Origin of the sequence: Cupriavidus sp. DB3 (genome assembly GCF_020418465.1) — a bacterium.
Classification (GTDB): Bacteria; Pseudomonadota; Gammaproteobacteria; order Burkholderiales; family Burkholderiaceae; genus Cupriavidus; species Cupriavidus cauae.
Genome location: NZ_JAIZPL010000005.1, coordinates 398,730 through 456,400, shown reverse-complemented (window position 1 = coordinate 456,400; position 57,671 = coordinate 398,730). Strand labels below are relative to the sequence as shown.

Genomic DNA, 57,671 nt, shown 5'->3' with positions numbered 1-57,671 from the left:
CAGGTAGTTCGATGACTTCTTTCGAGACCGGAGACAAGACCGTCAGCGCGCCGCTCGGCGCCAGCGAAACCCTGGGGGACGCCCGTCCCGACGCCGCCGGCGGCACGCTGCTGGCGCGCTTCGGCCGCTGGTGGAACCGCAAGGGGACCCCGGCCGAGGCCAACGCGGCCAACGATGGCAAGACCCGCACGGCCGCGCCCGCCACGCTGAGCGCGCGTGTGCAGCGCCGCCAGCGCGAGGAACTGCGCTTGTGCTTCGATGCCCGCCTGACCGACAGCGCCGCCAACGCCGCCGCGCAGGCCTGGCGCAACGAATACGAGGCCGCCGACGAGCCCACCCGCCAGGCCATGCTGACGCTGCTGGCCGAGGTCGCCAACAGCGGTGCGCAGGGCGACGGCGCCGCGGAAGGGGTGACAGGGGGCACGACTACGGGCACGGCCTCGGGCACGGTGGGCGAGGGCGGCAAGCCGGGACGCAACGGCTCGGGACTCTCCCATGCGCTGTCGAGCGCCCGCATCCGCTTCTTCAAGCGGCTGGCCGGGCTGCATGGCCCGAGCGCGACGTCGGCCTGCGGCCTGCATTTCATCATCCACCTGCGCGCGGACATGCTGCGCTGGTACAAGAAGATCCCCGGCCTGCGCGTGCTCGACGAAGACCTGGAAGGCCTGCTGTCGAACTGGTTCGACGTCGGCCTGCTCGAGCTGCAGCCGATCACCTGGGATTCGCCGGCGTCGCTGCTGGAAAAGCTGATCCGCTACGAGGCGGTGCATGAGATCGCCTCCTGGGCCGACCTGCGCAACCGGCTCGATTCGGACCGCCGCTGCTACGCCTTCTTCCATCCGCGGATTCCGCGCGAGCCGTTGATCTTCGTCGAGGTGGCATTCGTGCCGGAAATGGCCGCCAACGTGCAGAGCCTGCTCGACGAGGCGGCGCCGCAGGAAGACCTGCGCCGCGTCAAATGGGCGATCTTCTATTCGATCTCGAATACGCAGCCGGGCCTGCGCGGCGTCAGCTTCGGCAATTTCCTGCTCAAGCGCGTCATCGAGGAATTGCAGCGCGAATTCCCCAAGGTCAAGCAGTTCGCCACGCTGTCGCCGATACCGGGTTTCGCCGACTGGCTGCGCAAGCAGGACGGCGATACCGTCGCCAAGGTGCTGGGCGGCAAGTGCATGCAGCGCTGGAGCGCACGTGCGCCGGCTGCCGGGGAAGCCAGGCCGCCGGCGGTGCCGGCGACCGGCGCCGAATGGCTGGCCGCGCTGAACGCCGGTTCGGACGACGCGCTGGTGCGCGACAGCGGCCTGGCGCTGGCCGCGCACTTCCTCGTGCACGCCCGCAACGGCGCGCTGCCTGCCGATCCGGTGGCGCGTTTCCACCTCGGCAACGGCGCCTGCGTCGAGCGGCTGAACTGGGGCGCGGACCTGTCGAGCAAGGGACGCGCGCAGTCGTGCGGCATGATGGTCAATTACCTGTACGTGCCGGAGGCGCTCGACGACAATCTGGCCAAGCTCGGCGAGGGCAATCCGCGCATCAGCCGGTCGGTCGCCAAGCTGCTGGCGCGCTCCTGAGGGAGCACGGCCGGCAGGGCTCGCATCACCGGATGGCATTACCGGATGGCATCACCGGATCGCATCACCGCATCACCGCATCACCAAGTTTCGCAGTGCTTTTTCGACGGGAAGTTCCAACGCGGTTCACACCAGCAGTTCACATCGCATTTTCATAAGACAAAGCGAGGAGACACACCATGGAACGTAGTCAGTTCAAGCGGACGGCGCGGATGCTGGCAGTGGCCGGCGGCATCGCCATGATGGCGCTCGGCCCGGCGGCGGCGCAGGAGCCCTGGCCGTCGCGGCCGGTCACCATCGTCGTGCCGTTCCCGGCCGGCGGCGGCACCGACGCCTTTGCGCGCCCGCTGGCGGCGCAATTGTCCAAGCAGCTGGGCAAGCAGTTCGTCATCGACAACCGCGGCGGCGCGGGCGGCACGGTCGGCGCCAGCCTCGCCTCGAAGGCCGCGCCCGATGGCTACACGATCTTCATCGGCGGCGCGCATCACGTGATCGCGCCCTCGTTCTACAAGAAGCTCGACTACGACATCGAGAAGGACTTCGTGCCGATCACCGTGATCGCGCAGCCGCCGCAGGTGGTGGTGGTCAACCCGACCAAGGTCCAGGCCAGGACGCTGCAGGAGCTGATCGCCTACGCGCGCCAGAATCCCGGCAAGCTGAACTACGGTTCGGCCGGCAACGGGTCGTCGCACCATCTGGCGGGCGAGCTGTTCAAGATCCAGACCAAGACCTTCATCACGCATATCCCGTACAAGGGCGCGGGCCCGGCGCTGTCCGACCTGATCGCCGGCCAGGTCGACATGGTGTTCGATGGCCTCGGTTCGTCGGCCCAGCATATCCGCGGCGGCCGCATCCGGGCGCTGGCGGTGGCCGCGCCCAAGCGCTCGCCGGCCTTCCCCGACGTGCCGACCGCGGCCGAAGCCGGCGTGCCGAACTACGAGGTGTCGACCTGGTATGCGCTGTGGGTACCGAAGAACACGCCCAAGGAGATCAGCGACAAGCTCTACGCCGAGGTCAACAAGGCCCTCAATACGCCGGAGCTCAAGCAGATCTGGCTGAACAACGGCTCGGAGACGCCGTCGTACACGCCGGACCAGTTCGCCCAGTTCCAGCGCGCCGAGATCAAGCGCTGGGCCCAGGTGGTGCAGCAGTCCGGCGCCAAGATGGATTGATGGCGATGATGCCGACAATGACGTCGATGGCCGCGTTGAATCCGCGGGGGGTACTGTGAGCGGTGCGGTCAGTTTCGAGCGCGATGGCGACATCGCGCTGGTCACGCTGTCGAATCCGGGCAAGCTCAACGCGATCTCGGAAGCGATGTGGCGCGCGCTGACGGATGGCTTTGCGCGCCTGTCGGCCGACCGCACGCTGCGCTGCGTGGTGCTGCGCGGCGCCGACGGCAACTTCGCCGCCGGCGCCGATATCGCGGAGTTTCCGCGGCTGCGCGGCGATCCCGCTTCGGTGCGCGCCTACCACGTCGACCTGCTGGCGCCGGCGCTGGCCGCGATCGCGGGCTGCCTGCATCCGACCGTGGCCTGCATCGAGGGCGTCTGCGTCGGCGGCGGGCTGGAGATCGCCTGCCATTGCGATCTGCGCATCGCGGGAACGGACAGCCGCTTCGGTGTGCCGATCAACAAGCTGGGTTTCCCGATGGCGCCCGGCGAGTTGCGGGGCCTGCTGGCACTGGCCGGGCGCGCGGCGACGCTGGAAATCCTGCTGGAAGGCCGCGTGTTCGATGCCGCCGAGGCGCAGGCCAAGGGCTTGCTGACGCGCGTGGTGCCGCGCGGCGACGTCGCCGCCGAGGCGATGGCCACCGCCCGCCGCATCGCCGCCGGCGCACCGCTGGCCGCGCGCATCAACAAGGCCACCATCGCGCGCCTGTCGCCGCAGCCCGCGCCGCTGTCGGCGAGCGAGCTCGATGCCCATTTCTCTTACGCGGCGAGCCGCGACCATGCCGAGGGCGTCGCCGCCTTCCTGGCGCGCCGGCCGCCCCGTTTCGACGGACAGGAGGGCGCCTAGCGCCGTCGCTGCCGTTCCCCGTTTTCTTCTTATCCCTCCAAGCTTTTATCCGCTGATCGCATGAACGCCAATCTGTTCGCCCTGTTCGAATCCCGCTTCCCCGCCAAGCGCGAGGCCTGCTGCATCGAGACGCACGACGGCCTGTACTACAGCTGGGACGATCTCGATCGCGCCACCGCCAAGCTGGCCAACCTGCTCGCCTCGCTCGACCTGCCGGAAGGCGCGCGCGTCGCGGTGCAGGTCGAGAAGTCGCCCGAAGCGCTGTTCCTGTACCTGGCCACGCTGCGCGCCGGCTATGTCTATCTGCCGCTGAACACGGCCTATCAGGAAGCGGAGATCGACTACTTCATCGGCAATGCCGAGCCCGCCGTGGTGGTCTGCAGCAGCGCCAATTTCGGCTGGGTGTCGAAGCTGGCGTTCCGCCACGGCACCGGCCATGTGTTTACGCTCGACGACGACCGTGGCGGCACGCTGCTGGCGCGCGCCGCGGCGCAGCCGGACCGCTTCGACACGGTGCAGCGCGAGCCCGACGATCTGGCGGCGATCCTCTATACCTCGGGCACCACGGGCCGCAGCAAGGGCGCGATGCTGACCCATCGCAACCTGTCGTCGAACGCGGAGACGCTGCACAAGGCCTGGGGCTGGCGCAGCGACGACGTGCTGCTGCACATGCTGCCGATCTTCCATGTGCACGGGCTGTTCGTCGCCTCGCATGGCGCGCTGCTGGCGGGCGCCAAGATGATCTGGGCGCCGAAGTTCGACATCGAGCAGGTGCTGCGTTTCCTGCCGCGCTCGACCGTGATGATGGGCGTGCCGACCTACTACGTGCGGATGCTGCAGGACCAGCGCTTCGACGAGGACACCTGCCGCCGCATGCGCCTGTTCGTGTCGGGCTCGGCGCCGCTGCTGCTGGAGACCTTCGAGGCGTTCCGCGAGCGCACCGGCCATACGATCCTCGAGCGCTATGGCATGAGCGAGACGGTGATGCTGGTGTCGAATCCCTATGACGCCAGCGAGGGCGAACGGATCGGCGGCACCGTGGGCCGTCCGCTGCCGGGCGTGTCGGTGCGCGTGGTCGATGGCGAGGGCAAGCCTTGCCCCGCCGGCGAAATCGGCGCGGTCGAGGTCAAGGGTCCCAATGTGTTCAAGGGCTACTGGCGCATGCCGGAGAAGACCCGCGAGGAATTCACGGCGGACGGCTGGTTCAAGACCGGCGACATGGGACGCTTCGGCGGCGCCATCGTCGGCATGTCCGGGGAGCGCAAGGTGCCGGACGACTACCTGACCATCGTCGGCCGCAGCAAGGACCTGATCATCTCCGGCGGCTACAACGTCTATCCGAAGGAGATCGAGAGCTTCCTCGACGAGATGCCGGGGGTGCAGGAGAGCGCGGTGATCGGCGTGCCGCATCCGGATTTCGGCGAGGCCGTGGTGGCCGTGGTGGTCGGCAAGCCCGGGGCGGAGCTGAACGAGCAGGCGATGATCGGCACGCTGAAGCACCGCATCGCCAACTTCAAGGTGCCCAAGCGGATTCACCTGGTCAGCGAATTGCCGCGCAATACGATGGGCAAGGTGCAGAAGAACCTGCTGCGGGAGCGGTTCAGCGGGTGATTGGGTCTGGGGGAGTCTGGCGCCCCTCTCCCGCGCGTGGGAGAGGAGCGGGGGGAGGGCACGCGCTGGTCGTTGCGCCGCGCGCCGTTTGAAACCACCTCCCTCTCCCCGACCCTCTCCCCTCACAGGGGAGAGGGAGTACGCATCAGGCAGCGCAGGGCCTGCCGCGCCTTACTTCAGCATCTGCACCGAGCCGTTCACCGTCACGGTGACCTGGGCCTTGCCGCCCTCCATCGGCACCGGCGCCGCCTCCGCGGCCATCGCGGCCTTGGCGTACATGCGCGGCATCGGCGTCACGGTGCCGGCCTCGCCGACCTGCACGCTGCGGATCGTGTAGCTGCCGTAGCCGAACAGCTTGGTCGTGGTCTGCGCCTTGTCGCGGAACGCGGCGACCGCCTGCTCGGTCAGCTTGCTCTCGGCCGCGAGTCGCGCCTCGCGCGACAGCGAGAAGCTGATGTTCTGCACCTGCATCTGGCTGGCCAGCTCGCCGGCGAGCTTCGAGGCCGCGCTGAAATCGCGCGACTGCAGGATGACCTCGGCGCGTCCGCGCCAGGTGCTGATGCGGCCGTTGCGGTCGGTGCTCGGATAGATCGTGAAGCCGCCCGATTCCGCCTGGATGCCGGATTCGCGCTTGGCGCGCGCGATCACCTGCTGCGCCTTGGCCGACAGCGCCGACGAGATAGCGGCCGGCTCGGCGCCTTCCTGCTCCGCGGCCAGCGTCACGCGCACCACGTCGGTCGGCACTTCCGCCGCGGCCTCGGCCGACAGCGACAGCACGCCCGCGGGCGGCTGCCATCCCTCGGGCGGCGTCGGTCCGCCCTGTGCGGAGGCGGCCAGTGCGGTGGTACCGAGCAGGGTAGCGGCGAGCAATTGCTTCATCGAGTTCTCCATGACAATGTGATGGTGATCAGACGGTCACTGGCAGCGCCGGGTTCCCTTGCGTAGCCGGGCGCTTGTATCGGCGTATTACCGGGCCGACGCGGGCCGACGCGGGGCCGACACGGGCGGACGTGGCCGACACGGGCCAACGCGGACCGACGCGGACTGGCGCGGACCGGCGCGGACCTCACGCCCTGGCCAGCTTGCTCAGAACGTCTGCCAGGCCTTCCACAGCATGTAGGTGGCCAGGCAGAACAGCATGCCGGCGAAGATGCGCTTGAGCTTGCGCACCTCCATCCGGTGCGCGGTGCGCGCGCCCAGCGGCGCGGTCAGCACGCTGGCGATCGCGATCACGGCCAGCGCGGGCAGATAGACATAGCCGAGCGAACCGGCCGGCAGGCCGGTCATCTGGTAGCCGCTCCAGACATAGCCGATCACGCTGGCCGCGGCGATCGGGAAGCCCAGCGCGGCCGACGTGGCCACCGCGTGGTGGATCGGCACGTTGCACCAGGTCATGAACGGCACCGAGACAAAGCCGCCGCCGGCGCCGACCAGGCTGGACAGGAAGCCGATTGCCGAACCCGCGCCGAACATGCCGGGGAAGCCAGGGAGCTGCCGGGTCGCCGACGGCTTGCGATTGCGCAGCATCTGCGAGGCCGAGAAGCCGACGAACAACGCAAACAGCAGCGACAGCCAGCCGGTCTTCAGCGCGGCGAACACCTTGCCGCCGCCGATCATGCCGCCCAGCAGGATGCCTGGCGCCAGCGCCAATACGATCTTCCAGCGCACCGCGCCCTGCTTGTGGTGGGCGCGCACCGACGACAGCGAGGTGAACAGGATGGTGGACATCGAGGTGGCGATCGCCATGTGGACGATCGCTTCTTCGGGAAAGGCCAGCCAGCTGAAGGTCAGCGTCAGGAACGGCACCATCATCATGCCGCCGCCGACGCCGAGCAGGCCGGCGCAGAAGCCGGTGAACGCGCCGAGCAGCAGCAGCGCAGGAATCAGGGAGAGAGTCATGCGTGGATCGCTTCGTGATGTTTTTCGTTATGGTTATCTCGCGGGCGGTGGATGTACCGCCCACGCGCATCGCACGCGGTTCAGCGGCGTCCCATCAGCCGCGTGGTGATGAACTGCCATTCCTGCGGCGTGACCGGCGTGATCGACAGCCGGTTGCCCCGGCGCAGCACGATCATGTCGGCCAGCTCTTCATGCTCGCGCAATTGCGCCAGCGAGATCAGCTCGCACTTGTCGACGAACTTGACGTCGACCAGCTCCCAGCGGGGATGCTCCGGCTTCGAGGCCGGGTCGTGGTACTTGCTGTGGGGATCGAACTGGGTGGGATCGGGGTAGGGCGTCGAGCAGACCTCGGCCAATCCCGCGATGCCGGGCTGCGGGCACGACGAGTGGTAGAACAGCACGCCGTCGCCGATGCGCATCGCGTCGCGCATGAAATTGCGCGCCTGGTAGTTGCGCACGCCGGTCCAGGGCAGCCGTCCCTGCTCGGCCAGCGTATCGATGCTGGCCTCGTCGGGCTCGGACTTCATCAGCCAGTACTGGCGCGCGCGGGACGCACCCGCGGCCGGCTTGTCGGCGGCCTTCGTTGCGGACCTTGGGGCCGATTTGGAAGCCGATTTGGCAGCCGATTCAGCAGCCGATTTTGCAGCCGATTTTGCGGCGGACTCGGTGGCCGCCTTCTTGTCGGAGGGACTCATGCTCGCACGTCGTGGATGGTCGGAACGGCATCGCGAAGACGCGGCAAGGGCCTTGCAGCGGCGGCGCGACGCGGCAAGCATACCGTGAAAGCGCCTTCGTCGCCCGCATTGGCATCGTAGGCATAAACGCGCGCAACAGGGCAGGGGACTGCGCCGGCAACGGAGCTCTGCGGCTGCGCGGCAGAAATGGGGGGAAATGCGGGGGAAATGCGGGGGAAATGCGGGGGGAAAACGCGGGCAAAAACGCCGGCAAAAAAAGAGGCGATGGTCCAAAGACCATCGCCTCTTGCTGTAGGGTCCCCGCCTCGGCCGTTGGGTCGGCATCCTGAACCCAAGTGAGGTTCAGTGTGGCTGCGGAAGCCGTATTTCGGGTACATCACCTATTCAGGGAGCCCAGGTTCGAGACCTACGCTATGAACACTGTGACGCGCTCGCCCACACGGCATCATCCCGCACCATGCAATGCATATCGGTTCAAGGAGTTTATGACCTTCGCGAACCAGGCAGGGAAACTGTCAAACGTCTGACTATCCAATTGGGCCCGGACATCGAAGTCCGGGGGAGGTCAGACGTTTGCCGTTTCAAACTGGGATGGGAGGAAAACGGCGGCCGGGCGCGATAACCCGACCATGTTTCTGCACCTTGGTACCCCCGTGCAGTGGCTCCACTATACACCGGGCTTTCTCGCATACCAAGCGCGTCTTGGCTTGTCGTTACATTTTGCGTGGCAGCCGCGGCACGGTCTTCACATGCCCTTCATATCCGGTCCATTTGCCCTATATCGCTATGGTGAAGGGCCTTGCACAAGGGCCCATATGCGGGCCCCTGCGTGCAATTCAAGGGGTCAGGATTGCGCCGGCGAAACGGTATGGGCAGGGCCGGTATGGGTATGGCCCACACTGCCGCCGCCCATGCTGGTGCCGACATGCGCGTACTGGCGCAGCGCCTCGTCGGCGCGCTCGTTCAGCTCGCGGATGCGAGCGCGCACGGCGTCCACCGGAATCGCGCCGTCCTCCTGCTGCTTGCGCTTGAGCGCGAGCAGATCCGAGGCGATGCTGATCGCGGCCATCACCGCGACCCGTTCGACGCCCTTGGTCGAGGCGCCGGACTTGATGCGCGTCATCTGGTCGTCGACCAGGGCCACCGCTTCGAGCAGCGCGGCCTCGTTCTCGGGGGCGATCGCGAAGCGGTAGGGCTGCCCCGCGATATGGACTTCGACTTGCTTGTTGCCGCTCATGCGTGTTCTCCGGAAGGCTGGGCGCCGCGCGGCTCGCCCTGGATGCGCTCGGCGGGAAGCTCCCCTTCCTCGAGCAGATCCAGCTGGCGCGCATCGGTGGCCGTGGGCAGCTTGTCCAGGATCGACTGGATGCGCAATTGCGCTTCCTCGATCTTGATGTTCAGCAGTTCGCGATCGGCGGCCATCGCCTCGCGATCGCTGCGCAGCTGCGCGGCCTCCGCCTGCAGGCGTTCGATCTCCTCGCGCAGCCGCTGGTTTTCTGCCGCCAGCGTGTCCGCGTGGTGCAGCACGCGGCCGATCTTGGCGGCCAGTTGTTCGAGTTCGGTCAGCATGGGCCTGTCGTGTTCTCAGGGTGTCAGGTAACGGGATTCTAGCCGATGCATGGTCCGCGTCATCACTGCGGGAAGCGATTGTGACCGTGCATTCCCCTCGAAGTTGCATCGATCGTCGGCCAATGGCCTCAATGAGCGCACCCCAGGGGCACGCTGCAGGGCAATGGGCCGAGGGCGCCGCCAATTTGACGGGGGCCGCCAAACTGCCTACACTCACGCGCGTTTTCAGGTGCTCGCGATCCGGTCCCCATCGGATTGCAGTTAAACGGGAAACAGGGAGTCCGCCACGCCGCCGCGCGATGCCGGGCCAACCTGTGCTGCCCCCGCAACGGTAAGCGATTGCGATCGCCGCCGCGCCCCGAGCCGATCGGCACGATCGGCTCCACGCCCGCCGGCTTCGCCTCACCGCCCCACATGCCACTGGACCGATGGTCCGGGAAGGCGGGCGGTGCCGATCGCCAGCCCGGATACCGGCCTGGATGCGGGCATGCCGGTCGCCATCGCGCTCGCGCAGCCTCACCGCCAGACGGTCCGCGGGGGAACGGGCCAGGCTATCACTTCCGCTCGAGCACCATGCTTTCATCGTCTTCGAGGTCGCGTCGCCTGGCACTGCCAGTCCCGCGCCCCGCTGCGCGCGTCCGCGCCCATGCCATCGTCCGCCGTCTTGTCGGGGATATTGCCCGCCGTCCTGCCGCCGATATTGTCCGCAATCTTGCCGGCGATATTGCGCGCGCCGCCCCCGGCTCGCCCGCGCAGGCCGCGCTGTTGTCCGCCGCCACGCTGTGCGCATGGCCCGCGCTGGCGCAGCAGCCCGCGCCGTCGGCGGACACCACGCTGGCGCCGGTCGTCGTCAGCGCCACGCGCACCGCGCAGCCGCTGGACGAGGCGCTGCCCCATACCACCGTGATCACGCAGCAGGAGATCGCCAACAGCCAGGCGCCCGACCTGCGTTCGCTGCTGCGCACGCAGGCCGGCCTGGAACTGGCCGCCACCGGCGGCATGGGCGCCAACACGACGCTGTTCATGCGGGGCGCCAATTCGAACCAGACGCTGATCCTGATCGACGGCGTGCGCATCGCCTCGGCCAGCAGCGGCACCGCGCAACTGGCCAACATCCTGCCCGACGAGATCGACCGGATCGAGGTGGTGCGCGGCAACGTCTCGGCGCTGTACGGCTCCGACGCGATCGGCGGCGTGGTGCAGATCTTCACCAAGAGCGGCGCCGGCAAGCCGCCCGCGGCCAACGCCCAGGTCGAATACGGCAGCGACAATACGCGCCGCGCGACGGTGGGGTACGGCGGCCAGGTCGGCGACACCTCGTTCAACCTGACCGGCTCGATTTTCAAGACCGACGGCTTCTCCGCGGTGAACACGCGCCTGCAGCCGCGCGCCAATCCGAACGACAACCCGTACGAGAACAAGAGCGTATCGGGCCAGATCAAGCATCGCTTCAGCGCGGACTGGGAGGCGGGCGTCGCGGCCTACTACAGCAAGAGCAAGCTGTCCTACGACAGCACCTTCGGGCGGCCCACCGACGACTGGCGCAGCGACAGCGAGCTCTATACGCTGTCGGCCTTCGTCAACGGGAAGCTGGCTCCGGACTGGACCACGCGCTTCAAGGTCGCGCAAAGCGAGGACGACAGCGACAACACGCTCAACGGCGTGTTCGACAGCCGCTTCAAGACCCGCACGCGCCAGTTCACCTGGCAGAACGAATACGCGCTGGCCAAGGGCCATCAGCTGATGTTCGGCACCGAATATCTGCAGCAGCAGTTCGACTCGAACTCGTACGCCGCGCCGAGCCGCAACGTGGTGTCGGTGTTCGGCGGCTACGACGGCCGCATCGGCAAGCACCAGCTGCAGCTGAACCTGCGCAACGACCACTATTCGGACTTCGGCGACAAGGGCAGCTATTTCGCCGGCTACGGCTACTACGTGACCGAGCAGTTCAAGCTGCTTGCGAACGCGAGCAACGCGTTCCGTGCGCCGACCTTCAACGAGCTGTACTACCCGAACTATGGCCAGCCGAACCTGCAGCCGGAGCGGGCGCGCTCGGTCGAGATCGGCGCGCAGTACGACAGCAAGGGCGCCGGCCTGCTGCGCGTGACGGCCTTCCGCACGCAATACGACAACCTGATCACGTCCGCGCTGCAGCCCAATGGCATGTTCCTGGCGCAGAACGTCAGCAGCGCCAAGGTCGAGGGCGTCGAGGCGTCATGGCGCGCGCGCCTGCTCGGCACCGACTTGACCGCCAGCGTCACGATGCAGAATCCGGTCGACGAGCAGACCGGCACGCAGCTGATGCGCCGCGCGCGCCGGCATGCGGCGCTGGACCTGGGCCGCGATATCGGCAACTGGCGCTTCGGCGGACAGTGGATCGTGTCGTCGTCGCGCCGGGACAGCGGCTCGCGCACGCTGGGCGGATACGGTATCGTCAACCTCAACGCGCGCTACAACATCGACAAGCAATGGTTCATCGCCGCCCGCGTCGAGAATCTGTTCGACAAGGACTACCAGCTGGCCTATCCCTACAACACGCAGGGCCGGGCAGGCTTCATCACGCTCGGCTGGCGCCAGCGCTAAGCGGCATCGCCGGAACCAGGGACCATGATGCGGACCGCGGCGTCGGCGGGTACGACGGCAGGCAGTTCGATGCGCGGCGCGGCTGAGATGCGGCGCGCGCTGGCCGTGTGCGCGCTGCTGGCCGGTGCCGCCGTGGCGGTGTTCCTGTTGTCGCTGGCGGTCGGCAGCGTCGGCCTGTCGCCGAGCGAGGTCTGGCACGCGCTGTTCGCGCTGGCCGATGCATCCGGCGATCGCGGCGCGGCCGACCAGACCGCCGTGGCCATCGTGCGCGAGCTGCGGCTGCCGCGCGCCGCGGCCGCGTTCGCCTGCGGCGGACTGCTGGCGCTGTCCGGCGCGCTGATGCAGGTGCTGCTGCGCAATCCGCTGGCCGAGCCCTATGTGCTCGGCGTGTCGGGCGGCGCGGCCACCGGTGCGTTGCTGGCGATGCTGGCGCTGGCGCCGCTGTGGACCGTGCAGGCCGGCGCCGCCGGCGGCGCGCTGGTGTCGATGGTGCTGGTCGCCACGCTGGCGCGGCGCGATCTGCTGCATCCCCAGGTCCAGGGCGGCCATCATGAGGCGGGCTCGCGGCTGCTGCTGACTGGCGTGATCCTGGCCGCGGGCTGGGGGGCGGTCATCACGCTGATCCTGAGCATCGCGCCCGAGGGCCGGCTGCGCGGCATGCTGTTCTGGCTGACCGGCGATCTGGGCGGCACCGCCAGCTACGGGCTCGCGCTCGGCACGCTGGTGCTGGCGCTGCTGCTGACGCTGCCGATGGCGCGCGCGCTGAACGTGATGCTGCTCGGCGAGACCGTGGCCCAGTCGCTGGGCGTGCGCGTCGGCCGGGTACGCCTGTCGGCCTACCTGGTGGCCTCGCTGTCGATTGCGGCGGCCATCACCACGGCCGGCTCGATCGGCTTCGTCGGGCTGGTGGTGCCGCATCTGGTGCGGCTCGCCTGGGGCAACGACCAGCGCCTGCTGTTGCCCGCCGCGGCGCTGCTGGGCGGCACGCTGCTGATGGCGGCGGACCTGATCGCGCGGACCGTGATCGCGCCGGCGCAATTGCCGGTCGGCGTCATCACGGCGCTGCTCGGCGTGCCGACCTTCCTGTTCCTGCTGCTGCGCCGGCCCCGATGAAGGATCCGCAATGACGACCGCCGCCGACTGGACCGTCCCCACCGTGCCTTGCCCGCGGCTGTCGCTGCACGGCCTGGGCTTGCGCGCGGGCGGCAAGACGCTGTTCGACGCGCTCGACTTCACCATGCGGCCGGGCGAGCTGTGGTGCGTGCTCGGCCCCAACGGCGTCGGCAAATCGACGCTGATGGCCGTGCTCGCCGGGCTGCGCCCTGCCGAGCGCGGCGAAGTCCGTCTCGACGGCGAGCCGCTGGCCACGCTGGCGCGCCAGCGGCCCGAGGTCCTGGCCAGGCAGCGCGCCTACCTGCCGCAGGCCATTCACGACACCTTCTCGATGACCGTGCACGACGCGGTCGCCGTCGGCCGCCACCCGCATCTGTCGGGATGGGGCTGGAGCGGCCGCGACGACGACGCGGTGGTGGCCGCGCTGCTCGAAGCGCTCGACCTGTCCGGCCTGGCCGGCCGCGACGTGCTGACGCTGTCCGGCGGCGAGCGCCAACGGGTGTCGTTGGCCGCGGTGCTGGCGCAGCAGGCGCCGCTGCTGCTGCTCGACGAACCGCTGGCGCATCTGGACCTGCGCCATCAGATCCTGGTGCTGGACACGCTCGCGCGGCTGACGCGCGCCGGCCGCCATGCCGCGATGCTGATCCTGCATGACCTGAACCTGGCGCGCCGCTATGCCACGCACGCGCTGCTGATGGCCGAGGACGGCAGCTGCCTGCACGGCCCGGCCGACGAGATTCTGACGCCCGCCCACTGCTCGCGCGCGCTGCGCACGCCGATCATCGCCGTCGCGCAGGGCGCGCATACGGCGTTGATCGCCAATGGTCCGGCCTGAGGCACGGCCGCGCCGCTTACCGCTTACCGCCATGACAATCGACCACGACGACAACGAGAACCACGGCAATAACGACAACAACGGCAGCAGCGGCGGCAACGCGATCGATGGCCGCAACGACATCGACGGCCGCGACGAACGCCACAAGGCCCGCATGGTCCGCAAGAAGGCGGTAGTTGACGCGAAGATCGCCGCCGCGCAGGACGAGCGCGGCGTGATCGTGATCGCCACCGGCAACGGCAAGGGCAAGTCGAGCTCGGGCTTCGGCATGGTGATCCGCGCGCTCGGCCACGGCATGCAGGCCGGCGTGGTGCAGTTCATCAAGGGCGCGTTTCCCAGCGGCGAGGAGATGTTCCTGCGGCGTTTTCCCGAGCAATGCCGCTTCCACGTGATGGGCGAGGGCTATACCTGGGAGACCCAGGACCGCGCGCGCGATGTGGCCAAGGCCGAGGCCGCGTGGGAGGTCGCTCGCGGGCTGCTGCGCGACCTGTCGATCGGGCTGGTGCTGCTCGACGAACTGAATATCGCGCTGAAGCTGCACTATCTGGACGTCGATACCGTGATCGCCGATCTGCGCGCGCGTCCGCCCATGCAGCATGTGGTGATCACCGGCCGCGGCGCGCCGCCCGCGCTGATCGAGGCGGCCGATACCGTCACCGAGATGACGCCGGTCAAGCATGCGTTCCAGCAGGGCATCAAGGCCCAGCGCGGCATCGAGATGTAAGCCATGACGTCCGTATCCAACACCGTGCCGAACACCGCATCGAACACCGCCTTGAACACCGATTCGCACTTCGCGCTCCCTACGATCGCACCGCTGGACGAGGCGCTGCGTCCGACGCTGCAGGCGGCCATCGACGACAAGACCAAGCCGCTCGGCGCGCTCGGCCGGCTGGAATCGCTGGCCCTGCAGATCGGGCTGATCCAGCGCAGCGCACGTCCCGAACTGCGGCGCCCGGCGATGATCGTGTTTGCCGCCGACCATGGCATCGCCGATGCCGGCGTCAGCGCCTATCCGGCCGACGTCACCGTGCAGATGGTCCGCAATTTTGCCGCCGGCGGCGCGGCGATCAATGTGTTCGCGCGCCAGCACGGCATGGCGCTCGAGGTGGTCGATGCCGGCGTGCGCGTGCCGCCGGGCGTGGCACAGGGTCTGGTGGACTGCCGCATCGATGCGGGCACGCGCAACTTCGTCGACGAACCGGCGATGCGGCGCGAGCAGGCCGAGGCCGCGCTGGCGGCGGGCGTCGCGCGCGTGATGCACCATGCCGCGCAGGGCACCAATGTGATCGGCTTTGGCGAGATGGGCATCGGCAATACCTCGGCCGCCGCCTGTCTGGTCAGCCGGCTGACCGGCCTGCCGATCGCCGCCTGCGTCGGGCGCGGCACCGGCCTGGACGATGCCGGGCTCGCGCGCAAGCTGGCGCTGCTCGAGCGCGCGCTCGCGCGGCATGCCGATGCGGTGGAACCACTCGATGCTCTGGCCGCCCTGGGCGGCTTCGAGATCGCGATGATGGCGGGCGCCTTCCTCGCCGCGGCGTCGCAGCGCATGGTGATCCTCGTCGACGGCTTCATCGCGTCGGCGGCGCTGCTGGTTGCCAGCCGCCTCGATCCCAAGGTGTTGCCGTACTGCGTGTTTTCGCACTGCTCGCACGAGCAGGGCCATCGCCCGCTGCTCGAGCACTTCGGCGCGCGGCCGCTGCTGGCGCTGGACCTGCGGCTGGGCGAGGGTAGCGGCGCCGCGCTGGCGTATCCGCTGGTGGTATCGGCGGTGGCCTTCCTGCGCGAGATGGCGACCTTCGGCGCGGCGGGTGTCAGCACGGCGAGCGCGACCGCGGACGCGAACGACGGCGCCGACGCGTCCGCGCGATAGACTCGCGCCATCCTCTCCGCCATCCGCCCATGACGACGATGCCGACCGAGCCCACGCCCGCGCCGCCGCGGCGGCCGGCCCACCCCCTGCTGCAACGCGCCTGCGACGAGCTGCGCTACCTGCTGACCGCGGTCGGCTATTTCACCCGCGTGCCGGTGCCGGCCTGGGTCGGCTTCGCCCCGCACTACCTGCATGCCGCCGCCCGCTATTTCCCGCTGGTCGGCCTGATGGTCGGCGCCATTGGCGCGCTGGCGACGCTGGCCGCGTGGCTGCTGTGGCCGCCCGCGGTCGCGGTGCTGATCGGCATCGGCGCCACGCTGCTGCTGACCGGGGCCTTCCACGAGGACGGCCTGGCCGACTGCGTCGATGCCTTCGGCGGCGGCTACCGGCGCGAGGACGTGCTGCGCATCATGCACGACTCGCGCATCGGTACCTTCGGTGCGCTGGCGCTGGTGCTGGCCCTGCTGCTGAAATGGCAACTGCTGCTGGCGCTCGGCCAGCGCGGCGGGCTGCGCGAATTGCTGCTGGTGCTGGTGGCCGCGCATGCCGCCAGCCGTGCGATGGCGGTCAGCTATCTGGCGACGCTCGACTACGTGCGTCCCGAGGGCAAGGCCAAGCCGGTCGCGCAGCGGCTGTCGCCGCGCGGCCTGGCGCTGGTGCTCGCCTGCGGCGCGCTGCCGCTGCTGGCCGTCGCGCCCGGCTTCGGTGTCGCGGCTATCGCCGCGCTGGCGCTGCTGCGGCTGGTTCTTGGGCGCTATTTCGTGCGCCGCATCGGCGGCTATACCGGCGACTGTCTCGGCATGGCGCAGCAGCTCGGCGAACTGCTGATCTATCTGCTGGCGGCGGCATGGATCTGGTCCTGATCCGGCACGCGCATCCCGCGGTTGACGATGGGGTCTGCTATGGGCGGCTGGATCTGCCGCTGGTCGAGCCGATGTCGCCGCCGGCCGATGCGATCGTGAACGCCGCATCGGTGGCGGCTCGCGCCAACGGTGTGCCGCCACCGGCGCGGATCCTCTGCAGCCCCGCGCAGCGCGCTCGCGCTACCGCGCAGCGCATCGCACAGGCGTTCATGACGCAAGCCGGTGGAACGGCGCTGACGATCGACAGCGATGCCCGGCTGCACGAACTCGACTTCGGCGCCTGGGAAGGGCAGCGCTGGGATGCGGTGCCGCGGGAGAGGCTCGATCAGTGGGCGGCAGACCTGATGGATGCCTGCCCGCATGGCGGCGAATCGGCGCGCAGGGCCTACGCCCGCGTGGCCGGGTGGGCGGATTCGCTGCAAGCGTCTCCTTCCGTGCTCGCGTCCGTGTCCGTGTCCGAGCCCGAGCCCGAGCCCGAGCCCGAGCCCGAGCCCGCGTCCGAGCCCGAGCCCGAGCCCGCGTCCGAGCCCGAGCCTGAATCATGCCTGTGGGTGGTCGGCCACGCCGGGCCGATGCGGATGCTTGCCGCGCATTGGCTGGGTCTGCCGCTGTCGGTCACGCTCGACTGGCAACTGGGCTGGGGCGCCAGCTGCGGCTTCCGGCTCGATCCGGGCGAGGCGCGGCCGGGGCGCCTGTTGTGGTGGAACCGTACGGTTGGCTGAGGGCCGACGCCAGCCCTACGCACACGTCGACGCAAAGGGCACCCCGCAAGCACCGCGCTACTGCGCGGGCCGCCGGCTTCGCGCGATCTCCAGCTGGCGACACAGGATCTCCGCCGCATCGATGGCGCGCGGTCCCGCGCGATTGATCAGGTCGCCGTCGATCGTGAAGAGATTGCCCCGCGCCACTGCGGTCAGCTGCTGCCAGCGCTGCCATTGCGCGAAATCCGCCAGCGGCCGGTCCGACTGCGTCGCGCCCATGCTGGCCGTGATCATCGCCTCGGGATTGCGCGCGAGCACCGCTTCGACCGAAATCGTCGGCACCAGCGGCGTCTCGTCGGCGAACACATTGCGGCCGCCGCACAGCGCCAGCATGTCGCTGACCATGTGCTGGCCGTTCAGCGTCATCAACGGCTGCTGCCAGACCTGATAGAACACCGACACCGGCGGACGCGCGGCGTGGGCCTTGCCCAGCGCGGCGATGCGCGCGCGCAGGCGTTCGGCCGCGGCGTGCGCGGTCGGGCCGGTGCCGAGCAGCACGCCCAGCTTCTCGATGTTGTCGGGCACCGCCATCAAGCGCCGCGGCTCGCTGTGGAACAGCGGCAGGCCCAGCGCGCGCAGCCGTTCGGTCTGCTTCTGCGCGTTGCCATGCCGCCAGACCACGATCAGGTCGGGCTTCAGCGCCGCGATGCGTTCGAGATCGAGCGCCTTGTTGTCGCCGACCCGCGCGATCGCGCGCGCCTCGGGCGGATAGTCGCTGTAGTTCACGGTGCCAACGATGCGGTCGCCGCCCCCTGCCGCGAACAGCATCTCGGTGACATGCGGGGCCAGCGACACGATGCGGCGCGCCGGCTGCGCCAGCGTGATGGTCTGGCCGGCATCGTCGACGACGGAGACCGCGGCGCGCGCATCGATGGGCCTGGCGGCCGCTAACGCCGTGGCAAGGCATGCGATGGCGGCAACACCGTGGGCGGCAGAACGCGTGGCAGAACGCGTGGCTGAAGGCCCGGCGGAACGCGTGGCGGCAGAACACGTGGCGGCGGAACGCGTGGCGGCGGAACGCGTGGCGGCGTGCGGCCGACGTCGGCGGGACAGGAACGGCAACAGGGACATGTCAGAGCGGAAGAATGGTGGCGAGGGCATCGGCCAGCCGCTGCCAGCAGGCCTCGCGATCGGGCGGCAGGCCGAGGCGCAGGCTCGGGAGCCTGGCGGTATTGCCGGTGGTATCGCTGGGGGACTTGGCCGTGGAATCGCCGGATGAATCCCCGGGGCGACCGCCAGCGAAATCCCCGGGACGACCGCCGGCGGCCTCCCGCGAAGCCAAGGACGCCCCCGGTGCATCGAACAGCCGGGTCCAGACGCCGGCATGCGCCAGCGCCTGATGCATGCGCTCGGCATCGGCATGCGGCACCCAGGCGAACAGCGGCAAGGTGACCGGCGCCAGGCCATGCCGGCGCAGCAGCGCATCGAGCCGGGCGCTCGCCACGCGCAGCCGCGCCCGTGTGGCGGCCTGCCAATCGGTGTCGCACAGCGCCAGCCGTGCCACCGCGCGTGCCGGGCCGGACACGGTCCAATGCCCAAGACGCTCGGCCAGCGCCTGCAGCAGCGCCGGTTGCGCCAGCACGAAGCCGCAGCGCACCCCGGCGAGCCCATAGAACTTGCCCAGCGAGCGCAGCACGATCAGGCCGGCACGGTTGCTGTCCGCCGCCAGCGAGCCACCGCCTTCATCGGTAACCCACGCATCGGCGAAGGCCTCGTCGACCAGCAGCGTGCCGCCGCGCGCGGCCAGCGCGGCATGCCAGCCCAGCAGGCGTTCGCGCGGCACGATGCGGCCGGTCGGATTGTTCGGATTGACGACCACCAGATGGTCGAGGCCATCGGCAAGGGCCGGATCCGAGAAGTGAGCCTCATCCAGCGGCACCACGCGATGGCCGGCGGCGGCAAACGCCGGCGCGTACTCGCTGTAACCGAGCGCGGCGATGCCGACGCGGCCCGGCGGCAGCAGCGCGGGCAGCGTGCGGATCGCGGCCTGCGAACCGGCGACCGGCAGGGCATGCGGCGAGCCGTAGGCGCGGGCGGCGATCTCCGCGAGGCCATCGTCGTCCTGCGGCAGCCGCTGCCAGCAGTCGGCCGGCAACGGCGGCACCGGATAGCCGTCCGGATTGATGCCGGTCGACAGGTCGAGCCAGTCGGCCGGGTCGCGGCCGTAGCGGCGCACCGCGGCCAGCAGATTGCCGCCGTGGCGGATCGGAGGGGGCAGGGAATGCGGGTGGTTCATCGCGACAGCGCCAGCCGTTGGGCGACGATGCCGCAGGCGAGCGTCAGCGCCAGCAGATTGCCGCCGTGGCGGATCGGAGAAGGCAAGGGATGCGGATGGTTCATCGCGACAGCGCCAAACACTGGGCGACGATGCCGTACGCGACGGCCAGGGCCAGCCAAAGCCACAGCGTTCGCCGCACCAGCCGCAGGCTGGCCATGACGTCGGCGGCGCCCGGCGGCTGGCCTTCGCCCAGCGGCGGACGCGCTTCCCACTGGCCGTGGTAGCGGGCCGGACCGCCGAGCGCGACACCGAGGGCACCGGCGCCCGCCGCCATCACGGGGCCGGCGTTCGGACTGGACCACGCCGGGGCCTGCACGCGCCAGCAGCGCAGGGCGCGCGCGGTCGAGCCGAGCAGCGCATAGGACAGCGCGGTCAGCCGCGCGGGAATCAGATTCAGCAGATCGTCGAGGCGGGCCGCGGCCCAGCCGAAATGCAGCAGGCGCTCGGTCCGGTAGCCCCACATCGCATCGAGCGTATTGGCGAGCCGATAGGCGATCGCCGCCGGGGCGCCGCCGATCAGGAACCAGAACAACGCGCCGAAGATCGCGTCGTTGCCGTTCTCGAGTGCCGATTCGCAGGCCGCGCGGGCCAGTGCGGGCGCATCGGCGTCCACGGTGTCGCGCGAGACGATGCGCGCGGTCAGCTGGCGCGCTTGCGGCAGGTTTCCGTCGGCCAGTGCCCTGGCGATCGGTTCGATATGCTGGCACAGGCTGCGCGCGCCCAGCGTGGCATACAGGCCCAGCGCATGCAGCAGCCAGCCCAGCCAGGCGCCCGCGAATTCGGTGGCGGCCGCGATCAGTAGCGCGGCCAGCGCAGCCGGCAAGAGCACCAGCACGGACCAGGCCATCAGCCCGAGGCCGCGCTGGCGCCAAGGATGTCCCGGCCGGTTCAGCGCGCGCTCGGCGGCATTGGCCAGCCTGCCGAAGCCGACCAGCGGATGCCAGCGGCGCGGCTCGCCGAGCCAGCGGTCGAGTCCTACCCCGGCGAGGGCCGTCAGCGCAATGGCGGCGCCCGGCGCCAGCGGCGCCGCGGGCCACAGCGAACTCACCATGCCGGGTCCGGTCCCTTGATCGCGACCGGCAGGCCGGCGACCAGCAGGCGCACGCGGTCCGCCGCGGCGGCCAGCTTCTGGTTCAGGCGGCCGAGCTCGTCGACGTAGAAGCGGGTGATCGCGCCCATCGGCACCACGCCGAAGCCGATCTCGTTGGAGACCAGGATCACATGGCCCGGCAGCGTCGGCAGCGCGGCCAGCAGCGCGTCCATCTCCTCGGTGAAGGCCGGCGGCGGCGTGATGACGCCGTGCTCGGGATAGGGGCGCTTGTCGAGGAAGATCAGGTTGTTCAGCCAGACCGTCATGCAGTCGACCAGGATGCAGCCGTCGCGGCGGGCATGCGCGTACAGCGCGTCGGCCAGATGCAGCGGCTCCTCGACCAGATTCCAGTCGGCGGGACGCCGCGCGCGATGCAGCGCGATGCGCAACTGCATTTCCTCGTCGGTGTCGTCCGGGTCCTCGCGCGCAGTGGCGATATAGGTCACGGGCCCGCCGGTGGCCACGGCGTGATCGGTGGCCAGCTGCTCGGCGAAGTGGCTCTTGCCGGAGCGTGCGCCACCCAGCACCAGCGTCAGCTCGCGCGGCCCGGGCCTGGGCAGGCCGACGGCCGTCTGGGTGGCCACCGCGATGGCCGCTTCGCCGGTGGGCAGCGCGACGTCGGACGGCGTGTCGGCGGGGCCGGTGCCGGCGTGAGGAGGGGCCTTGGGTTCCATCCGGGTATTGTAGCGGGCGCATCGCGTGCTGCCAGGGCGGATCGGCGCGGGGCTCGGTGTGGTGCGGGGACCGAGGCGAGGGATCGATGCGGCAGATCGATGCGGCAGATCGATGTGGCGGATCGATGTGGCGGATCGATGTGGCGGATCGATGCGGCGGATCGATGCGGCGGATCGATGCGGCGGATCGGTGTGGGGACCGGTACGGCGGTCGGCCCCAGGGCCAGGCGCAGGATGGCGATGGCCGGGCATGGGCCGATGCGATAATCGCCGCGATGCAAGCCTATCCCGATCCGACCGATCCCCCCGAAGCAGCAGGCTCAGCCGACGCCGCCGACCACGCACCGGCCGTCCCCATTCCCTACGCCTCGCTGTTGCGCGGCACGCTGATGATCCAGGGCACGACCTCCGACGCCGGCAAGAGCACCGTGGTCGCGGGCCTGTGCCGGCTGCTGGCGCGTGCCGGGGTACGGGTGGCCCCGTTCAAGCCGCAGAACATGGCGCTGAACAGCGCCGTCACCGCCGACGGCGGCGAGATCGGCCGCGCGCAGGCGTTGCAGGCCCAGGCCGCCGGGCTGGCGCCGCACACCGACATGAACCCCGTGCTGCTCAAGCCGAGCAGCGACACCGGTGCGCAGATCATCATCCATGGCCGCGCCCGGCTGGACCTCGATGCCCGCGCCTATCACGCGTACAAGCCGGTCGCGATGCAGGCCGTGCTGGCCTCGCACCGGCGCCTGCGCGAGGGCTACGACGTGGTGCTGGTCGAAGGCGCGGGCAGCCCGGCCGAGGTCAATCTGCGCGAGCGCGACATCGCCAACATGGGCTTTGCCGAGGCGGTCGATTGCCCGGTGGTGCTGGTCGCCGATATCGACCGCGGCGGCGTGTTCGCGCATCTGGTCGGCACGCTGGACTGCCTGTCGGCCAGCGAGCGCGCGCGCGTCAAGGGCTTCATCATCAATCGCTTCCGCGGCGATATCGGGCTGCTCGAACCGGGGCTGGACTGGCTGCGTGCGCGCACCGGCAAGCCCGTGCTGGGCGTGCTGCCCTATCTGCATGGCCTGCATCTGGATGCCGAGGACGCGGTGGCCGCCACGCAGTCGGCCAAGGATGAGGGCGCGCCGCGCCTGCGCGTGATCGTGCCGGTGCTGCCGCGCATTTCGAACCATACCGATTTCGACGCGCTGCGCGCCCATCCACGCGTGGACCTGCGCTGGATCGGCCCTGGCATGCCGATCCCGCCTGCCGATCTGATCGTGCTGCCGGGCAGCAAGAGCGTGCGCGCCGATCTGGCGTTCCTGCGCGAGCAGGGCTGGGACCGCGCGCTGCTGCGGCATCTGCGCTATGGCGGCAAGGTCGTCGGCATCTGCGGCGGCATGCAGATGCTGGGGCGCCGCATCGAGGATCCGGACGGAAGGGAGGGTGCGCCCGGCGGCAGCGACGGGCTGGGCCTGCTCGACTTCGCCACCGTGCTGGCCGCCGACAAGCAGTTGCGCCAGGCGCGCGGCACGCTGGCCCTGCCGCAGGCGGACGCCTGCGTTGCCGGCTACGAGATCCATCTGGGCGTCACCGAAGGCCCGGCGCTGGCGCGGCCCGCGCTGCGGCTCGACGACGGCCGCGCCGACGGTGCGCTGTCCGACGATGGCCAGGTGCTGGCCACCTATCTGCATGGGCTGTTCGACGATCCGGCGGGCTGTGCAGCGTTGCTGCGCTGGGCCGGTCTGGATGGCGCCGACGGAGTCGACCTGGCCGCGCTGCGCGAAGCATCGCTCGAACGCCTCGCCGATACGATGGCCGCGCATCTGGACCTGAGCGTCTTGCTGGCGCCGCTGCGGCCGGCTGCAAGCTGAGGTCGGCCCGAGGCCTGAAGCGCGCCGCGCGGTGAAGCGGCCACCGACAGAGGCAAGCCGCGAGCAGAAGCCGGCGGCCGGCTGAGACCAGCCGTTACCTGATGCGGCCAACTGAGGCCAGCCGCCGGCCGAAGCCACGGGCGCGGTCCGAGCGCGGCGCCGGCATCGCCCAGATCGAGGCGCCGGCCGACGTCCCGCAAGACCGGCCTGCTACACTTGTCGGCTTTGTCAGCCTCGTAGTGCGCGCCGGTATCGGCCGGCCGCGCCATCGTTCCACACCATGGTTACCGGCCGCCTGCGCGTCCTGCTCGTCAAACTCCATCTGTATATCGGCCTGTGGCTCGGCGTGCTGTTCGTGCTGCTGGGCCTGACGGGCACCGTGCTGTCGTGGCGCCACGAGATCGACGCCGCGCTCAATCCCGAGCTGCTGGTGGCCTCCGCGCCGGTGTCGCTGCCGCTGCGTGCCGACGCCGTGCAGGAAGTCGTCGCGAAGCTGAAGGCCGATCCGCAATACGGCAAGCCGAGGATGCTGATGCTGCCGGTGTCGGAGCGCGACGTCTTCATCGCCTGGTATCACGTCAAGGAGCCGGGCAAGGCCGCCCCGGTGCCGGGCCGCTCGCGCCAGGTGATGATCGACCCGGCCACGCTGGCGATCAAGGGCGAACGCGTCTGGGGCGAGCCCGGGCTGTCGCGCCCGTTGCTGATGCCCACGCTCTTCCATCTGCATCACTATCTGCTCGCCGGCGATACCGGCAAGACCGTGGCCGGCGTGGGCGGCATGCTGCTGCTGTTCACGGTGCTGGCCGGCATCGCGCTGTGGTGGCCCAAGCTGAAGGCGCGCGCGATCCTGCAGGCGTTTCGCATCACGCACGGCGGCTCGTGGTGGCGGCTGAACTATTCGCTGCATCGCGCCGGCGGCATCCTGGCCGCGCCGGTGCTGGCGACGATCGCGTTTTCGGGCTGGTATCTGAATCTGCCAAAGTGGGTCACGCCGCTGGTCGGCAGCGTGATGACGGTCACCGCGCCGGCACGGCCGGCGTCCACGCCGCCCTACGAGGGGGCCATGCCGATGGGCACGCAGCAGGCCGTGCAGGCGGCCCAGGCGCTGTACCCGGAGGCGATCGTGTCGCGCGTGACCTTCCCGCGCCAGCCGACCGATGTCTACGAGATCCGGCTGCGCCAGCCGGGCGAGGTGCGCCAGGGCAGCGGCGCGACCCGGCTGTGGCTCGATGCCTATACCGGTGCCCGCCTCGGCGTGCGCGATCCGCTCGCCGCGCCGGCCGGTGACACCGTGCTGAACTGGATGTATCCGCTGCATACCGGCGAGGCGTTCGGCATGCCGGGCCGCATCTTCATCTCCGCGTTCGGGCTGGCGCCGCTGCTGTTTGCGCTGACCGGCGTTCTGATCTGGTGGAAGCGCCAGCGCGGCCACCGGCGCCATCTGAAGAAGACCGAGCAGCGGCAGGCAGTACGCCGCTGACGCCGTGCAGCGCCCGTGCGATTTCGCCCGGGCGCGGCCGGCAGCAGGGCCGTGCCGGTCCCTGCGCGCGCGGGACGGGCGCTGACACGGAGTCGGGAAAGCGGGAGCGGGGAAGGCGGGAAAGGCGGGAAAGGCGGGAAAGGGGGAAAGGCGGGAAAGGGGGAAAGGCGGAAAGGGGGAAAGGCGGACAGGGGGACAGGGCCGGCGGGCCTGGCGCCGCCGGCCTTGCCCGCTAGATTTCCAGATTGTCGATCAGACGCGTGGCGCCGAGCTTGGCGGCGGCCAGCACCACCAGCGGTTCGCCGGCCGCGTATTCATCGCGGCTCGGTGCCTGCAGATTGCTGCGCTTGCGGATCGACACGTAGTCGGGCTTCCAGCCGCGGGCCTTCAGCGCATCGAGCGCCTGCGCCTCGACCGCGGTCAGTTCGAGGCCGCGGCCGGCGTTGGCCAGCACCTGGTCGCGCACCTGATGCAGCGTGCGGTACAGCATCGGCGCCTCGGCCCGCTCGTCCGGCGACAGATAGCGGTTGCGCGACGATAGCGCCAGGCCGTCCTCGGCCCGCACGGTCTCGGCCGGCACGATGTCGATCGGCAGCGCGAACTGGTTTGCCATGCGCCGCACGATCATCAGCTGCTGGTAGTCCTTCTTGCCGAACACCGCGACGCGCGGCTGCGCGCACGAGAACAGCTTCATCACCACCGTGCAGACGCCATTGAAGAAGCCCGGGCGGAACTCGCCCTCCAGGATGTCGCCCAGGTCGTGCGGCGGATCGACGCGGTATTCCTGCGGTTCCGGGTACATGTCGCGCTCGGTGGGCGCGAACAGCACGTAGACGCCTTCCTTCTGCAGCTTCTCGATGTCGTCCTGCAGCGTGCGCGGATACTTGTCGAAATCCTCGTTGGGACCGAACTGCAGCCGATTGACGAAGATCGAGGCCACTACCGGATCGCCATGCTGGCGCGCCAGCCGCATCAGCGACAGATGGCCTTCGTGCAGATTGCCCATGGTCGGGACGAAGGCGATCCGGTTCTGGCCGCGCAACTGGTCGCGCAGCTCGTGAATGGAGGAAATGACTTTCATGGATGCGGTGTACTGCTCGTCAGGAAAAGCGCGCGGCGATGCCGGGGCTATGCGGGGGTATAGGCCAGGCGCACGTAGATCGGCGCATAGGGCTCGGCCTGGGTGATTTCGACCAGGGACTCGCGCGACAGCTCGAGCATCGCGATGAAATTGACCACCACCACCGGCACGCCCTTGCCCGAGCGGATCGCATCCTCGAACAGCTCGGTGAACTCCATGAAGCGGGCATGCTGCAGCCGGCGCAGGATCTGGCTCATGTGCTCGCGCACGGACAGTTCCTCGCGCGAGATCTTGTGGTGCTGGTTCAGCTTGGCGCGCTTGAGCACGTCGGCCCAGGCGGCCTGCAGGTCGGTGGTGTCGACGTCGGGGAAGCGCGGCGCCAGGCTCTGCTCGATGTAGACCTGCGAGCGCAGGAAATCGCGGCCCAGCTGCGGCACCTGATCGAGCTTCTGCGCGGCGAGCTTCATCTGCTCGTATTCGAGCAGCCGGCGCACCAGCTCGGCGCGCGGGTCTTCGGCGTCCTCGTCGCTGTCGGCCTTCTTGACCGGCAGCAGCATGCGCGACTTGATCTCGATCAGCATCGCGGCCATCAGCAGGTATTCGGCCGCCAGCTCCAGATTGCTCTTGCGGATCTGCTCGACATACGCCAGGTACTGGTGCGTGACCTGCGACATCGGGATGTCGAGCACATTGAAGTTCTGCTTGCGAATCAGGTACAGCAGCAGGTCCAGCGGTCCTTCGAACGCTTCGAGGAAGATCTCGAGCGCGTCGGGCGGGATATACAGGTCCTGCGGCAGCTGGAACAGCGGCTCGCCGTACAGGCGCGCGAACGCCATGCCGTCGACCGTGTCCGGCGAGGCGCCCTCGGGCGCCGCGCTGGGCAGCTCGAGCGCGAGCGCGAGCTTGTCCTGTTCGCTATGGTTCATGAGTGGGGCGGTTGCGCACGCATCGCGGCGGTCGGCCGGGGCCGCGGCGCCGGGATGCGTGCCGGCATCAGTCCAGCGAGTAGACGTAGGGCTTCTGCGGGACCCGCGATGCCTCGGCGCGCTGGCGCTCCTCGAGGTCGATCGGGGCCTTGTCCCACAGCAGGGCGCGGCCTTGGCGCTGTTCCGCCTCCAGCGACGGGCGCTCCTGCTTGAGCGCCTTCAGGAACTGGGTGATCTCGGATTCGTACATGGCCATGGCAGGAAAGCTATACAGAATGCTATAGGGGAATGGAAAACTGCCGCGATTCTACCGTATTGCCATGCCGGGGCGGGCTTTGCCGGCCTGGGGCGCTCGGGGTTTGGGGATCGGGCCGTGGGGTGTGGTCAAATAGCGACTTTGTCGGATCGCAACGACGGATGATATTGGACCTCGGGATCATGCGCATCGGATTCCGCCGCCCCCGGGGCAGCGGCGCGGTGGCGTCCGCGCAGGCGTCGCGGTGGTTTGCCCGGCGGTTGGCCGCGCAGCCGGCACCCTCCCTGGCTCCCCACCTGCCTCCCCCGCCGGCTCGCCCGCCGACTCCTCTGCTCGCCCCGCTGCTGGCCCCGCTGCTCGTGCTGCTGTTCGTCCTGCTGCCGGCGCCGGTCCAGGCGGCCTACCGGGTCCAGGTGGAGGCGCCCGAGCCGCTGAAGGACATCCTCGAAGAGCATCTGGACCTGGTCCGCTATCGCGAACGGGCCGACCTGGGCGAGGACCAGATCGCGTACATGATCGAAACGGTTGGCGACCAGGTCCGGGCCTTCGCCGCCACCGAAGGCTGGTTCGATCCGCAGACCACCACCCGTGTCGAGGGCAGCGGCGACAGCCGCGTGATCCACGTGACGGTCGACCCGGGCGCCCGCACGCTGATCCGCCACGTCGATGTCGATGTGCGCGGGCCCGCCGCCACGCGCTCGCCCGAGCAGGTCGAGGCGATGCGCAAGAAGTGGGGCCTGCCGGTCGGCGATCCGTTTCGCCAGTCCGACTGGGACAAGGCCAAGGAAGACGCGCTGGTCGAGCTGCAGAGCAACGCCTACTACGGCGCGAAGCTGGCCGCCTCGCAGGCGCGCATCGAGCCCGAGGAGCGCGCCGCCGATCTGAGCGCGACCTACGACAGCGGCCCGGCCTACCGCATGGGCGCGCTGGTGGTCAGCGGCACCCGGCGCTATCCCGAGCAGATCGTGCGCAACGTCAATCCGCTGTACGTCGGCGAGCCCTATCGCGTCGAGCGGCTGCTTGAGCTGCAGCGCGCGATCCAGAACCAGCCGTACTTCTCCAATGTGCTGGTCGAGCTCGGCGATCCGGTGCCGGATGCCGATGGCAATGGCGACACGGTGACTGCGCCGGTCAATGTGCGGGTGCGCGAGTATCCGGTGCATCGGATCGTCTCCGGCGTCGGCTACAACACCGATACCGGCGCGCAGGTCGAGGGGCGCTACGCGTACTACAACCTGTTCAACCGCGCCTGGATCTTCGATTCGCAGGCCCGCATCGAGCAGAAGCGGCAATACGCCTTCGCCGAGGTGGCGATGCCGCCCGACAGCAAGACCTACCGCAACAGCGTCTACGCCAGCTACGAGCGCACGCTGGATATCGAGAATACCGACACCCGGAGCTGGCGTACCGGCGTGCGCCGCGCCCGCACGCGCGAGCGCTACGACACCGCGCTGTCGCTCGATTTCTTCTACGACGACCTGCAGCCGTACGACCAGCCGCGCCAGCTGAGCAAGGCGCTGGTGCCGCAATACGCGTGGACCCGCCGCGATGTCGACAATCCGGTGTTCCCGCGCCGCGGCAATATCATCAACACCCAGATCGGCGCGGCGGTGGAGGGCTTGCTGACCGACCAGAGCTTCGTCCGCCTGTACGGCCGCATCCGGCAATACATCCCGGTGCGCACCCGCGACCTGATCGTCGCCCGGCTCGAGCTTGGCGCGGACCTGACCAGCGGCAGCGCCGACAAGATTCCCGCCACGCTGCGCTTCCGCGCCGGCGGCACCGATTCGATCCGCGGCTACGGCTTCCAGTCCATCGGCACGCGGCGGGGCACCAGCGTGCTGCCGGCCAAGTACCTGGCCACCACGAGCCTGGAGTACCAGTACTGGTTCAAGCCCGACTGGGGCGCGGCGATCTTCTGGGACGCCGGCACCGCCACCAACAACCTCGACGGCGTGCGCATCTACCACGGCGTCGGCATCGGCGCGCGCTGGCGCAGTCCGGTGGGACCGGTCCAGCTCGACGTGGGCTACGGCATCCAGGAGCGGCAATTCCGCCCGCATATCTCGCTGGGAGTGGCATTCTGATGGCGATGCGTCCTTCGTGCCGGCCGGCACCGGCGCATGAGGCGATTGTCGGGGGCGCCTGGATCGCTTCGATAGCTCCGGTTGCATCGATGGCTTCGATGCCTCTGATGGCGCCGATGGCTCCGATGGTTTCGGCCGCTGCGATCGCCCCCGTCCCCGCCGATTTCCCGAGTCCCGGCGCATGAGCACGCCCGACCTGCCTTCCGTTCCCGCCCGCGGCAGCGAGACGCCGCGCGCGCCGCAGCCGCGCCGCCGGCGCTGGCTGCGCGTGTTCGGCATCGTGCTGCTCGCGCTGGTGGCGCTGATCGTGCTGCTGGCGGTCGTGCTCGGCGCGGCGCTGCGCACGGAGCGCGGCTCGCGCGAGCTGTGGTCGCTGGCGACCCGGCTGTCCGCCGGCGTGCTGGCCGGCCAGTACCAGGGCGGCACCTTCGCGCGCGGCCTGCAGTTGCGCGACGTGGTGTTCGCGCAGGGCGAGACCCGCGTCAGCGTGGACCGGCTCGACGGCAGCTGGTCGCTGGCCTGGCATCTCGGCCCCGGCCGGACGCGGCTGCACGTGGCCGCGCTGCGGCTGGGCAACGTCGACGTGCGGCTGCCGCCGTCCGAGGACAAGCCCGACCAGCCGCCGCCAACCTTGCCGGACTCGCTGTCGCTGCCGCTGGCGATCGACGTCGATGCGCTGACGCTGGCGCGGCTGTCGATCCTGCGCGGGCCCGAGGCGACCGCGTCGCCGCTGGTGTTTTCCGATCTGTCGGCCGCCTTGCATACGGACGGCAGCCGGCACCGGCTGACCGTCGACCGGCTGGTGACGCCCTACGGCAAGCTGTCGGCCAACGCGCAGATCGCCGGCGAGACGCCGTTCGCGCTGAACGGCGAGGCGCTGCTCGAAGGCGAGTGGGAGAAGGAGGCCTATAACGTCAGCGCGCGCGCCGACGGCACGCTGGAGGCGCTGCGGGCGGACGTCGAGGCGAGCGGCGACCGCCTGCGCGGCCGCGGCGAAATCGAACTGACGCCGTTCGGGCAGGTGCCGTTCACGCGCCTGCGGGTAGACGGCGAGCGCATCAATCCGCGGCTGTTCAACCCTGCCGCGCCGCAGGCGAACCTGTCGGTGCATGCGGAGTTGCGGCCGGTGGACGGCAGCGGTGGCGCGGCGGCGCCCGCTGCGCCGGAGGCCGCGTCCGCGCCGGCCAGTGTTCCGGCGGCGCCGGCGCCCTCGGCTCCTCCGGCGAGTGTTCCGAGTGTTCCGGCAGCGTCGACGCCATCGGCTCCCGCGGCCAGTGTTCCGGCCACGTCGGCGCGATCGACCCCTGCGGCCAGCGTTCCGGCGGCGTCGGCCCCGCAACCATCGCCCTCGGCGGCACCGGCCGCCGCGCCGCTGACCGTGGCCGGCGAAGTCTCCATCCGCAATCACGAGCCCGGACCGCTCGACGCGGAGCGGCTGCCGGTGCAGTCGCTGCGCGCCACGGTCGAGCTGAGCGAGGCCGCCCAGCATGTCCGCGACCTGCGCGTGGCGCTGGCCGGCAATGGCGAGATCGTCGGCAGCGGTTCGCTGCGCGAGGGCCGCGGCGGCTTCGATCTGGACGTGCGCCGGCTCGATCCGCATGCGCTGCACGGCAAGCTGCGCAGCGCGAAGCTGTCGGGCCCGGTAATCGTGCGGCTGGAGCCGGGACGCCAGAGCGTCGCGCTGGACCTCGGCGGCGGCGAGCTGAAGCTGTTCGCCGACGCGCGCATCGATGCCGACGCCGTCACGCTGGCCGCGCTGCGCCTGGGCGTCGCGCAGGGCAGCCTGCACGCCGAGGGCAGGCTCGGGCTGAAGGACCAGCAGCCGTTCAGCTTCAAGGGCCGCATCAGCGATCTGGACCCGGCGCGGCTGGCGAGCGTCGCCAAGGGCCGCATCAACGCGAACTTCGACGCCTCCGGCACGCTGGCCGGCGAGCCGCGCGTGGCGGCGGACTTTTCCATCGGCGACAGCGAATACGCGGGGCTGCCGATGACCGGCGGCGGCAAGGTCCGGCTGGCCGGACAGCGTCTGCTGCCGAGCGAGGCGACGCTGTCGATGGCCGGCAACCGCGCCGACCTGCGCGGCAGCTTCGGCGCGCGCGGCGACCGCATGACAGTGGCCGTCGACGCGCCGCAACTCGATCGGCTCAAGTTCGGCGTCGGCGGCACGCTCAAGCTCGACGCCCAGGTCAGCGGCACCTGGCAACGGCCGGAAATCACGGCAACCTACGATGCCCGCACGCTGTCGATGGGCCCGCACCGCGTCGAGAGCGCCAGCGGCAACGCCGATCTGCGCGGCGGCATCGACGGTCCGCTGCGGCTGCGGCTGGACGCGCGCGGCTATCGCGGTCCGCAATTGTCGATGAGCACGCTGCAGGCGAGCCTCGACGGCACGCAGGCCAGGCACAGCTTCAACGTCGAAGGCGAGGGCCGCATGCGGCGCCGGCCGTTGCAATTGCAGGCCGCGGGGCAGGGCAGCTGGAAGAACGGCACCTGGACCGGCACGGTCAGCACGCTGGAGGAGCGCGGCACCGTCGAACTGAAGCTGCTGACGCCGGTCGCCGTCAGCGCCGGCGCGCAGAAGCTGACCCTGGGGCAGACGCGGCTGCAGCTGGCCCGCGGCACCATTGCCCTGGACCGCCTGGATTGGGACCGCGGCCGCATCCGGACCCAGGGCGCGCTCAATGGCCTGCAGGTCGGCCATCTGCTCGCGCTGGCGGAGGCCTTCACCGGCGATGCGCCACCGCTGCGCTCGGATCTGATACTGGACGGCCAGTGGAACCTGAACCTGGCCGAGACCGCATCCGGCTTTGCCGAGCTACGGCGCCGCAGCGGCGACCTGTCGGTCAACGCCGGCCGGGGCTACACCACGCTGGGGCTGGGCGACACCGTGCTGCGCGCCGAAGCCGCCGGCACCCGCCTGCAGCTGCGCGGCAACGTGGTGTCGTCGCGCCTGGGTACCGCCAGGGTCGACGCCTTCGCCGGCCTGATGCCCGAGCAGGGCGTGCTGACGGTGACGCCGGCCTCGGCGCTGGGCGGCCAGGTCGCCTTCGATGTGCCGCGGCTCAAGGCGCTGGAGGCCCTGACCGGTCCGCAATACGCGTTCGACGGCCGGCTGGCGGCCGCGATGCAGCTGGCCGGCACGATCGGCGCGCCGGTGCTGACCGGCACCATCAACGGCGACGGCCTGGCCATCACGCTGTACGACCAGGGCATCCGCCTGACTGACGGCATCGTGCGCATCGTGCTCGACCGCAACGTGATCGAGCTGCGTCAGGTGCTGTTCCGCGGCGGCGACGGGACGCTGACCGCCAGCGGCAACGTGCGGCTCGGCGAAACCGATCCGACGCTGCGTGCCCGCATCGTCGCCGACCGGCTGGAGCTGTTCGCCAGTCCCGAGCGCACGCTGGTGGTGTCCGGCAACGCCGACATGGCCAACGAGAACCGGCAGTTCGTGATCCGCGGCAAGTTCCGCGTCGATCGCGGGTTGTTCGACCTGCCCAAGGCTGGCGCGCCGGTGCTGGGCGACGACGTGGTGATCGTGCGCAAGTCGGACCGGCGCGCCGAGCGCGAGGTGCGCACCGCCGCCACGCCGGCGGTGCCGGAGTCGCAGCCGACCAGCCGCTTCGCCCCGGTCATCGACCTGTCGGTGGACCTGGGGGACCGCTTCCGCTTCCGCGGCGCGGGAGCGGATCTGCTGCTGGCCGGGCGCCTGGGCGTCAACAGCGAGCCCTTGACGCCGATGCGGGTCACCGGCACCGTGCGGGTGGTCGAGGGCACCTACGAGGCCTTCGGTCGGCGGCTGCAGATCACGCGCGGCATCGTCAATTTCAATGGCCCGGTCGGCAATCCGAATCTGAATATCCGCGCGATGCGGCTGAACCAGGAAGTCGAGGCGGGCGTCGAGGTCACCGGCACGGTACGGCTGCCGCGCGTGCGGCTGGTGTCCGAGCCCAACGTGCCGGACGAGGACAAGCTGTCGTGGCTGATGTTCGGCTACGGCGCCGACAGCAGCACGGCCGGGCAGCAACAGCAGCTGAGCGGGGCGGCGCTGGGCGGTGCGGCGCTCGGCATGCTGGGCTCGAAGGCCGGCAAGGGCGTGGTGCAGCGCTTCGGCATCGACGAATTCTCGATCGGCCCGAGCACCGCGGGTTTGAACGAGCAGCAGGTGGTCAGCGTCGGCAAGGCGGTCAGCGAGAAGATTTCGGTCGGCTACGAGCAGAGCCTGACGTCGGCGGCCAACGTCGCCAAGGTGACCTGGGCCTTCTCGCGGCGCTGGTCGCTGATCGCGCGCGGCGGCACCATCAACGGGCTGTCGCTGCTGTTCAACCGGCGTTTCGACAGCTGGAGCCAGCTATTTTCAGGATCGTCACCACGGCGCGAGGGCGCCAGGAGAGAGCAGGATGCAAGTACGGGAAGCACCGGCGGCGACGCCGACAATCCGCCCACGCCACCGGAGGGGCCTGCCGAGGCCATCAAGCGATGAGCGAGGCAACGGCGTGGGTGCGGGCCGCCGGTCCGCGCGCGGAGTGGCAGCGATGGGACTGATCGCTTCGGTGCTGGCGCTGTTCGGCTGCGACCAGCGCAAGGTCGACGAGGCGCTGAACAAGGCGGGCGACGCCGCGCGCTCGGCCTGGAAGTCGGTCCAGCCCGACAGCCAGCTGTTCAAGGGGATCGAGCCGGGCGTCTCCAGCGAGGACGACGTGCGCCGCCAGGCCGGCCGGCCCGAGATCGTCTGGGAAGAGGAGAACGGTGCGCGCCGCCTCGAATATCCGCGCGGGCCCGAGGGCGCCACCACCTGGATGGTGACGATCGGCGCCGACGGCAAGGTCGGCGCGATCGAACAGGTGCTGACGGCGGAGAACTTCCAGCGCGTGCGTGCCGGCATGAGCCAGGACAGCGTCCGCCGCATGCTGGGCAAGCCCACGAAGATCGAGGCCTTCCGCCTGAAGCAGGAAACCGTGTGGGGCTACCGCTGGTGGGAGACCTCGCAGGACAAGGCCTTCTTCAACGTGCACTTCGGCACGGACGGGCTCGTCACGCATACCTCGCGCAGCGACGATCCGTCGAAGGTGCAGGGCGGCTGACGCCGCCCTGCACGCGCGAGGCGATCAGCGAATGCGCATGCCGGGCACCGCGCCCGCATGCGGTTCGAGGATGTAGAGGCCCGGCGCCGCCTTCTCGTCGGCCGCCGAGGCCGCCAGCACCATGCCTTCGGACAGGCCGAACTTCATCTTGCGCGGTGCCAGGTTGGCGACCACCACGGTCAGCTTGCCGACCAGCTGCTCCGGCTGGTAGGCCGACTGGATGCCCGAGAAGACGTTGCGGGTCTTGCCCTCGCCCAGGTCCAGCGTCAGCTGCAGCAGCTTGTTCGAGCCCTCGACCTTCTGGCATTCGACGATGCGCGCCACGCGCAGGTCGACCTTGGCGAAATCGTCGATCGTGATGGTGTCGGCGATGGGCTCGATGCCGGCGGGGGCGGCATTGCCGGCTTCGGCTCCGGCCGCGCCGGCCGCCGGCGCGGCCTGCAGCGAGTCGCGGTTGGCGGCCAGCAGCGCCTCGATCTGCTTGGCGTCCACGCGCGTCATCAGGTGCGAGTACGGCTTGATCGGGCTGGCGCTGCTCAGCTGCCGGTCGATCGCGCGCCAGTCCAGCGGCTCGACATTGAGGAAGGCCTCGACGCCGGCCGCGACGTTGGGCACCACGGGCTTCAGGTAGACCGTCAGCAGGCGGAACGCTTCCAGCGACACCGAGCAGGCGGCATGCAGGGCCGGGCGTTTCGCCTCGTCCTTGGCCAGTTCCCACGGCTTCTCGGCATCGACGAAGGCGTTGACGGCGTCGGTCAGCTCCATCACCAGGCGCAGCGCCTTGCTGTATTCGCGGCCCTCGTACAGCTGCGCGATCTGCGGCGCGGCCTGGCGCAGCTGCTCGAGCAGCGGGTGCGACAGCGCGGCGTCGTCGACGCGGCCGTCGAAGCGCTTGACCAGGAACCCCGCCGCCCGGCTGGCGATGTTGACGTACTTGCCGATCAGGTCGCTGTTGACCCGCGAGACGAAGTCGTCCAGGTTCAGGTCCAGGTCTTCCATGCTGGCGTTCAGCTTGGCGGCGAAGTAGTAGCGCAGCCATTCCGGGTTCATGCCGGTGTCGATATAGCTCTGCGCGGTGATGAAGGTGCCGCGCGACTTGCTCATCTTGGCGCCGTCGACGGTCAGGAAGCCGTGCGCGAACACATTGGTCGGCGTGCGGTAGCCCGAGAAACGCAGCATCGCCGGCCAGAACAGCGTGTGGAAGTACAGGATGTCCTTGCCGATGAAGTGGTATTGCTCGGCGGTCGAATGCGGGCCGACCCAGGCGTCGAAGTCGATGCCCTTGCGCTCGCACAGGTTCTTGAAGCTGGCGTAGTAGCCGATCGGCGCGTCCAGCCAGACGTAGAAGAACTTGCCCGGCGCGCCGGGGATCTCGAAGCCGAAATAGGGCGCGTCGCGCGAGATGTCCCAGTCCGACAGCGTGGAAGCCTCGCCGTCGCCGCCCAGCCATTCCTGCATCTTGTTGCTGGCTTCCGGCTGGGCCAGGTCGGCCACCCACTCCCGCAGGAAGCTCTCGCAGCGCGGATCGGACAGCTTGAAGAAATAGTGGGTCGAGGACTTGCGCACCGGCGTGGCGCCCGACACCACCGAGTACGGGTTCTTCAGGTCGGTCGGCACATAGGTGGTGCCGCAGACCTCGCAGGAGTCGCCGTACTGGTCCTTGGCGCCGCACTTGGGGCACTCGCCCTTGATGAAGCGGTCCGGCAGGAACATGTTCTTGACCGGATCGTAGAACTGCTCGACGTCGCGCTCGGCGATCAGGTCCTCGGCCTTCAGCGCCAGGTAGATCTTCTCGCACAGCAGCCGGTTCTCCTCGGAGTCGGTGCTGTAGAAGTTGTCGAACGAGACGAGGAAGCTGTCGAAGTCGCGCTTGTGCTCGTTCCAGACCCGGTCGATCAGCTGCTTCGGCGTGATGCCTTCCTTTTCCGCGCGCAGCATCACGGGCGTGCCATGGGTATCGTCGGCGCCCACGTAATAGACCTCGTTGCCCATCATGCGCTGGAAGCGGACCCAGATATCGGTCTGGATGTATTCCACCAGGTGGCCGATATGGATCTGGCCGTTGGCGTAAGGCAGGGCAGATGTGACGAGGATGCGACGTGCTGTCATGGGGATGCCGGTCGGGAAGCGGTTGGATATCGGTGTTCCGCGGCGCGGGCGGGGCCGGCGCGGAAAACCGACATTCTAGCAAGCGGGGGAGGCGGCCACCGGCCGCGGCGCCGGTGCGGACCGCGCGGCCACGCGTGCGGGCAAACGCGCGGCCCGGTGCGTCACCAGGTGCGGCCCAAAAAAAAGCGCCGGTCTGAGCCGGCGCAGCTTTCCACAACGGAAAAGGAGGAGAAATCAGGTACCGCCCGGGAGGTCAGCCACCCATCGCGAGCCAGCAACGGTGGCAAGCGGTACCTGTTTCTATGACTCCATCACCCTTGAATTGGTTTCAAAAAAATTTCGACCCGGCGATTTTGGGCCCGGCCGGCCTCGGTGGCGTTGTCCGCGATGGGCTGGGACTGGCCCCGGCCCTCGGCACTCAGGCGGTTGCGCGCGACCCCGCGGTCGCCCAGGTAGCCGGCCACGCTCTGGGCGCGGCGCTGGGACAGCTGCATGTTGTAGGTCGGGTTGCCGGTGCTGTCGGTATGGCCGATCACCGTGGCGTTGACGTCCTGGTGCTGGCTCAGCGTCTGGGCGACCTGGTCGAGCACCGAGCGGAACGACGGCTTGATGGTCGCGCTGTCGGTATCGAACGTCACCTGGCTGGGGATATTGACCTTCAGCGAGCCGTCCGGCTGCTCGGTGATCTGGGTGCCGGTGCCGGCGGTATCGCGGCTCAGCTTGCCCCGGATCGCGTTCCAGTTGTAGCCCAGCGCACCGCCCGCGGCGGCGCCGACGGCCGCGCCGATCACGGTGCCCTTGGTGTTGCCGCCGATCAGGTTGCCCAGGCCGGCGCCCACGGCGGCGCCCGCACCGGTACCCACGGCGGTGTGCGTACCCTGCTCGGTCGCACAGCCGGCGGCCAGTGCGGCGACGATCGAAAGGCTGACGAGCTTGAGTTTCATGCTTTCTCCTTCTGTCGATTGTTGTGCTTCAACTGCGGCTGCCTGCGCCTCGGGTTGAGGCATTGTGACGCACTGGCCTAATTGCGCCAGCAGCTTCCAAAAAATGCAAGCGCCAAGTGGCGATTCAGGCTGCTTTCGGGCACCGCCGAAGTCTCGGGCGGGATCCGGGGCGAGCCGACGTTTCGGGGCACTACAATAGGGAGATGGCGCCCCGTGCACAAGCGCCACGCTGTGAAAGTTGTAAGCACGTGTAATCCCTTGTGCACCACAGGGATAATCGAAGCCTTCCTGGCCCTCGCCGAGCCGCGGGGCCACTCTTTGATACAGTACGCGCCTTCCCCCACATATCAAGTAGCGGAGATTGTCTTGAGCCTTACCGTTGACCAGGTTACCGAAGCCTTGCGTACCGTGATCGATCCCAACACGGGCAAGGATCTGGTGAGCACGCGCTCCGCCCGCAATATCCGTGTCGATGGCGGCGATGTCTCGCTCGACGTCGAACTCGGCTATCCGGCCAAGAGCCAGCTCGACCCGATCCGCAAGCTGGTGATCGCGGCGCTGCGCGCCCTGCCCGGCGTCACCAATGTCAGCGTGACGGTGACCATGCACATCGTCGCCCATGCCGTGCAGCGCGGCGTCAAGCTGCTGCCGGGCGTCAAGAACGTGATCGCGGTCGCCTCCGGCAAGGGCGGCGTCGGCAAGTCCACCACCGCCGTCAACCTCGCGCTGGCGCTGGCCGCCGAGGGCGCACGCGTCGGCATGCTGGACGCCGACATCTACGGCCCTAGCCTGCCGATGATGCTGGGCATCGACGGCCGTCCCGAGTCCGCCGACGGCCAGACCATGGAGCCGCTGGAGGGCCACGGGCTGCAGGCCAACTCGATCGGCTTCCTGATCGAGCAGGACAACCCGATGGTATGGCGCGGGCCGATGGTGACCTCGGCGCTGGAGCAGCTGCTGCGCCAGACGAACTGGCACGAGCTGGATTACCTGATCGTCGACATGCCGCCGGGCACCGGCGACATCCAGCTGACGCTGTCGCAGAAGGTGCCCGTGACCGGCGCGGTGATCGTCACCACGCCGCAGGACATCGCGCTGCTGGACGCGCGCAAGGGCCTGAAGATGTTCGAGAAGGTCGGCATCCCGATCCTCGGCATCGTCGAGAACATGGCGGTCTATTGCTGCCCGAACTGCGGCCACGTCGAGCATATCTTCGGCGAAGGCGGCGGCGAGCGGATGTGCGAGCAATATGGCGTCGACCTGCTGGGCAGCCTGCCGCTGAACCTGTCGATCCGCCAGCAGGCCGATTCCGGCCGGCCCACGGTGGTCGCCGAGCCCGACAGCCCGATCGCCGAGCTCTACCGCGGCATCGCGCGCAAGGTGGCGATCAAGGTCGCCGACAAGGCGCGCGACATGACCAGCAAGTTCCCCAGCATCGTCGTGCAGAACACCTGACCATGGAACCGATGCAGTCCGAGGCTCCGCCGCCGGCCGGCGGCCGCCCCGCCGTCAGGATGGCGGTGGTGATGCGCAGAATCGCGCTGGCGAGCCGCTGGCAGCCCTGGAAGTGGGAGCTCGAAGCGGTGGTGCCGGACCTTGGCGCGTTCGGTACCGAGCCGCACTGCCTGCACGAGGACGAGCAGGGCGCGCGCTGGCTCTATCCCGGCTACCCCGTCGAGCTGTTCCGCGACGAAGCCGAGGGCTACTATCTGAACCTGAGCTCCACGGCGCCGTGCTGGTTCGTGCTGTGGCGCATGGACGAGACCCAGCCGGAAGACGGGCGCCGGCCGCTGCCCGTGACCGTCTCGCTGTCGTACAACGAGGCGGGGCGCTGGCTCGATGCCGGCGAGACGGTCGAGAACGTGCCGCTCGCACCCGAACAGCTGGCCTGGCTGCAGGCCTATGTGGCCGAGCACTACCGGCCCGAGCCGAAGAAGCGCCGGCGGCCGGAGTCGTTCAAGTCGCCGCAGGACCGGGCGCGCTATTGAGCGCACGGCCGAACGCACCACTCCACTGAACGCGTTGCTGAGCACGCCATTGAATTCCGCGGCAGGGATGTCGTTACCCGTCTCTTTGCCGCCTGACTTTCCATCATGAGCGATTCGACCGAAACGTCCTTCCTGTCCCGCTGGTCACGCCGCAAGGCCGCCGTGCGTGAGGGCAAGGCCGTGGCAGCCGAACCCGTATCGCCGCCTGCCGCGTCGCCCGCCGCGCCGGTCGCCGTTCCGGCAAAGGCCGATGTGAAGGCCGACGCAACGGCCGGTGCCGTCGCGCCCGAGGCCGAAGCCCCGCCCGCGCCGACGCTGGCCGACGTGGCGATGCTCAAGCCCGGCGACAGCGTGGCCCGCTTCGTCGCCCGGGGCGTCGACGAAACCGTCAAGCGCGCCGCGCTGAAGACGCTGTTCGCCGACCCGCATTTCAATGTGATGGACGGGCTCGATATCTATATCGACGACTACAGCAAGCCGGACCCGATTCCGCCCGACGTGCTGCGGCGCCTGCGCCAGTCCGAGACGCTGGGCCTGTTCGATCCGATCGAGGAAGTGGAAGAGCCCGGCACCGCTGCCGGCCGTCAGGGCTCGGCTCCGGACGACGAAGCGCAAGCTCAAGCCGGGGCCGAATCGTCCGTTGATGTCCCCGAGGACGGTACCGGCGAGCCGGATGGCACCGCACAGGCCGGCGCGCACATCGCCCCGGACGACGGCGCCGATGCCGGCGTGAAGGCGCAAACCACGCCCGCGCCGGGGGGCGATGCCACCCCCGCCGTGCCGCATACCGAACCAGCTACGGACAAACCTGCGTAGCCCCGGCCCCGCGTCGGGCCTACAATGTCACTCCCCCACAAACCGCCGGCGCGGACCCGCTCGAAAGAAGCGGGCTGGCAAGCCGGCCAGCTGTACCGACCATGCCGACGCTGATCTGCAATTGCAACGACACCATGCCGCTTGACGGGGCGGCACTGTCGGATGCCTCCACCCAGCCGGGCGCCGCCCCGCTGAAAGTCCACCGCCTGTTGTGCCGCCGCGAGGTCGGCGCCTTCACCGCCGCGCTCGACGGCACCGAAGACGTGATCGTCGCCTGCACGCAGGAACGCCCGCTGTTTACCGAACTGGCCGCGAAGACGCAGGCCGACGGCGTCGTCACCGCGCCGGTGCGCTTCGTCAATATCCGCGAGACCGGCGGCTGGTCGCGCGGCGCGCGCAAGGACCCGCGCACGGCCAATGCCAAGATCGCCGCGCTGCTGGCCGCCGCGGCACTGCCCGACCCGGACCCGGTGCCGGTGGTCGACTACCGCTCGGCCGGCAGCGTGCTGGTGTTCGGCCCGGCCGCGCGCGCGCTGCCGTGGGCTGACCGCCTCGGCGAGGCGGGCCTGCAGGTGACGGTTCTGCTCGGCGGGTCCGAGGGCACCGGCCCTGGCACCGGCCCTGGCACCGGCGCCGTCGATGGCGCGACGCCGCCCGCGACGCGCGACTATCCGGTCCACAGCGGCCGGCTCGACAAGTTGAGCGGCTGGCTCGGCGCCTTCGAGGCCAGCTGGGAGACCGGCGCGGGCCGCGCCAATCCGATCGATCTGGACCTGTGCACGCGCTGCAATGCATGTATCGAGGCCTGCCCGGAAGGCGCGATCGACTTCAGCTACCAGATCGACCTGAGCCGCTGCACCGCCCATCGCGATTGCGTGAAGGCCTGCGGCGCCGCCGCGGCGATCGATTTCGACCGGCCCGCTGCCACGGTCAGCGAGCGTTTCGACCTGGTCTTCGACTTGAACGACAGCCCCTTCTTCGGCCGACACGCGCCGCCGCAGGGCTATCTGCACGCGGGCGCGGACCCGCTGCGCCAGGAACGGATGGCGCTCGCCGCGACGCAGCTGGTCGGCGAATTCGAGAAGCCCAAGTTCTTCCAGTACAAGGAATCGCTGTGCGCGCACGGCCGCAACCGGACCACGGGCTGCTCGGCGTGTATCGACGTCTGCTCGGCCGAGGCGATCGGCTCGCGCTGGCAGGACGGCAAGGGCCGCATCGAGGTCGCGCCGAACCTGTGCGTGGGCTGCGGGGCCTGCACCACGGTCTGCCCGACCGGCGCGATCAGCTATGCCTATCCGAAGCCCGATCATCAGGGCCGGCGCCTGCGCACGCTGCTGTCGACCTACCGGCAGGCGGGCGGGCGTGATGCCGTGCTGCTGCTGCATGGGCAGGAGCATGGCGATGCGCGCATCCTGGCGCTCGGCAGGGAGGCCCGCGCGGGCCGGCTCGACGGCATCGCGCCGAACGTGATTCCGGTCGGCCTGTTCCATCCGGCCTCGGTCGGCCTGGAGTTGTGGCTGGCGGCGATCGCCTGGGGCGCGGACCGCGTCGCGGTGATGCTGACCGGCGACGAAGCGCCGCAATATCGCACCGCGCTGGCCGAGCAGATGGCGGTGGCGCAGGCCATCCTTACTGGCCTGGGCTATCGCGGCGAATTCTTTACGCTGATCGACGCGCCCGATGCCGGCTCGCTCGATCGCGCGCTGGCGCGCTTGTCGCCCAATGTTGCTGCCAAGGGCGCCGCGCTTCCGCCGGCTGCCTTCCATGCCGCCGCGGCCAAGCGGGAAACGCTGGGCTTCGCGCTCGATTACCTGGCCGCGCATGCGCCGCTGCCGGCCGAGACCGTGCCGCTGCCGGCCGGCGCGCCGCTGGGCGCGGTGCAGGTCGACACCGGCCGCTGCACGCTGTGCATGGCCTGCGTCGGCTCCTGTCCGTCGCAGGCGCTGCGCGACAACAGCGAGCGCCCGGTGCTGTCCTTCCTCGAGCGCAACTGCGTGCAGTGCGGCCTGTGCGAGCGGACCTGCCCGGAAGACGCGATCACGCTGGTGCCGCGCCTGCTGACCGGCGATGCCGTGCGCCAGCCCGTCACGCTGCACGAGACCAGGCCGTTCCACTGCATCCGCTGCGCCAAGCCCTTCGGCACCGCGCAGATGGTCGAGGCCATGCTGGGGCGGCTGGCCGGCCATCCGGCCTTTGCCGGCGCCGCCGCCGATCGCCTGAAGATGTGCAGCGACTGCCGGGTCGTCGACATGATCGAGAAGGACACCGGGGCCGCGACCGGCGCGACGCTGCAATGAGCAGGGCGCCGGCGGCAGCCGGCGCCGCTTTCCGATGCCGCAGGCCGATGCCACGAGCCGATGCGACAGGCCATTGCCACGAGCCAATGCCGCAGGCCGATGCGGCCCTTGACGTAGTACTGCCACCTCTCACCGCGATCCGATGACCGATTTCCAGCCTATCCAGCTGACCCAGGCCGCCCCCGCGGACCAGGCCGAAGACACCGCCCGCGCCGACCTCTACGGCCTGCTGGCCACGCTGTTCTATAGCGCCCCCGACGCGGCGCTGCTGCACCATATCGCCGCCAATCGCGCGCATGCCGACGATGCCGCCAGCCCGCTGGGCCAGGCGTGGAACGCGCTGGGCGAAGCGGCGGCGGGCACCACCGAGGCGGAGGCCGCCGACGAGTACCAGCAACTGTTCGTCGGCATCGGCAAGCCCGATGTATTCCTGTACGGCTCGTACTACCAGACCGGCTTCCTGCATGAACGCCCGCTGGTGGCGGTGCGCGAAGATCTGGCGCGCTACGGGCTCGAACGTCATGAAGGCGTCAGCGAACCCGAGGACCATATCGCGACGCTATGCGAGGTGATGCGCTTCCTGATTGCCGGCGACGATGTCGCGGTGTCCAACCTCGGCGAGCAGCAGCGCTTCTTCGCGCGCCATCTGCAACCGTGGGTCGAATCGCTGTGCGATACGGTCATCGCCCATCCGGGCGCGCGCTTCTATGCGCGCGCGGCGGAACTGCTGAAGTCGTTCGCGGCCGTCGAGGCGGTCGCGATGGAGATGCATTGATTGCTTGAATTGCGTGAATTCCCTGAATTGCCTGAATTGCGCGGATTGCCTGGATTGCGTGGCAGCGCTAAAGCCCACGGCCCGGTGAGCCGATAAACGCAGTTGGCGTGCAGAACGAGATGTCGCGATGCGGGTTCGCGTGGCGTGCAAAGACATGTCTCAAGACATTTGATGCACAGCGCCATGATTACGGAAAATCAGGATAAACCCGCGGTCAGCATGGCCATTGCGTACAGATCGATCTACAATACGCAAAAGAATGCATAACTAGATTGGTAATCGGTAAATATTACCGAGGAGCCCCCCCATGAAAGAGAAGGAAACCCGGGTCGCACGTCGCCATTTCCTCGCCGGTGCTGGCATCGTGACTGCCGCCGCGGGTGCCGCGGCCCTGACCGCGCGCACTCCCGCCGCCCCCGCCGGTGCGATCCCCGCGCCGGAACCCACTCCTGCCGACAGCAACGGTTACCGTGTCTCTGAACACGTACGGAAGTATTACCGGACGACGCTGGTATAAGCCGCGCGATTGCCGGCCCGCCGCGATGCCGGCGCGGCCGTCTCTCGCGATATCGCCTTTGCCTGCTTCGTACCTTTCCCGAGGTGACACATGATTCTGACCCGCAAGCACGCGGCCCAGGGCGGCGCCCCTGCGCAGCGCGTTGATCGACTCGCGTCCGCTCAGCCGGCCGCCGCTTCGTCCGCACGCCTGTCGGCGCGGCTGGCCACGAGCCTCGCCGGCGCAATGCCGACCATGGACCGCCGCAGCTTCCTGAAGCGCTCGGGCATCGGCGTGGGCGCGGGCCTGGCTGCCTCGCAACTGTCGCTGATCCGCAAGGCCGATGCCGCCGACGGCAAGGCCGCCGGCAACGGCAAGGGCGATATCGTCGTGCGCCGCACGGTCTGCGGCCACTGCTCGGTCGGCTGCGCGGTCGACGCGGTGGTGCAGAACGGCGTCTGGGTCCGCCAGGAGCCGGTGTTCGATTCGCCGATCAACATGGGCGCGCACTGCGCCAAGGGTGCGGCGCTGCGCGAGCACGGACACGGCGAGTACCGCCTGAAATATCCGATGAAGCTCGTCAACGGCAAGTACCAGCGCATCAGCTGGGACCAGGCCCTGGACGAGATCACCGCGAAGATGAAGCAGATCCGCCAGGAGACCGGCCCGGATTCGATGTTCTTCATCGGCTCGTCCAAGCACAGCAACGAGCAGTCCTACCTGCTGCGCAAGTGGGTGTCGTTCTTCGGCACCAACAACACCGACCACCAGGCGCGCATCTGCCACTCGACCACCGTCGCGGGCGTGGCCAATACCTGGGGCTACGGTGCGATGACGAACTCGTACAACGATATGCAGAACAGCAAGGCTGCGCTGTATATCGGCTCGAACGCGGCCGAGGCGCATCCGGTGTCGATGCTGCATCTGCTGCATGCCAAGGAAAACGGCTGCAAGGTGATCGTGGTCGACCCGCGCTACACCCGCACCGCGGCCAAGGCCGAGCAGTACGTCCGCATCCGTTCGGGCACCGACATCCCGTTCCTGTTCGGCGTGCTGTACCACATCTTCAACAACGGCTGGGAAGACAAGGAGTACATCCGCACCCGCGTCTACGGCATGGACAAGGTGCGCGAGGAAGTCCTCGCCAAGTGGACCCCCGACAAGGTCGAAGAGGCCTGCGGCGTGCCCGAGGCCGAGGTCTACAAGGTCGCCGAGACCATGGCCAAGAACCGGCCGAGCACGCTGGTCTGGTGCATGGGCCAGACCCAGCACACGATCGGCAACGCGATGGTGCGCGCCTCCTGCATCGTGCAGCTGGCGCTGGGCAATATCGGCGTGTCGGGCGGCGGCGCCAACATCTTCCGCGGCCACGACAACGTGCAGGGCGCGACGGACGTCGGCCCGAACCCGGACTCGCTGCCGGGCTACTACGGCCTGGCCACCGGCGCGTGGAAGCACTACGCCGCGGTGTGGAACGTCGATTACGAGTGGATCAAGTCGCAGTTCCCCTCGCAGGCGATGATGGAGAAGTCCGGCACCACGGTGTCGCGCTGGATCGATATCGTCACCGAGAAGAGCGATCTGATCGACCAGGACAACAACGTCCGCGGCGTGTTCTTCTGGGGCCATGCGCCGAACTCGCAGACGCGCGGCCTGGAAATGAAGAAGGCGCTCGACAAGCTGGACCTGCTGGTGGTGATCGACCCGTATCCGTCGGCCACCGCGGCGATGGCCAACATGCCGCCCGCCGAGGGCGACAAGGTCAATCCGAACCGCGCCGTCTACCTGCTGCCGGCCGCCACGCAGTTCGAGACCTCGGGCTCCTGCACGGCGTCGAACCGCTCGCTGCAATGGCGCGAGAAGGTCATCGAGCCGCTGTTCGAATCGATGCCCGACCACACGATCATGCAGGCCTTCGCCGACAAGCTCGGCTTCGGCAAGGAGCTGTCGCGCAACTTCAAGATGATCGAGGTCAAGCGCGCCGGCCGTACCTGGATGGAGCCGGAGCCCGAGTCGATCCTGCGCGAGATCAACAGGTCGAACTGGACCATCGGCTACACCGGCCAGTCGCCGGAACGGCTGAAGGCGCATATGAAGAATATGCAGATGTTCGACGTCAAGACGCTGCGCTGCAAGGGCGGCAAGGACGCGGCCACCGGCTACGACCTGACCGGCGACTACTTCGGCCTGCCGTGGCCGTGCTACGGCACGCCGGAGCTCAAGCACCCGGGCTCGCCGAACCTGTACGACACCACGCGCCACGTGATGGACGGCGGCGGCAACTTCCGCGCCAACTTCGGCGTGGAGCGCGACGGCGTCAACCTGCTTGCCGAGGACGGCTCGCACTCCCTGGGCGCGGAGATCACCACCGGCTATCCCGAGTTCGACCACGTGTTGCTCAAGAAGCTGGGCTGGTGGGACGACCTGACCGACGCCGAGAAGCAGGCGGCCGAGGGCAAGAACTGGAAGACCGACCTGTCGGGCGGCATCCAGCGCGTCGTGCTGAAGGTGCACGGCTGCCATCCGTTCGGCAACGCCAAGGCGCGCGCCGTGGTGTGGAACTTCCCGGATCCGATTCCGCAGCACCGCGAGCCGCTGTACTCGACGCGTCCGGACATGGTCGCCAAGTATCCGACCCACGACGACAAGATGGCGTTCTGGCGTCTGCCCACGCTGTACAAGACCGTGCAGCAGCGCAACGTCGAGAACAAGATCCACGAGAAGTTCCCGATCATCCTGACCTCCGGCCGCCTGGTCGAGTACGAGGGCGGGGGCGAGGAAACGCGTTCGAACCCGTGGCTGGCCGAGCTGCAGCAGGAGAACTTCGTCGAGATCAATCCGCGCGCGGCCTCCGCACGCGGCATCCGCAACGGCGACTACTGCTGGGTCAAGACGCCGACCGGCGCCACGCTGAAGGTGCGCGCGCTGGTCACCGAGCGGGTCGGCCCGGATACCGCCTTCATCCCGTTCCACTTCTCGGGCTGGTGGCAGGGCAAGGACATGCTGGACTACTACCCGGACGGTGCGCATCCGATCGTGCGGGGCGAGGCGGTCAACACCGCGACAACCTACGGCTATGACGCGGTGACGATGATGCAGGAAACCAAGACCACGGTCTGCCAGATCGAGCGCTTCGCGTAAGGGGAACACAATGGCACGCATGAAATTCATCTGTGACGCCGAGCGCTGCATCGAGTGCAACAGCTGCGTCACCGCTTGCAAGAACGAGCACGAGGTACCGTGGGGCGTCAACCGGCGCCGCGTGGTGACGGTCAACGACGGCGTGCAGGGCGCGGAGAAATCGATCTCGGTGGCCTGCATGCACTGCTCGGACGCGCCCTGCATGGCGGTCTGCCCGGTCGACTGCTTCTACCGCACCGACGACGGCGTGGTGCTGCACGACAAGGATGTCTGCATCGGCTGCGGCTACTGCTCGTATGCGTGCCCGTTCGGCGCGCCGCAGTTCCCGTCGACCGGCACCTTCGGCGTGCGCGGCAAGATGGACAAGTGCACGTTCTGCGCGGGCGGTCCGGAAGCCAACGGCAGCGAGGCCGAGTTCGAGAAGTACGGCCGCAACCGCCTGTCCGAAGGCAAGCTGCCGCTGTGCGCGGAGATGTGCTCGACCAAGGCGCTGCTCGGCGGCGACGGCGACGTGATCGCCGACATCCTGCGCAACCGCGTGATCAAGCGCGGCACCGGCGGCGATGTGTTCGGCTGGGGCACCGCCTACGGCACCAACGGCAAGGCTGCCCAGACCGCGCCGGCCGCGCCGGCCGGCACCCCGGCTCCGGCCCAGCAGACGCCGGCCGGTCCGTCCACTCCCGCGGGACAGGCATCATGAAGATGAACAAGCTGATGTGGATGGCGGCGGGCGCCGCCGCGCTGATCGGGCTGGCGGGCTGCGGCGAGGAGCCGCAAACCGCCAGGCCGAGCCCGAAGAAGACCGACACGGCGGCCTGGAAGGGCGCGCCCGGCGATCCGTTCGTCGCCACCGGCTGGACGCAGGGCGACCAGACCAGCTGGCAGAAGCAGATCCGCCAGCGCAATCAGCTGCAGAACGAGTACACGCGCGTCCAATGAGTGGGGCGTGCATGGGCGGCCGCCGTTGCCGCCGACTTCAAGCCGATCCGAAGGAGGCCCTATGAGCGCCAAGCTGATTTCCGCGCTGGCCGGCAAGGCCCGTGCCGCCGCGGCAACGGCCGCATGCGCGCTGGCCCTGGCCGTGCCGCTGCTGCATGCCGGCGCGGCGCAGGCGCAGACAACGCCCGCGCAAGCGCCCGCACAGGCCGCCGCGCAGGGCCAGAGCCCGGCCGCTACACCTGCGCCGAGCGATGCCGACACGAACAACCCCGCGCTGCATCCGCAGCAGCCGTTCTCGGGCATCGCCTCGCAGAACATCTTCGACGTGCCCGAGCGCGACATCGCCGCCGAGGCGCGCGAGCAGCAGAGCCGCACGCGGACGCAGCCGGGCAACAACGCGCCGGTCTGGCGCGAGATCAACTCTGACCAGCGCCACTACAGCAGCCTGCCCGACAAGGAAGCCGGCGTGCTGATCCTGCGTACCGGCCAGGAATGGCGGCTGTTGCGCAATGGCGTGATCACGGTCTGGGGCGGCTGGCTGCTGGTGCTGGTGCCGGCGGTGATCCTGGCGTTCTTCGTCTGGCGCGGCACCATTCCGCTGAAGTCGGCGCCGACGGGCCGCATGATCGAGCGCTTCACGCCGCTGGAGCGCATCGTCCACTGGACCATGGCGATCGCCTTCGTGGTGCTGGCGGTGTCGGGCATCGTGATGCTGTTCGGCAAGCATTTCCTGCTGCCGATCATGGGCCATACGCTGTTCGGCTGGCTGACCTATCTGCTGAAGAACGTCCACAACATCGTCGGACCGGTCTTCACGCTGTCGCTGATCGTCGGCTTCGTGATCTTCGTGCGCGACAACCTGCCGTCGCGCGACGACATCCGCTGGCTGACCAGCCTGGGCGGCATCGCCAGCGGCAAGCATGTGCCGAGCGGCCGCTTCAATGCCGGCGAGAAGGGCTGGTTCTGGGTCGGCGTGTTCTTCCTTGGGCTGCTGATCTCGGCCTCGGGCTTCGTGCTCGACAAGATCGTGCCGGGCCTGGACTACTACCGCACCACGATGCAGCTGGCCCATATCGTCCACTCGATCGCCGCGATCGTGATGATGGCGATGGCGTTCGGCCATATCTACATGGGCACGATCGGCATGGAAGGCGCCTACCGCGCGATGCGCGACGGCTATGTCGACGAGGCCTGGGCGAAGGAGCACCACGAGCACTGGTACGACGACGTCCGCTCGGGCAAGATCCCGGCGCAGCGTTCCACGCCTTCGCGCCGCCAGCCGGAACGGCGGCCCGCGCCCGGCGAGGCGTAAGCGCTGCCGTACCGGCGTTGTCGGGGAAAGGGCCGGGATGAGCGCTACAATGCATGCTCGACATCACCGTGACAGGAGGTTCGGCATGAAGCGTATTCTTTTCGGTCTGGTGGCAAGCGCTGCGTTGGCAGCGTGTTCGCAGATGGAGCATCTGGGACACAAGATGGGCGGCGGAGCGACGGCGGAACGCGCGGTCGCCCCGCTGACCGCCAAGAGCGGCACCAATACCCAGGGCACCGTCACCTTCACCCAGCATGGCGATCATGTGATGGTGCTGGCGGACGTGACCGGCCTGCCGCCGAATTCGGTGCATGGCTTCCACGTCCACGAGAAGGGCGACTGCTCGGCCCCCGACGCGATGAGCGCCGGCGGCCATTTCAACCCGACCGGGAAGCCGCACGGCTCCGTCAATACGTCGGACCACCATGTCGGCGACATGCCGAACCTGACCGCCGACGCCAACGGCCGCGCGCGGGCAAGCTTCCAGCTGACCAGCATGACCGTCGCGCCCGGCCCCAACAGCATCGTCGGCCGTGCCGTGGTCGTGCACAAGGACCCCGACGACTACAAGACCCAGCCCACCGGCAATTCGGGCGGCCGCATCGCCTGCGGCGTGGTGGTCAAGTCCTGACTGACCTGACCTGACCGGCGCGGCCGGCGCCGTGGTCCGCCGTGGCTCACCACGCGGGCCAGCCAGGCGCCGGTCCCGCCTCGATGTTTTCGATTTCCCCGTACCCATGTCCCTGCGTCCCGAACTGAGCCAAGCCGCCGTCCCGCTGATCGAGGAGGTCGAGGTGGTCGACGAGCAGGGCCGCGTGCGCTCCGCCTTCCTGCCGGGCGAGCGGCCGCTGACGGTCTACCTGGACAAGCGCGAGCTGGTCACGCTGATGACGCTGGGCGGCGCCCCGGAGGCGCTGGTGCTGGGCTATCTGCGCAACCAGCGCCTGGTCGAATCGATCGAGGACATCGCCGCGATCCAGGTCGACTGGGAGACCGAGTCGGCCGCGGTGACCACGCGCGGCGGCGTCGACCGGATCGAGGAGCGCACCGCGCGCAAGATCGTCACCACCGGCTGCGGCCAGGGCACGGTATTCGGCTCGCTGCTCGACGAGGTCGACCAGATCCGGCTGCCCGACGACGCGGTGCTGGACCAGCAGACCCTCTACAGCATCATCGATACGATCCGGCTGCAGCAGTCGGTCTACAAGCAGGCCGGCTCGGTGCACGGCTGCGCGCTGTTCCAGGGGCGCGAGCTGCTGATGTTCATCGAGGACGTGGGCCGCCACAACGCGGTGGACGCGATCGCCGGACGGATGTGGCTGGAGGGAATGGACGGCGCCGACAAGGTGTTCTACACCACCGGCCGCCTGACCTCGGAGATGGTCATCAAGGGCGCGCAGATGGGCATCCCGTTCCTGCTGTCGCGCTCGGGTGTCACGCAGATGGGCTACCAGATGGCCAGGCGCGTCAACATGACGCTGTTCGCGCGCTGCACCGGCAAGCATTTCCTGCTCTATACGGGCCGCCAGCGCTTCCGCCACAGCGAGCCGCAGGCCGCGGTGGCGTAAGGCCGCTCTCCTCGCGCGCTCCCTTCCGCTCTCGCGTCCGCTGTCCTTCCGGCTTGCACTTCGATACCCCGGCCTGCCTTGCCGGGCCGGCCGCGCTTTGGTTGTACAATGCGGCCCATTGCGCGCCATGCCGCCCGTTGCGGCGTTCCACTTCGCGGCGCTTCCCCCGTTTACCGCTACCTTATGAGCATCAAATCCGACAAGTGGATCCGCCGCATGGCGGAGCAGCATGGCATGATCGAGCCGTTCGAGCCGGGCCAGGTCAGGGAAATGGATGGCCGCAAGATCGTCTCCTATGGCACCTCCAGCTACGGCTACGACATCCGCTGCGCCGACGAATTCAAGATCTTCACCAACATCAACAGCACCATCGTCGACCCGAAGAACTTCGACGAGAAGTCGTTCGTCGACTTCAAGGGCGATGTCTGCATCATCCCGCCGAACTCGTTCGCGCTGGCCCGCACCGTCGAGTATTTCCGCATTCCGCGCAGCGTGCTGACGATCTGCCTGGGCAAGAGCACCTATGCGCGCTGCGGCATCATCGTCAACGTGACGCCGTTCGAGCCCGAGTGGGAGGGCTACGTGACGCTGGAATTCTCGAACACCACGCCGCTGCCCGCGAAGATCTACGCCGGCGAGGGCTGCGCGCAGGTGCTGTTCTTCGAGAGCGACGAAGTCTGCGAGACCTCGTACCGCGACCGTGGCGGCAAATACCAGGGCCAGCACGGTGTCACGCTGCCGAAAACCTGATTGCCCTACAATGCGGGCCAATGGCCCCGGGAACGCACCACCCCCCGATTGCCGACGACCGACGGAGCGGCCCGACCGCTCCGCATGAATCTCCGAGCCACATGCCGCCGCGCGCCTGAACGCGGCCATGTGGCTCAAGTCCTTTTGCCTCTCTCTCCTTTCCGCGAGGACGCCCGATGAAATTCCGCTTCCCCGTCATCATCATCGATGAAGACTTCCGCTCCGAGAACATCTCCGGCTCGGGCATCCGTGCGCTGGCCCAGGCCATCGAGGCCGAGGGCATGGAGGTGATGGGCCTGACCAGCTATGGCGACCTGACCTCGTTCGCGCAGCAGTCCAGCCGCGCCTCGACCTTCATCGTGTCGATCGACGACGACGAGTTCGCCAGCGGCACCGACGAGCCGGAAGCGGCGGCGATCGAGAAGCTGCGCGCCTTCGTCACCGAGGTGCGCCGGCGCAATGCCAACCTGCCGATCTTCCTGTACGGCGAGACCCGTACCTCGCGCCATATCCCGAACGACATCCTGCGCGAGCTGCACGGCTTCATCCACATGTTCGAGGACACGCCCGAGTTCGTGGCCCGGCATATCATCCGCGAAGCCAAGGTCTACCTCGAATCGCTGGCGCCGCCGTTCTTCAAGGCGCTGATCGACTACGCGCAGGACAGTTCGTACTCGTGGCACTGCCCGGGGCACTCGGGCGGCGTCGCCTTCCTGAAGAGCCCGGTCGGCCAGGTGTTCCACCAGTTCTTCGGCGAGAACATGCTGCGCGCCGACGTCTGCAACGCGGTCGACGAGCTGGGCCAGCTGCTGGACCACACCGGACCGGTGGCGGCGTCCGAGCGCAATGCCGCGCGGATCTTCAACTCCGACCACATGTTCTTCGTCACCAACGGCACCTCGACGTCGAACAAGATGGTGTGGCACGCCAACGTGGCGCCCGGCGACATCGTGGTGGTCGACCGCAACTGCCACAAGTCGATCCTGCACGCGATCATGATGACCGGCGCGATTCCGGTGTTCCTGATGCCGACGCGCAACCACTACGGCATCATCGGTCCGATTCCGAAGAGCGAATTCGACCCGGAGACCATCCGCAAGAAGATCGCCGCGCATCCGTTCGCCAGCCAGGCGAAGAACCAGAAGCCGCGCATCCTGACGATCACGCAGGGCACCTACGACGGCGTGCTGTACAACGCCGAGCAGATCAAGGAGATGCTGGCGGCCGAGATCGACACGCTGCATTTCGACGAGGCCTGGCTGCCGCACGCGGCGTTCCACGATTTCTATCGCAACATGCACGCGATCGGGCGCGATCGTCCGCGCAGCAAGGACGCGCTGGTGTTCGCCACGCAGTCGACCCACAAGCTGCTGGCGGGCCTGTCGCAGGCCTCGCAGATCCTCGTGCAGGACTCGGAGACGCGCAAGCTCGACCGCTACCGCTTCAACGAGGCATACCTGATGCATACGTCGACCAGCCCGCAGTATTCGATCATTGCCTCGTGCGATGTGGCCGCGGCGATGATGGAAGCGCCGGGCGGCACCGCGCTGGTCGAGGAGAGCATCCAGGAGGCGCTGGACTTCCGCCGCGCGATGCGCAAGGTCGAGGGGGACTACGACGCCGGCAACAACGGCGACTGGTGGTTCAAGGTCTGGGGTCCGGAAGATCTGAACGAGGACGGCATCGGCGACCGCGAGGACTGGATGCTGAAGGCCAACGACCGCTGGCACGGCTTCGGCGACCTCGCCGACGGCTTCAACCTGCTGGACCCGATCAAGGCGACCATCATCACGCCGGGGCTCGATGTCGATGGTGAGTTCAGCGAGCGCGGCATTCCGGCCGCGATCGTCACCAAGTACCTGGCCGAGCACGGCATCATCATCGAGAAGACCGGGCTGTACTCGTTCTTCATCATGTTCACGATCGGCATCACCAAGGGCCGCTGGAACTCGCTGGTGACCGAGCTGCAGCAGTTCAAGGACGACTACGACCAGAACCAGCCGCTGTGGCGCGTGCTGCCGGAGTTCGTCGCGCGCTTCCCGCAGTACGAGCGGATGGGCCTGCGCGACCTGTGCGATGCCATCCACAGCGTCTACAAGGCCAACGACGTCGCGCGCGTGACCACCGAGATGTATCTGTCGGACATGGAGCCGGCGATGAAGCCGTCGGACGCCTGGGCGATGATGGCGCACCGCGAGATCGAGCGGGTGCCGGTCGACGATCTGGAGGGCCGCGTCACCGCGATCCTGCTGACGCCGTACCCGCCGGGCATTCCGCTGCTGATCCCGGGCGAGCGTTTCAACCGGACCATCGTCCAGTACCTGAAGTTCGCCCGCGAGTTCAACCAGCTGTTCCCGGGCTTCGAGACCGATATCCACGGCCTGGTGGCCGAGGAGATCGACGGCAAGCGCGTGTATTTCGTCGATTGCGTGAAGCAGACGGCTTGACGGCTTGACGGCGGCGGGGCGGTAAAGAAAAACGGCCGGCATGTAGATGCCGGCCGTTTTTTCCTGGTGCCGTCGTTCGGGCGTTTCGACTTGAGAGATTTCGGCTCGAACGATCCCGGTTCCAACTACTTCTTCTCGAACTCGAACACCGGTGCCGCCGGGCCGCTGTCGTTCGACTGGGCCGGCGCGCCTGGCGTCTCGAGCTGCGCGCCGCCCGGCAGCGTCGGCGCCTCGGGCGCCTCCGACAGCCCGGAAGGAGCGGGGCCGCCCGGTGCTGGCTGCGAGGGCTTGCCCAGGTCGATGTCCAGGCTGCGCGTGATGCTGCGGTCCTGCGCCTTCGCCTTGTCCGTGGTGACCAGGCCCGGGAAGATGATGATCAGCGCCACCATGATCAGCTGGATCACCACGAAGGGCACCGAGCCCCAGTAGATGTCCGAGGTCTTGACCGAGCGCGGCGCGACCGAGCGCAGGTAGAACAGCGAGAAGCCGAACGGCGGGTGCATGAACGAGGTCTGCATGTTGACCGCCAGCAGCACGCCGAACCAGATCAGGTCGATGCCCAGCTTGTCCGCCACCGGGCCGACCAGCGGCACCAGGATGAAGGCCAGCTCGAAGAAGTCCAGGAAGAAGGCCAGCAGGAAGAACAGGATGTTGACCGCGATCAGGAAGCCGGTCTGGCCGCCGGGCAGCGCCGTCAGCAGATGCTCGACCCACAGGTGGCCGTCGACGCCGTAGAACGTCAGCGAGAACACCCGGGCGCCGATCAGGATGAAGATCACGAAGGCCGACAGCTTCAGCGTCGATTCCATCGCCTGCCTGGTCAGGCCCAGGTTCAGCCGGCCCTTGATCAGCGCCAGCACCAGCGCACCGAGGGCGCCCATGCCGCCGCCTTCCGTCGGCGTGGCCACGCCGATGAAGATCGTGCCCAGCACCAGGAAGATCAGCGCCAGCGGCGGGATCAGCACGAAGGTCACCTTCTCGGCCATCTGCGACAGCAGATTGAGCTTGAGCACGCGGTTGATCACCGCCAGCACAAAGGCGAACGAGATCGCCGCGCCGATCGACACCACCAGCCGCTCGTCCAGCGGTCCGCCGGGGTTGTAGTTCAGGTCGACCACCACGCCGACCACCACGGCCAGCGCGGTCAGCACCAGCACCGAGGTCGAGCCGCTCTTGCCGCTGGGCTCGCGGAAGGTGCGCGCCTCCAGCGGCAGGGCCGGCGCCGAGGCGGGCTTGACCAGCGTCATCAGCAGCACGTACAGCATGTACAGGCCGGTCAGCACCATGCCGGGCACGAAGGCGCCCTTGTACATGTCGCCGACGGAACGGCCCAGCTGGTCGGCCAGCACGATCAGCACCAGCGAGGGCGGGATGATCTGCGCCAGCGTGCCCGACGCGGCGATCACGCCGGTCGCCAGCCGCTTGTCGTAGTTGTACTTGAGCATCAGGGGCAGCGAGATCAGCCCCATCGAGATCACCGAGGCCGCCACCACGCCGGTGGTCGCCGCCAGCAGCGCGCCGACGAAGATCACGGCATAGGCCAGACCGCCGCGGATCGGGCCGAACAGCTGGCCGATGGTATCGAGCAGATCCTCGGCCATGCCGGATCGCTCCAATATCAGCCCCATGAAGGTGAAGAACGGGATCGCCAGCAGCGTGTCGTTCTCGATGATGCCGAACAGCCGGCTCGGCAGCGCCTGCAGCAGTTCGGGCGCCAGCAGGCCCAGCTCGATGCCGATGAAGGCGAACAGCAGCCCGTTGGCCGCCAGCGCGAAGGCGATCGGAAAGCCCGACAGCAGGAAGACCACCAGGGAGCCGAACATGATCGGCGCCATGTTGTGGATCAGGAATTGCGTCATTGCGCGCCTCGCTTACGGGGTTGCCGGGGGACCGGAGCGGCCGCCATCGGCCAGCGCGGCGGCGTTTTCCGCGGGGCTGTGGCCGTGCTTGCGGAAGGCTTCGAACGGCAGTTCCCCCCTCAGGTAGGCAAAGCGCTTGATCAGCTCGGACAGGCCCTGCAGGATCAGCAGGAAGAAGCCGGCGACGATCAGGAACTTGGCCGGCCAGCGGATCAGGCCGCCGGCATTGCCCGACATTTCATGGCCGACGAAGGACAGCCAGAAGTAGGGGATCGACAGCCACAGGATGATCAGCGAGATCGGCAGCAGGAACAGCAGGATGCCGAAGATGTCGATCCAGACCTGGGTCCGCTCGGAGAAGCGTCCGGCGACCACGTCGATGCGCACATGCTCGTCCTTGCGCAGGGCGTACGGCGCGCCGAGCAGGAACACGGCGGCGAACATGTACCACTGCATTTCGAGCCAGGCGTTGGAGCTGATGCTGAAGGTGTAGCGAATGATGGCGTTGCCCGCGCAGACCAGTACGGCCAGCAGGATCAGCCATTTCGCCCACCTCCCGATGACATCGTTCACGGCGTCGATAAGCCGTGAGATCCTCATGAGGAGAGACATGTGAACGTCCTAGGGATGGGGAAAAACCGGGGTGGCGCGTCAGTTTACGGTTGAACCCCACGGCAAATCGCTAGGGTTAATCCCCAATTCGTCACTTTGTCTGCGTGGTTGTCTGCGTAGTCCGCACCGGAAGAGGGCGGGTGGAGGGAGAGGCGGGGAGAGGCGGGAGAGGGAGATTCCCCACCAAGGTGGGGAGCGTCCCCGCGGGAAACGGGGACGCCATGGTGCGCGGCGGACCGGCAGCCGATCCGCAAATCAGCAAATCAGCAAATCGTCAGCTCAGCGGATCAACAGGTCTGCGAATCGGCAGATCCGCCGATCAGCCAAGTCATCGATCAGCCGGCCTTGCGCGCGGCCGCGATCGCGGCGCGCACCTGGTCCGGCGCGGTGCCGCCGATATGGTTGCGGGCGGCGACCGAGCCTTCCAGGGTCAGCACGCCGTGGACATCGTCGCCGATCAGGGCGGCCTTGTCGCCCAGGCCGGTGGCCTCGCGCAGCTCCGCCACGGTCAGGTCGGCCAGATCGCACTGGCGCGCGTCGCAGGCGCGCACGGCGTGGGCGACCGCCTCGTGCGCGTCACGGAAGGGCAGGCCCTTCTTGACCAGGTAGTCGGCCAGGTCGGTCGCGGTCGCATAGCCCTGCAGCGCGGCGGCGCGCATCGCCTCCGGCTTGACCGTGATGCCCGGCACCATGTCCGCGAAGATGCGCAGCGTGTCGACCACGGTATCGACCGTGTCGAACAGCGGCTCCTTGTCTTCCTGGTTGTCCTTGTTGTACGCCAGCGGCTGGCCCTTCATCAGCGTCAGCAGGCCGATCAGGTGGCCGTTGACGCGCCCCGTCTTGCCGCGCGCCAGCTCGGGCACGTCCGGGTTCTTCTTCTGCGGCATGATCGAGCTGCCGGTGCAGAAGCGGTCGGCGATATCGATGAAGCCGACGCGCGGGCTCATCCACAGCACCAGCTCTTCCGAGAAGCGCGACACGTGCGTCATCACCAGCGCCGAGGCCGCGCAGAATTCGATGGCGAAGTCCCGGTCCGACACGGCGTCCAGCGAATTGCGGCAGACGCCGTCGAAGCCCAGCTGCTGGGCGACGAATTCACGGTCGATCGGATAGCTGGTGCCGGCCAGCGCGGCCGCGCCCAGCGGCAGGCGGTTGACGCGCTTGCGGGCGTCCTGCATCCGCTCGGCATCGCGCGTGAACATCTCGACGTAGGCCAGCAGATGGTGGCCGAAGGTCACCGGCTGCGCGACCTGCAGGTGCGTGAAGCCCGGCAGGATCGTGTCGGCGTGCTGCTCGGCCAGATCGAGCAGCGCGTGGCGCAGGTCGCCCAGCAGGCCGACGATGTTGTCGATCTCGCTGCGCAGCCACAGGCGGATGTCGGTGGCCACCTGGTCGTTGCGCGAGCGGCCGGTATGCAGCCGCTTGC

The 57,671-nt window shown here is 68.9% G+C and carries 47 protein-coding genes and 1 riboswitch (1 of these 48 only partly in view); of the genes, 30 read left to right on the top strand and 17 right to left on the bottom strand.

Annotated elements, in window-relative coordinates; all coding sequences use genetic code 11:
• Nucleotides 1-11: 11 nt before the first annotated feature.
• The 4 genes from K7G19_RS18415 (at nt 12) to K7G19_RS18400 (ending at nt 5,195) form a co-directional block, all read left to right on the top strand.
• Entirely contained in the window at nt 12-1,565 is a 1,554-nt protein-coding gene (locus K7G19_RS18415; RefSeq protein ID WP_226108483.1) for a malonyl-CoA decarboxylase domain-containing protein, read from the top strand.
• 179 nt (nt 1,566-1,744) lie between these two features.
• Nucleotides 1,745-2,737 carry a tripartite tricarboxylate transporter substrate binding protein gene (locus K7G19_RS18410; RefSeq protein WP_149317696.1) on the top strand — a complete coding sequence of 331 codons (993 nt, stop codon included), beginning with the start codon at nt 1,745-1,747 and terminating at the stop codon, nt 2,735-2,737.
• 55 nt (nt 2,738-2,792) lie between these two features.
• Nucleotides 2,793-3,584 (top strand): enoyl-CoA hydratase-related protein, encoded by a 792-nt coding sequence (locus K7G19_RS18405; RefSeq protein WP_226108481.1) that lies wholly within the window; start codon nt 2,793-2,795, stop codon nt 3,582-3,584.
• 60 nt (nt 3,585-3,644) lie between these two features.
• Entirely contained in the window at nt 3,645-5,195 is a 1,551-nt protein-coding gene (locus tag K7G19_RS18400) for a malonyl-CoA synthase (RefSeq protein ID WP_226108479.1), read from the top strand.
• Nucleotides 5,196-5,366: 171 nt separating this feature from the next.
• Here K7G19_RS18400 and K7G19_RS18395 read toward each other — a convergent pair whose 3' ends face one another.
• The 5 genes from K7G19_RS18395 to K7G19_RS18375 all read right to left on the bottom strand — a co-directional run bounded on the left by K7G19_RS18395 (nt 5,367) and on the right by K7G19_RS18375 (nt 9,358).
• Nucleotides 5,367-6,074: an SIMPL domain-containing protein gene (locus K7G19_RS18395; protein ID WP_149317699.1), complete on the bottom strand. Its 708-nt coding sequence runs from the start codon at nt 6,072-6,074 to the stop codon at nt 5,367-5,369.
• Between the two features lie 207 nt (nt 6,075-6,281).
• Entirely contained in the window at nt 6,282-7,094 is an 813-nt protein-coding gene (locus K7G19_RS18390) for a sulfite exporter TauE/SafE family protein (protein WP_149317700.1), read from the bottom strand.
• A gap of 80 nt (nt 7,095-7,174) precedes the next feature.
• Nucleotides 7,175-7,621 (bottom strand): EVE domain-containing protein, encoded by a 447-nt coding sequence (locus K7G19_RS18385; protein WP_226108477.1) that lies wholly within the window; start codon nt 7,619-7,621, stop codon nt 7,175-7,177.
• Between the two features lie 1,012 nt (nt 7,622-8,633).
• On the bottom strand, nt 8,634-9,026 hold the full coding sequence (locus K7G19_RS18380) for a cell division protein ZapA (RefSeq protein WP_149317703.1): 393 nt from the start codon (nt 9,024-9,026) through the stop codon (nt 8,634-8,636).
• A complete protein-coding gene (locus K7G19_RS18375; RefSeq protein ID WP_006577387.1) occupies nt 9,023-9,358 on the bottom strand; it encodes a hypothetical protein in 336 nt (111 codons plus the stop codon). The genes K7G19_RS18380 and K7G19_RS18375 overlap by 4 nt, the downstream gene beginning before the upstream one ends.
• A gap of 210 nt (nt 9,359-9,568) precedes the next feature.
• Nucleotides 9,569-9,852: riboswitch (cobalamin riboswitch) on the top strand.
• A 79-nt stretch (nt 9,853-9,931) separates the two neighbouring features.
• On the opposite strand from K7G19_RS18375, the gene K7G19_RS18370 reads away from it, so the two are divergent.
• The 7 genes from K7G19_RS18370 to K7G19_RS18340 all read left to right on the top strand — a co-directional run bounded on the left by K7G19_RS18370 (nt 9,932) and on the right by K7G19_RS18340 (nt 17,347).
• Nucleotides 9,932-11,941, top strand: coding sequence for a TonB-dependent receptor domain-containing protein (locus K7G19_RS18370; protein ID WP_226108474.1), 2,010 nt, complete (start codon nt 9,932-9,934; stop codon nt 11,939-11,941).
• An 87-nt stretch (nt 11,942-12,028) separates the two neighbouring features.
• Complete coding sequence (locus K7G19_RS18365; RefSeq protein WP_226108642.1) at nt 12,029-13,054, top strand: iron ABC transporter permease; 1,026 nt, start codon at nt 12,029-12,031, stop codon at nt 13,052-13,054.
• Nucleotides 13,055-13,064: 10 nt separating this feature from the next.
• Complete coding sequence (locus tag K7G19_RS18360; protein ID WP_226108472.1) at nt 13,065-13,889, top strand: ABC transporter ATP-binding protein; 825 nt, start codon at nt 13,065-13,067, stop codon at nt 13,887-13,889.
• Between the two features lie 31 nt (nt 13,890-13,920).
• Nucleotides 13,921-14,613: a cob(I)yrinic acid a,c-diamide adenosyltransferase gene (gene cobO, locus K7G19_RS18355; protein ID WP_226108470.1), complete on the top strand. Its 693-nt coding sequence runs from the start codon at nt 13,921-13,923 to the stop codon at nt 14,611-14,613.
• 3 nt (nt 14,614-14,616) lie between these two features.
• Nucleotides 14,617-15,762: a nicotinate-nucleotide--dimethylbenzimidazole phosphoribosyltransferase gene (cobT, locus tag K7G19_RS18350; RefSeq protein WP_226108469.1), complete on the top strand. Its 1,146-nt coding sequence runs from the start codon at nt 14,617-14,619 to the stop codon at nt 15,760-15,762.
• 38 nt (nt 15,763-15,800) lie between these two features.
• Nucleotides 15,801-16,625 carry an adenosylcobinamide-GDP ribazoletransferase gene (locus K7G19_RS18345; protein WP_149317989.1) on the top strand — a complete coding sequence of 275 codons (825 nt, stop codon included), beginning with the start codon at nt 15,801-15,803 and terminating at the stop codon, nt 16,623-16,625.
• On the top strand, nt 16,610-17,347 hold the full coding sequence (locus K7G19_RS18340) for a histidine phosphatase family protein (RefSeq protein WP_226108467.1): 738 nt from the start codon (nt 16,610-16,612) through the stop codon (nt 17,345-17,347). Before K7G19_RS18345 ends, K7G19_RS18340 begins: the two co-directional genes overlap by 16 nt.
• Nucleotides 17,348-17,404: 57 nt before the next feature.
• On the opposite strand, the gene K7G19_RS18335 is transcribed toward K7G19_RS18340, so the two are convergent.
• From K7G19_RS18335 to cobU, 4 genes are all read right to left on the bottom strand, one after another.
• Nucleotides 17,405-18,457, bottom strand: coding sequence for a cobalamin-binding protein (locus K7G19_RS18335; protein ID WP_226108466.1), 1,053 nt, complete (start codon nt 18,455-18,457; stop codon nt 17,405-17,407).
• A gap of 1 nt (nt 18,458) precedes the next feature.
• Nucleotides 18,459-19,622 (bottom strand): threonine-phosphate decarboxylase CobD, encoded by a 1,164-nt coding sequence (gene cobD / locus K7G19_RS18330; RefSeq protein ID WP_226108465.1) that lies wholly within the window; start codon nt 19,620-19,622, stop codon nt 18,459-18,461.
• A gap of 100 nt (nt 19,623-19,722) precedes the next feature.
• Nucleotides 19,723-20,715, bottom strand: a complete 993-nt coding sequence (gene cbiB, locus K7G19_RS18325; RefSeq protein ID WP_226108464.1) for an adenosylcobinamide-phosphate synthase CbiB — start codon at nt 20,713-20,715, stop codon at nt 19,723-19,725.
• Nucleotides 20,709-21,428 carry a bifunctional adenosylcobinamide kinase/adenosylcobinamide-phosphate guanylyltransferase gene (cobU, locus tag K7G19_RS18320; RefSeq protein WP_226108462.1) on the bottom strand — a complete coding sequence of 240 codons (720 nt, stop codon included), beginning with the start codon at nt 21,426-21,428 and terminating at the stop codon, nt 20,709-20,711. The genes cbiB and cobU overlap by 7 nt, the downstream gene beginning before the upstream one ends.
• Nucleotides 21,429-21,703: 275 nt before the next feature.
• Here cobU and K7G19_RS18315 point away from each other — a divergent pair, with 275 nt between their 5' ends.
• Both K7G19_RS18315 and K7G19_RS18310 read left to right on the top strand, forming a co-directional pair.
• Nucleotides 21,704-23,278 (top strand): cobyric acid synthase, encoded by a 1,575-nt coding sequence (locus tag K7G19_RS18315; protein WP_370639575.1) that lies wholly within the window; start codon nt 21,704-21,706, stop codon nt 23,276-23,278.
• 280 nt (nt 23,279-23,558) lie between these two features.
• On the top strand, nt 23,559-24,758 hold the full coding sequence (locus K7G19_RS18310; RefSeq protein WP_226108460.1) for a PepSY domain-containing protein: 1,200 nt from the start codon (nt 23,559-23,561) through the stop codon (nt 24,756-24,758).
• A 232-nt stretch (nt 24,759-24,990) separates the two neighbouring features.
• Here the strand turns inward: K7G19_RS18310 and panC are convergent, their stop codons facing one another.
• The 3 genes from panC to K7G19_RS18295 form a co-directional block, all read right to left on the bottom strand.
• Nucleotides 24,991-25,839 (bottom strand): pantoate--beta-alanine ligase, encoded by an 849-nt coding sequence (panC, locus tag K7G19_RS18305; protein WP_149317712.1) that lies wholly within the window; start codon nt 25,837-25,839, stop codon nt 24,991-24,993.
• A 47-nt stretch (nt 25,840-25,886) separates the two neighbouring features.
• A complete protein-coding gene (locus K7G19_RS18300) occupies nt 25,887-26,765 on the bottom strand; it encodes a ScpA family protein (RefSeq protein WP_150084408.1) in 879 nt (292 codons plus the stop codon).
• A gap of 67 nt (nt 26,766-26,832) precedes the next feature.
• The gene (locus tag K7G19_RS18295; RefSeq protein ID WP_149317714.1) at nt 26,833-27,021 is read right to left on the bottom strand and encodes a DUF3460 family protein; all 189 of its coding nucleotides are present in this window, start codon (nt 27,019-27,021) and stop codon (nt 26,833-26,835) included.
• A gap of 359 nt (nt 27,022-27,380) precedes the next feature.
• Between K7G19_RS18295 and K7G19_RS18290 the strand changes: the two genes are divergently transcribed.
• From K7G19_RS18290 to K7G19_RS18280, 3 genes are all read left to right on the top strand, one after another.
• A complete protein-coding gene (locus K7G19_RS18290) occupies nt 27,381-29,108 on the top strand; it encodes an autotransporter assembly complex family protein (RefSeq protein WP_223819796.1) in 1,728 nt (575 codons plus the stop codon).
• Nucleotides 29,109-29,289: 181 nt separating this feature from the next.
• Nucleotides 29,290-33,591 (top strand): translocation/assembly module TamB domain-containing protein, encoded by a 4,302-nt coding sequence (locus K7G19_RS18285; protein WP_226108458.1) that lies wholly within the window; start codon nt 29,290-29,292, stop codon nt 33,589-33,591.
• A 52-nt stretch (nt 33,592-33,643) separates the two neighbouring features.
• Nucleotides 33,644-34,192: a hypothetical protein gene (locus tag K7G19_RS18280; protein ID WP_149317717.1), complete on the top strand. Its 549-nt coding sequence runs from the start codon at nt 33,644-33,646 to the stop codon at nt 34,190-34,192.
• Between the two features lie 24 nt (nt 34,193-34,216).
• On the opposite strand, the gene metG is transcribed toward K7G19_RS18280, so the two are convergent.
• Complete coding sequence (gene metG / locus K7G19_RS18275; protein WP_226108456.1) at nt 34,217-36,301, bottom strand: methionine--tRNA ligase; 2,085 nt, start codon at nt 36,299-36,301, stop codon at nt 34,217-34,219.
• A 311-nt stretch (nt 36,302-36,612) separates the two neighbouring features.
• Nucleotides 36,613-37,245: an OmpA family protein gene (locus tag K7G19_RS18270; RefSeq protein ID WP_023263915.1), complete on the bottom strand. Its 633-nt coding sequence runs from the start codon at nt 37,243-37,245 to the stop codon at nt 36,613-36,615.
• Nucleotides 37,246-37,611: 366 nt separating this feature from the next.
• Here K7G19_RS18270 and apbC point away from each other — a divergent pair, with 366 nt between their 5' ends.
• The 14 genes from apbC (at nt 37,612) to K7G19_RS18200 (ending at nt 53,774) form a co-directional block, all read left to right on the top strand.
• The gene (gene apbC, locus K7G19_RS18265) at nt 37,612-38,700 is read left to right on the top strand and encodes an iron-sulfur cluster carrier protein ApbC (RefSeq protein ID WP_006578138.1); all 1,089 of its coding nucleotides are present in this window, start codon (nt 37,612-37,614) and stop codon (nt 38,698-38,700) included.
• Nucleotides 38,701-38,711: 11 nt separating this feature from the next.
• On the top strand, nt 38,712-39,233 hold the full coding sequence (locus K7G19_RS18260) for a DUF3305 domain-containing protein (RefSeq protein WP_226108639.1): 522 nt from the start codon (nt 38,712-38,714) through the stop codon (nt 39,231-39,233).
• Nucleotides 39,234-39,338: 105 nt separating this feature from the next.
• Nucleotides 39,339-40,049 (top strand): DUF3306 domain-containing protein, encoded by a 711-nt coding sequence (locus tag K7G19_RS18255; RefSeq protein ID WP_149317719.1) that lies wholly within the window; start codon nt 39,339-39,341, stop codon nt 40,047-40,049.
• A gap of 101 nt (nt 40,050-40,150) precedes the next feature.
• Nucleotides 40,151-42,346, top strand: a complete 2,196-nt coding sequence (locus K7G19_RS18250; RefSeq protein ID WP_226108454.1) for a 4Fe-4S binding protein — start codon at nt 40,151-40,153, stop codon at nt 42,344-42,346.
• Nucleotides 42,347-42,488: 142 nt separating this feature from the next.
• Nucleotides 42,489-43,121 (top strand): molecular chaperone, encoded by a 633-nt coding sequence (locus K7G19_RS18245; RefSeq protein ID WP_226108452.1) that lies wholly within the window; start codon nt 42,489-42,491, stop codon nt 43,119-43,121.
• Nucleotides 43,122-43,428: 307 nt separating this feature from the next.
• Entirely contained in the window at nt 43,429-43,638 is a 210-nt protein-coding gene (locus tag K7G19_RS18240; protein WP_149317722.1) for a formate dehydrogenase, read from the top strand.
• A 90-nt stretch (nt 43,639-43,728) separates the two neighbouring features.
• Nucleotides 43,729-46,758 (top strand): molybdopterin-dependent oxidoreductase, encoded by a 3,030-nt coding sequence (locus K7G19_RS18235; protein ID WP_149317723.1) that lies wholly within the window; start codon nt 43,729-43,731, stop codon nt 46,756-46,758.
• A gap of 10 nt (nt 46,759-46,768) precedes the next feature.
• Nucleotides 46,769-47,458, top strand: coding sequence for a formate dehydrogenase FDH3 subunit beta (gene fdh3B, locus K7G19_RS18230; protein WP_149317724.1), 690 nt, complete (start codon nt 46,769-46,771; stop codon nt 47,456-47,458).
• 2 nt (nt 47,459-47,460) lie between these two features.
• Nucleotides 47,461-47,697, top strand: coding sequence for a hypothetical protein (locus K7G19_RS18225; RefSeq protein WP_149317992.1), 237 nt, complete (start codon nt 47,461-47,463; stop codon nt 47,695-47,697).
• Nucleotides 47,698-47,758: 61 nt separating this feature from the next.
• Complete coding sequence (locus K7G19_RS18220; RefSeq protein WP_226108451.1) at nt 47,759-49,009, top strand: formate dehydrogenase subunit gamma; 1,251 nt, start codon at nt 47,759-47,761, stop codon at nt 49,007-49,009.
• A gap of 85 nt (nt 49,010-49,094) precedes the next feature.
• Entirely contained in the window at nt 49,095-49,640 is a 546-nt protein-coding gene (locus K7G19_RS18215) for a superoxide dismutase family protein (RefSeq protein WP_149317725.1), read from the top strand.
• A 106-nt stretch (nt 49,641-49,746) separates the two neighbouring features.
• Nucleotides 49,747-50,577, top strand: coding sequence for a formate dehydrogenase accessory sulfurtransferase FdhD (locus K7G19_RS18210; RefSeq protein WP_149317726.1), 831 nt, complete (start codon nt 49,747-49,749; stop codon nt 50,575-50,577).
• Nucleotides 50,578-50,760: 183 nt separating this feature from the next.
• Entirely contained in the window at nt 50,761-51,327 is a 567-nt protein-coding gene (gene dcd / locus K7G19_RS18205; RefSeq protein ID WP_053821151.1) for a dCTP deaminase, read from the top strand.
• Between the two features lie 176 nt (nt 51,328-51,503).
• Nucleotides 51,504-53,774, top strand: coding sequence for an arginine/lysine/ornithine decarboxylase (locus tag K7G19_RS18200; protein WP_149317727.1), 2,271 nt, complete (start codon nt 51,504-51,506; stop codon nt 53,772-53,774).
• 125 nt (nt 53,775-53,899) lie between these two features.
• On the opposite strand, the gene K7G19_RS18195 is transcribed toward K7G19_RS18200, so the two are convergent.
• The 3 genes from K7G19_RS18195 to argH form a co-directional block, all read right to left on the bottom strand.
• Nucleotides 53,900-55,633: a TRAP transporter large permease subunit gene (locus K7G19_RS18195; RefSeq protein ID WP_226108449.1), complete on the bottom strand. Its 1,734-nt coding sequence runs from the start codon at nt 55,631-55,633 to the stop codon at nt 53,900-53,902.
• Between the two features lie 12 nt (nt 55,634-55,645).
• Entirely contained in the window at nt 55,646-56,245 is a 600-nt protein-coding gene (locus K7G19_RS18190) for a TRAP transporter small permease subunit (protein ID WP_149317729.1), read from the bottom strand.
• Nucleotides 56,246-56,580: 335 nt separating this feature from the next.
• Nucleotides 56,581-57,671: the 3' portion of an argininosuccinate lyase gene (argH, locus tag K7G19_RS18185; protein WP_226108448.1), read on the bottom strand. The gene runs 319 nt beyond the window's last position; 1,091 of the gene's 1,410 nt are visible here — the last part of the coding sequence; its start codon lies off the right edge, out of view — the gene reads right to left on this strand; it ends in the stop codon at nt 56,581-56,583.

Excerpts from the sequence above, each read along its gene's own strand:
- K7G19_RS18415 (WP_226108483.1), top strand. The coding sequence starts at position 12 with ATGACTTCTTTCGAGACCGGAGACAAGACCGTCAGCGCGCCGCTCGGC.
- K7G19_RS18410 (WP_149317696.1), top strand. The coding sequence starts at position 1,745 with ATGGAACGTAGTCAGTTCAAGCGGACGGCGCGGATGCTGGCAGTGGCC.
- K7G19_RS18400 (WP_226108479.1), top strand. The coding sequence starts at position 3,645 with ATGAACGCCAATCTGTTCGCCCTGTTCGAATCCCGCTTCCCCGCCAAG.
- K7G19_RS18395 (WP_149317699.1), bottom strand. The coding sequence starts at position 6,074 with ATGAAGCAATTGCTCGCCGCTACCCTGCTCGGTACCACCGCACTGGCC.
- K7G19_RS18390 (WP_149317700.1), bottom strand. The coding sequence starts at position 7,094 with ATGACTCTCTCCCTGATTCCTGCGCTGCTGCTGCTCGGCGCGTTCACC.
- K7G19_RS18385 (WP_226108477.1), bottom strand. The coding sequence starts at position 7,621 with ATGAAGTCCGAGCCCGACGAGGCCAGCATCGATACGCTGGCCGAGCAG.
- K7G19_RS18380 (WP_149317703.1), bottom strand. The coding sequence starts at position 9,026 with ATGAGCGGCAACAAGCAAGTCGAAGTCCATATCGCGGGGCAGCCCTAC.
- K7G19_RS18375 (WP_006577387.1), bottom strand. The coding sequence starts at position 9,358 with ATGCTGACCGAACTCGAACAACTGGCCGCCAAGATCGGCCGCGTGCTG.
- K7G19_RS18370 (WP_226108474.1), top strand. The coding sequence starts at position 9,932 with ATGCTTTCATCGTCTTCGAGGTCGCGTCGCCTGGCACTGCCAGTCCCG.
- K7G19_RS18365 (WP_226108642.1), top strand. The coding sequence starts at position 12,029 with ATGCGGCGCGCGCTGGCCGTGTGCGCGCTGCTGGCCGGTGCCGCCGTG.
- K7G19_RS18360 (WP_226108472.1), top strand. The coding sequence starts at position 13,065 with ATGACGACCGCCGCCGACTGGACCGTCCCCACCGTGCCTTGCCCGCGG.
- cobO (WP_226108470.1), top strand. The coding sequence starts at position 13,921 with ATGACAATCGACCACGACGACAACGAGAACCACGGCAATAACGACAAC.
- cobT (WP_226108469.1), top strand. The coding sequence starts at position 14,617 with ATGACGTCCGTATCCAACACCGTGCCGAACACCGCATCGAACACCGCC.
- K7G19_RS18345 (WP_149317989.1), top strand. The coding sequence starts at position 15,801 with ATGCCGACCGAGCCCACGCCCGCGCCGCCGCGGCGGCCGGCCCACCCC.
- K7G19_RS18340 (WP_226108467.1), top strand. The coding sequence starts at position 16,610 with ATGGATCTGGTCCTGATCCGGCACGCGCATCCCGCGGTTGACGATGGG.
- K7G19_RS18335 (WP_226108466.1), bottom strand. The coding sequence starts at position 18,457 with ATGTCCCTGTTGCCGTTCCTGTCCCGCCGACGTCGGCCGCACGCCGCC.
- cobD (WP_226108465.1), bottom strand. The coding sequence starts at position 19,622 with ATGAACCACCCGCATTCCCTGCCCCCTCCGATCCGCCACGGCGGCAAT.
- cbiB (WP_226108464.1), bottom strand. The coding sequence starts at position 20,715 with ATGGTGAGTTCGCTGTGGCCCGCGGCGCCGCTGGCGCCGGGCGCCGCC.
- cobU (WP_226108462.1), bottom strand. The coding sequence starts at position 21,428 with ATGGAACCCAAGGCCCCTCCTCACGCCGGCACCGGCCCCGCCGACACG.
- K7G19_RS18315 (WP_370639575.1), top strand. The coding sequence starts at position 21,704 with ATGCAAGCCTATCCCGATCCGACCGATCCCCCCGAAGCAGCAGGCTCA.
- K7G19_RS18310 (WP_226108460.1), top strand. The coding sequence starts at position 23,559 with ATGGTTACCGGCCGCCTGCGCGTCCTGCTCGTCAAACTCCATCTGTAT.
- panC (WP_149317712.1), bottom strand. The coding sequence starts at position 25,839 with ATGAAAGTCATTTCCTCCATTCACGAGCTGCGCGACCAGTTGCGCGGC.
- K7G19_RS18300 (WP_150084408.1), bottom strand. The coding sequence starts at position 26,765 with ATGAACCATAGCGAACAGGACAAGCTCGCGCTCGCGCTCGAGCTGCCC.
- K7G19_RS18295 (WP_149317714.1), bottom strand. The coding sequence starts at position 27,021 with ATGGCCATGTACGAATCCGAGATCACCCAGTTCCTGAAGGCGCTCAAG.
- K7G19_RS18285 (WP_226108458.1), top strand. The coding sequence starts at position 29,290 with ATGAGCACGCCCGACCTGCCTTCCGTTCCCGCCCGCGGCAGCGAGACG.
- K7G19_RS18280 (WP_149317717.1), top strand. The coding sequence starts at position 33,644 with ATGGGACTGATCGCTTCGGTGCTGGCGCTGTTCGGCTGCGACCAGCGC.
- metG (WP_226108456.1), bottom strand. The coding sequence starts at position 36,301 with ATGACAGCACGTCGCATCCTCGTCACATCTGCCCTGCCTTACGCCAAC.
- K7G19_RS18270 (WP_023263915.1), bottom strand. The coding sequence starts at position 37,245 with ATGAAACTCAAGCTCGTCAGCCTTTCGATCGTCGCCGCACTGGCCGCC.
- K7G19_RS18260 (WP_226108639.1), top strand. The coding sequence starts at position 38,712 with ATGCAGTCCGAGGCTCCGCCGCCGGCCGGCGGCCGCCCCGCCGTCAGG.
- K7G19_RS18255 (WP_149317719.1), top strand. The coding sequence starts at position 39,339 with ATGAGCGATTCGACCGAAACGTCCTTCCTGTCCCGCTGGTCACGCCGC.
- K7G19_RS18250 (WP_226108454.1), top strand. The coding sequence starts at position 40,151 with ATGCCGACGCTGATCTGCAATTGCAACGACACCATGCCGCTTGACGGG.
- K7G19_RS18245 (WP_226108452.1), top strand. The coding sequence starts at position 42,489 with ATGACCGATTTCCAGCCTATCCAGCTGACCCAGGCCGCCCCCGCGGAC.
- K7G19_RS18240 (WP_149317722.1), top strand. The coding sequence starts at position 43,429 with ATGAAAGAGAAGGAAACCCGGGTCGCACGTCGCCATTTCCTCGCCGGT.
- K7G19_RS18235 (WP_149317723.1), top strand. The coding sequence starts at position 43,729 with ATGATTCTGACCCGCAAGCACGCGGCCCAGGGCGGCGCCCCTGCGCAG.
- fdh3B (WP_149317724.1), top strand. The coding sequence starts at position 46,769 with ATGGCACGCATGAAATTCATCTGTGACGCCGAGCGCTGCATCGAGTGC.
- K7G19_RS18225 (WP_149317992.1), top strand. The coding sequence starts at position 47,461 with ATGAACAAGCTGATGTGGATGGCGGCGGGCGCCGCCGCGCTGATCGGG.
- K7G19_RS18220 (WP_226108451.1), top strand. The coding sequence starts at position 47,759 with ATGAGCGCCAAGCTGATTTCCGCGCTGGCCGGCAAGGCCCGTGCCGCC.
- K7G19_RS18215 (WP_149317725.1), top strand. The coding sequence starts at position 49,095 with ATGAAGCGTATTCTTTTCGGTCTGGTGGCAAGCGCTGCGTTGGCAGCG.
- K7G19_RS18210 (WP_149317726.1), top strand. The coding sequence starts at position 49,747 with ATGTCCCTGCGTCCCGAACTGAGCCAAGCCGCCGTCCCGCTGATCGAG.
- dcd (WP_053821151.1), top strand. The coding sequence starts at position 50,761 with ATGAGCATCAAATCCGACAAGTGGATCCGCCGCATGGCGGAGCAGCAT.
- K7G19_RS18200 (WP_149317727.1), top strand. The coding sequence starts at position 51,504 with ATGAAATTCCGCTTCCCCGTCATCATCATCGATGAAGACTTCCGCTCC.
- K7G19_RS18195 (WP_226108449.1), bottom strand. The coding sequence starts at position 55,633 with ATGACGCAATTCCTGATCCACAACATGGCGCCGATCATGTTCGGCTCC.
- K7G19_RS18190 (WP_149317729.1), bottom strand. The coding sequence starts at position 56,245 with ATGTCTCTCCTCATGAGGATCTCACGGCTTATCGACGCCGTGAACGAT.